The sequence below is a fragment of the Stagnimonas sp. FW305-C-60 genome (genome assembly GCF_058782965.1).
This window is the reverse complement of record NZ_JBYSYF010000001.1, coordinates 1,045,001-1,101,767: the sequence shown is the minus strand read 5'-3', so window position 1 is coordinate 1,101,767 and position 56,767 is coordinate 1,045,001. Positions and strand designations below refer to the sequence as shown.

Here is a 56,767-nt window from a genome sequence, read left to right as displayed (position 1 = left end):
GGCGACGCGCTGGGTGTGGCGCTGGTTGACGACATGCGTGAGGTAGGGCGAGCTGGCCTGGTCGGCGTCGCTGTTGCCGTAGGATTTCTTGAGCACCGCGCTGGCCTTCTCCATGAACGCCGCCTTCACCGACTCGTGCACGAAGATATGGTCGGGCGCGATGCAGGTCTGGCCGCCATTGGTGTACTTGCCCCAGAGGATGTTCTGCGCGGCGAGGTCGAGATCGGCGGTCTCGTCGATGATGGTCGGCGACTTGCCGCCCAGCTCCAGGGTGACGCTGGTGAGATGCTTGGCGGCGGCGGCCATGACGATCTTGCCGACCGCCGGCGAGCCGGTGAAGAAGATGTGGTCGAAGGGCAGCGCCAGCAGCGCGGTGGAGGTGCTGGCATCGCCCTCGAAGATCGCGATCTCGTCTTCGGCGAAGGTTTCCTTGATGATCTTCACCAGCACCGCAGTGGTATGCGGGGTCATCTCGCTGGGCTTGATGATGGCGGTGTTGCCGGCGGCGATCGCGCTCACCAGCGGCACGAAGCAGAGGTTCACCGGGTAGTTCCAGGGCGCGATGATCAGGCAGCGGCCGCGCGGCTCGTACTGGATGTAACCCTTCAGGCCGCCGGTGAGCAGGGTCGGCCAGACGCTGGTCGGCTTCATCCACTTCTTGAGCTTGCGGATGGCGTCGTGGGCCTCGGCGACCACCGGCAGGATCTCGGTGAGGTCGACCTCCACCGCCGGCTTCTTGAAGTCCTTGTACATCGCCTGCTGCAGCGCCTCGCTGTGCGCCAGCACCGCCAGCTTGAGCTTCTTGATCTTGGCGATGCGCTCGTCGGCGCTGGAGCGCCGCAGGCGGATGGCGGTCTCGAACTGCTTTTCGAACACCCGGCGCACTTCGGCATCCAGGGTGGTGGTTTCGGGCATGGTCAGGACGGCTGCGGTCATGGTTCTAGTCTCCTCGCCGCAGGCAGCGGGGAGCTGGCCGCCTGCTAAATGGGCGTTCAATATACACCGGCCGACGGTGACGAAAATCCCGCCCGGCGTCAGTCTGTTAGCCACGGCGTAAACTGCACTCCATGCACAAAAACAACAGCGCCGCGGTGCGCGGAATCCTGCCGGTAGCCCGCGTCCTGGGGCTGCTGTTGATGCTGTTCAGCCTCACCTACAGCCTGCCCATCGCCTGCTCGCTGATCACCGCCGACGGCGAGCACTGGGACTTCGTGGTGGCGATGGCCATCAACCTGGTACTGGGCGGCGCGCTCTGGTTCCTGACCCGGCACGCCAAGCGCGACATCAAGCCGCGCGAGGGCTTTCTGCTGGTGACCCTGTCCTGGGTGCTGATGGGCATCAGCGCGACCATTCCGCTGATGATCACCATCGATGGCCTGTCGTTCACCGACGCCATGTTCGAGACCATCTCCGGCCTGACCACCACCGGCTCGACGGTGCTGACCGGCCTCGACCAGCTACCACCCTCGACCAATCTCTGGCGCCACGAACTGACCTGGCTGGGCGGCATGGGCATCATCGTGCTGGCGGTGGCGATCCTGCCGCTGCTGGGTGTCGGCGGCATGCAGCTGTACAAGGCCGAGACGCCGGGGCCGATGAAGGACGACAAGCTGACCCCGCGCATCACCCAGACCGCCAAATCGCTGTGGTCGATCTACATCGCGCTGACCGCCCTGTGCGCGCTCAGCTTCCATCTGGCCGGCATGAACTGGCTGGACGCCATCTGCCATGCCTTCGCGGCGCTGTCGCTGGGTGGGTTTTCCACCCACGATGCCAGCTTCGGCTACTTCAACTCACCGCTGATCGAGGGCATCGCCATCGTCTTCATGCTGTTGGCGACGCTGAACTTTGCCACCCATTTCGTGGCCTGGCGCAGCGCCAGCCTGCGCGCCTATTGGGAGGACGCCGAGGCCAGGGCGATCCTGCCGCTGTTCCTGACCGCGGCCCTGGGCCTGAGCGCCTACCTCTGGCTGCACGGCCAGTACGACAGCTACTGGACCACCCTGCGCCACGTCGGCTTCAACATGGTCGCCTTGGCCACCTCCTGCGGCTTCGCCAGCGTCGACTACAACACTTGGCCGCTGTTCGTGCCCATGGTGATGCTGCTGATGTCCAGCGTCGGCGCCAGTTCTGGTTCCACCGGCGGCGGCATGAAGATGATCCGGGTGCTGATCCTGTTCAAGCAGAGCGGCCGCGAGATGTTCAGCCTGATGCACCCCAACAGCGTCGCGGTGCTGAAGGTGGGCGGCAAGCCGATCCCGCCCAAGGTGGTGATGGCGGTGTTGGGCTATGCGCACTTGTATCTGATCAGCGTGCTGGTGCTGACGCTGATCCTGCTGGCCACCGGCCTCGACCTGCTCAGTTCGTTTTCCGCGGTGGTGGCCAGCATCAACAACGCCGGCCCCGGCCTGAACCTGGTCGGCCCGGCCAGCAACTACGGCGTGCTCAACGACTTTCAGACCTGGGTCTGCACCTTCGCGATGCTGCTCGGGCGCCTGGAAGTATTCACCCTGTTCGTGGTGCTGACGCCGAGCTTCTGGAAAGACTAACCTTCCATTAGAGGAAGGCGAAACCGACCTGGAACAGCTTCTCGACCTCGCGGGTCTTCTTCTTGTCGACGATGAACAGGATCACGTGATCCTCGGCTTCGATCACGGTGTCGTGGTGGACGATGATCACCTGCTCGCCGCGGACGATGGCGCCGATGGTGGCGCCGGTCGGCATCTTGATCTCGTCAATACGGCGGCCCACCACCTTGCTGCTGCCGCGCTCGCCGTGCGCCACCGCCTCGATCGCCTCGGCGGCGCCGCGGCGCAGGGTGTAGACCTTGACCACATCACCCCGGCGCACATGCGCCAGCAAGGCGCTGATGGTGGACTGCTGCGGTGAGATGGCGATGTCGACGGCGGAGTTCTCCTCCACCAGATCGACGTAGGCCAGACGGTTGATCAGCGACAAGGCCTTGCCGGCCCCCAGGCGCTTGGCCAGCATCGCCGCCAGCACATTGGCCTCGTCGTCGTTGGTGATGGCGCAGAAAACATCGACATCGTCGATGTTTTCTTCCAGCAGCAGCGCCTCGTTGGCGGCATCGCCGTTGAGCACCACCACATGATCGAGCTCGGCGGCCAGCGCGGCGGCGCGGGTCTTGTCCTTCTCGATCAGCTTGACCTGCACATGGTCCTGCAGCGCCCGCGCCAGGCGCAGGCCGATGTTGCCGCCGCCGGCGATCATCACCCGCTTCACCGGCTTATCGTGGCGGCGCAGCTCGGCGATGATCTTCGGGATGTGTTCGGCGGCGGCGAGGAAAAACACCTCGTCCTCGGCCTCGATGATGGTGTCGCCCTCCGGCAGGATGGCGCGGCCACGGCGGTAGATAGCCGCCACCCGTGCTTCCACGCCCTTGGGCAGGTGCTGCGGCAACTCCTTGAGCTGGCGCGAGACCAGCGGACCGCCGTAGTAGGCGCGCACGCCGACCAGCCGCAGCCGGCCGCCGGCGAAATCCACCACCTGCAGGGCGCCCGGGTACTCGATCAGCCGGCGGATGTAGTCGGTGACCAGCTGCTCGGGGCTGATGCACATGTCCACCGCCAGCGCGTCCTGCGCGAACAGGATGCTAGCGTCGCGCAGGTACTCGGCGCTGCGCACGCGGGCGATCTTGGTGGGCGTACGGAACAGCGTGTGGGCGATCTTGCAGGCCAGCAGATTGGTTTCGTCGGCGTCGGTGACCGCGATCAGCATGTCGGCGTCGTCGCCGCCAGCGCGGCGCAGCACGTCGGGATGCGAGGCATGGCCCAGGACCGTGCGCAGATCCACCCGCTCCTGCAAGGCCGCCAGCATGCCGGCGTCGCGGTCAACCACGGTGATGTCGTTGGACTCGCGAGCCAGGTTTTCCGCGAGCGTGGAGCCAACCTGCCCGGCACCGAGAATGACGATTTTCATGTGCGCGCACCTTACGCCGCGAGGGGCGCTGCATCAACTAACGCGAGACCCGAACTCAGGCGCGCTGGGTCTTGGCCGGGCTGTACTTCTTGGGCAGGGCGGCGAGCTTGACCAGGTCGCGGTCGCGGCTCATGCCGTGCTCGGCCAGGCGCTGCTGGTAGCGCGCCCAGTTCTTTTCCTGCTCGCGGCCCAGCTCCCAGAGCACGTCCCAGGAATACAGACCGCTGTCATGACCATCGTCGAATACCAGGCGCACCGCGTACTGGCCCACCGGCACGATCTCCTGGATGCCCACCGCGCGCTTGCCCGGCACCAGCACCGGTTCTTCCAGCCCGTGACCGCGCACTTCGGCGCTGGGCGAGAACACCCGCAGGTACTCGGCCGTGAGCATGAACTGGCGGCCAGTGGCGTAGCGCAGTTCCAGGGTCTGGTCGGCGCGGTGCAGCTTGATGCCGGCGGGGGTCGGTGCGTTCATGACGGTCTCAGAGGATGTAGCGAGAAAGATCTTCGTCGGCGGCCAGCTTGCCCAGCTTGCCATCGACGTAGGCGGCGTCCACGGTCAGGCTGCTGCCGGCGCGGTCGGGAGCTTCAAAGGCGAGCTCCTCCATCAGCCGCTCCATCACCGTGTGCAAACGGCGGGCGCCGATGTTCTCGGTGCGCTCGTTGACCTGGAAGGCCACCTCGGCCAGCCGCCGCACGCCCTCGGGGCTGAACTCGATGTTCACGCCCTCGGTGGCCAACAGCGCCTTGTACTGCTCGGTGAGCGAGTAGTTGGGCTCGGTGAGGATGCGCACGAAGTCCTCGACCTTGAGCGCCTCCAGCTCGACACGGATCGGCAGCCGGCCCTGCAGCTCGGGAATCAGGTCGGAAGGCTTGGACAGGTGAAACGCGCCCGAGCAGATGAACAGCACGTGGTCGGTCTTCACCGTTCCGTACTTGGTGCTCACTGTCGAGCCCTCGATCAGCGGCAGCAGGTCGCGCTGCACTCCCTCGCGGGAAACATCGGCGCCGGCGTACTCGCCGCGCTTGGCGACCTTGTCGATCTCGTCGATGAAGACAATTCCATTTTCCTCGACGCTATGCAGCGCCTCGGTCTTGATCGCCTCTTCGTCCACCAGCTTGCCGGCTTCCTCGTCGGTGAGCTGCTTCATGGCGTCGGCGATCTTCATCTTCTTGCTGCGGGTCTTGCCCTGGCCCATGCCGGCGAACATCGACTGCAGCTGCTGGGTCATCTCCTCCATGCCCGGCGGCCCCATCAGCTGCACATTGGGCGCGGCGGCATTGAGCTTGACCTCGATCTCGGTGTCGTCGAGCTTGCCCTCGCGCAGGCGCTTGCGGAACACCTGGCGGGCGGCGCTGTTCTCCTGCTGGCGCGACTCGCTGGCCTCGCCGAAATCCTTGGGCGGCGGCAGCAGGGCGTCGAGCACACGCTCCTCGGCGGCGGCTAAAGCCTTGTCGCGCACCCGGCGCGCGGCCTGCTCGCGGGTCTGCTTGACCGCGACATCGACCAGATCGCGGACGATGGTGTCGACGTCCTTGCCGACGTAACCGACCTCGGTGAACTTGGTCGCTTCGACCTTCACAAACGGCGCGTTGGCGAGCTTGGCCAGCCGGCGCGCGATCTCGGTCTTGCCGACGCCGGTGGGACCGATCATCAGGATGTTCTTCGGCGTGATCTCGGCACGCATGCCAACCGGCGTCTGCTGCCGGCGCCAGCGGTTGCGCAGGGCGATCGACACCGCGCGCTTGGCGGCGGCCTGGCCGACGATGTGCTGGTCCAGGGCCTGCACGATCTCGCGCGGCGTCATCAAGGTCGCGCTAGGGGTCTGGGGTTCGTTCACAGGGCTCCCGATATCAGGCATCGATGGTCTCAATGGTGAGGTTGTGATTGGTGTAGATGCAGATGTCGGCGGCGATGTGTAAGGCCTTCTCGACAATCTCGCGGGCGCCAAGTTCAGAGTGCTCGACCAGGGCACGGGCGGCGGCGGTGGCGAAACTGCCGCCGGAGCCGATCGCCAGCACGCCGTGCGCCTCCGGCTCCATGACGTCGCCGTTGCCGGAGATCATCAGCGTGGCCTCCTTGTCGGCCACCAGCAGCAGGGCTTCGAGCTTGCGCAAGTAGCGGTCGGTGCGCCAGTCCTTAGCCATTTCCACCGCGGCGCGCACCAGCTGGCCGCCGTGCTTTTCCAGCTTGCCCTCGAAACGCTCGAACAAGGTGAAGGCGTCGGCGGTGCCGCCGGCGAAGCCGGCAATCACCTGGCCGTTATAGAGCCGCCGCACCTTGCGGGCATTGCCCTTGACCATGGTGTTGCCCATGGAAACCTGACCATCGCCACCGATGACCACCGTGCCATTGCGGCGCACGGCGAGGATGGTGGTGCCGTCGAATTGCTGCATGAACCTGCTCCGGGCCTAGCCCTGGGAATGGGTGAATGCCGGCAAAGATTGGGGGCGGCGACGGGTTTTCAACCGCCGCCGGGGGGGGCCAGAAACACAAAGAGCACCTTGCGGTGCTCTTTGTTCCCGGCGGACCGGGGAGAAGCAGTGTGCGCGGCAAGCCGCGCAGGGACTTACTTCTTGGGCTCTTCGGCCGGAGCGGCTTCGGCGGCAGCCGGAGCAGCAGCGGCGTCGGTGGCGGCAGCAGCAGCGGCGTCGGCAGCGGCCGGAGCGGCTTCAGCCGGAGCAGCTTCGACCGGGGCCGGGGCGGCTTCGACGACCGGAGCGGCGGCCGGGGCTTCCACCGGAGCGGCAGCCTCTTCCTTCTTGCACGCGGCGAGAGCGATAGGGGCGGCCAGCAGGGCGATCTTGAGCAGATTGTTCATTTATGAAACTCCCAGGGAGACAGCGGGTTGAATGATGAGACAGGGGGAACAGCGAGAGGAAAGGTCGTTAACGAAACCTCAATTGCGAATTTTATCACCGTGGCGATGCTGCCCTGCAACATTATTTCGGCCTTGCCTTATTCCGAGCCCGCGGATGGGCCTGGTCGTAGACCTTGGCCAGGCGCTCGAAATCGAGGTGGGTATAGATCTGGGTGGTCGCCAGATTGGCGTGCCCGAGCAGCTCCTGCACCGCGCGCAGATCGCCACTGCCTTCCAGCAGATGGGTGGCGAAGGCATGACGGAAGCGGTGCGGGTGCACCCGCCCCGCCAGGCCGGCGCGCTGAGCCCAGAGCTTCAGCCGGCCGGCGATGGCGCTGCGCGACAGGGGCTCACCCTCCCGCCCCGGAAACAGGGCGGCACCGGCACCCTGCCCGGCGGGCCGCAGCGCCAGCCAGGCCGTCAGCGCCGCCCTGGCCTGCGCGCCCACCGGCAGCACGCGGGTCTTGCCGCCCTTGCCGGTGACCCGCACCTCGCTCAAGCCGGCATCAAACTGGCCCAGTTGCAGCGGCTGCAACTCGCCCAGGCGCAGGCCGCAGGAGTACAGCAGCTCTGCCATCGCCCGGTCGCGGGCTTCCAGAGCGCCGTCGGCGGGCTGGTCCAGCGCCGCGTTCAGGGGTTCGGCCTCGAAGGCCGAAGGCAGCCGCCGAGCCACCTTGGGCGAGCGCACCTCGGCGGCCGGATTGGCCAGCAGCAGCCCGTTGCGGCACTGCGCCTGCAAGTAGCTGCGCAGGCTGGACAGCTCGCGGCGCACGCTCACCGGCGCCAGGCCCAGGCGGCTGCGGCGGGCGACGTAGGCGCGCACCGCATGCACGTCGATCTGCTCGATCCGCTCCAGCCCACGCTCGCCGGCGAACTCCAGAAAGCGCTGCAAGTCCTGACGGCGACCGGCTAGGCTGCTCGCCGGGGCGCGGCGCACCACCTGGAGGTATTCCAGGTAGGCGGAGATGCTGGTGGCGAGTTCCGAGGATGGGGCTGACGGCATGGGGAGAGCATGCCACTGTCAGCGCGCGGCTTGGCCGCGGGCGCCCTTCAAGACAAAGCAGTAGGCCATCCCTGGCGCGACCTCAGCATTCTTCCCACCCCCGGCCCGGCCATCCTTGGCCGGGCGTTGCAGGCCCCGTCCAGGGGCCTGCCCTGCGGGTTCGCTACGCTCACTCGATTTCGCTCCGGCGAAATCGTCGCCGGGGCGAACTGCCAGTAGCCCGCAGTGGGCCGTCCCTGGCGCGACGGCGGCATTCTTCCCACCCCCGGCCCGGCCATCCTTGGCCGGGCGTTCGCCGGGGCGAACTGCCATTCAAGGCAGTTCGCCTTTTTCCGGCTCACCCCAATCGCGCACGTAGGGCGGCGGCGACCAGTTCGGCGGTCATTTCCAAGAAGAGTTTTCCCTGGCGCGGCAGGAAACGCCCCGCCTCGCGCGAACCCAGCGCCACCAGGCCGAGGTTCTTCTCCTTTTCCAGAGGCACGATGGCCGCCGAGAGGATGGGCTGCTCGGCCTTGGGGAACAGCAGCCGGGCACGCTCGGCCTCGATAGTCCCGCACTCGATCAGCCGGGTGCGGATAAAGTTCTCGAAGGCGCGCACCAGCGCGCTCTCCGGCTCCAGCGGCACGAAGCCCTCGATGTCGTGGCGCTTGTAGACATTGGCGTTGACGCCGATGGTGACCTCGTCGATGCCGAAGTCTTCCTTCATGCAGGCGCGCAGCCCGGCGACCACCGCCGCCAGTGAGGGCGCGCGGATCAGGGTGCGCGCCAGCTTGTGGACATTGGCGGCGCGCTTCTCGTTGTCGGCGGCGGTTTCCAGCAGACGCGCGAGGCGGTCTTCCAGCTTCAGGTTCTTGCCGCGTAGCAGGTCCACCTGGCGCTCGATCAGCGACACCGCCGAGCCGCTGGCATGCACCACTTCCAAGTGTTCCAGCAGTTCGGGATGCCGCAGCAGGAATTCCGGTCGCCCCTTGAGAAAGGCCACCACCTGCTTCTCGTCCAGCACCGGCGCTGCCGGCTCGGCGAGTGCGTCTAGTTCGGCCATTCCAGTTCCCCAGTGAATACGGTGACGGCCGGCCCGGTCATGCGCACGGTCTGGCCGACGCCAGTCCAGTGCAGCTCCAGGGCGCCGCCGGTCAATTCTAGCCGCGAGCGCTCGTCGAACAGACCGCGCCGGCGCGCCACCACATGCGCGGCGCAGGCGCCGCTGCCGCAGGCCAGGGTTTCGCCGCTGCCGCGCTCGTAGACGCGCAGTCGGCCGTGGCCGCGATCCAGCACCTGCAGAAAGCCGACGTTCACCCCCTCGGGGAAGACATCCAGCCGCGCCTGCACGGCGCTGCCGAGCGCCGCTACCGGCGCGCTGGCGCAGTCCGGCACCAGGATCACCGCGTGCGGATTGCCCATGCTGACCGCGCCGAACTCGACGCGACCAAAGCCGGCCAGCTCCAGCGCATACACCTCGGCCTCGGGCAGGGTCAGCGGCACCTCGGCGGGAGCGAAGCGCGGCGCACCCATGTCCACCGTCACCTGGCCGTCCGCCTGCAAGGCCAGGCGCATGCGCGCCGTGCGGGTCTGTACCCGCAGCTCGGCTTTGTCGCTCAGGCCGCGGTCGCGGATGAACACCGCCAGCGCCCGCGAGCCATTGCCGCACTGCCCGACCTCGCTGCCGTCGGCATTGAAGATGCGGTAGTCGAAGTCCACGTCCGGGCTACTGGGCGCCTGCACCACCAGCACCTGGTCGCAGCCGACGCCGAAGCGGCGGTCGGTGAGCCGGTGCAGCAGATCGGGGTCGGGGCGGAACGGCGCGGCGGTGGCGTCGATGACCACAAAGTCATTGCCGCAGCCGTGCATCTTGGTGAAGGGGAGTTTCATGGCGGCGGATGATGCGGGCAGACCCGGCATTTTTCTACCCGGGCAGAAATGTCTTCAGCCCCACCGCCCTTCCTGCGGCATTCGAGGCCCGCAACCTCTCGCCCTAGCTGCGCCGCCGCGCGCCAGGCCAAGCGCTCCGCGACCCTCGGCTCAGCGCCCGACGCCGCCGCCGCCCAGCAGCAGGGTGCCCGCTGGGGTTTCGACGATGGCGGCCAGGTTGGCGCGATCGGCCCGCGTCTGGGGCGAGAAACCAGTGCCGCCGGGCGCGCGACTGAGCAGGGTGCCGCCCAGTCCAGCCAGCAGCAGGCGGCCGTCACGGAGCCGGGCCACCGCGGTCAGCGACTGTTGCGTGCCGCTGTCCAGCGCGCTCCAGCTCTGGCCGTCGTCCAGGCTCTGGTAGACGTGCCCGCGCAGGCCGGCCACCAGCCAGGCCTGACCTTCCAGCGCGGTGCCGGCCCAGAACGAACCGGTGTTGTCGGTCTGGATCTCCTGCCAGACGCGGCCACCGTCGGTGGAACGGAACAGCACGCCGGATTCGGCGCCGACGAACAGCGGCCGGCCGCGACCGCCGAACAGCGTGAACAGGTGCCGGTCCGGGCGTTCGCCGCTGGCGATCGCCAGCGGCTGCCAGCTGGCGCCGCCGTCGTCGGTGCTGATGGCGGTGCCGAACAGGCCGACTGCGAGGCCATGCCGGGCATCCTCGAAGTGGATGGCGAACAAGGGCCTGTCGCCCTGGGTGTCGGTGCGCTGCAGGCGCCAGGTTTCGCCGCCGTCGCTGGTGGCCAGCACGGTACCGTCATGGCCGGCGGCCCAGCCCTGCTTGGCGTCGATGAAGCTGAGCGCGGTGAGCAGCACCTGGGTCGGCACCGCCTTGGCCTGGCGGAAGCTCTTGCCCTCGTCGTCGGAAAGCAGGATCACGCCATGATCGCCGACCGCGACGATGCGCTCGCCGGCGCGGGCGGCCGCCAGCAGCGGCGCCTGCTCGGGATTGACGACTGCCACCGCGGCGGGCGGCTGCGCCGGCGGTGGAATGGCGGCGGCGGCCAGCGGCAGCAGCAGCAGGGCGGCGAGCAGGGCGGAAGGACAAAAGGATTTCATCGCGGCGCCCTCAGTGATGCATCAGGCCGGGCACCCGCACCGGCTTGGTTCTTGGGAACAGGCGCTCCAGCACCACCGCGAAGGCCGGCAGGGCGGTGATCGCCATCAGCATGTTGACCATGAACATGAAGGTGAGCAGCTTGCCCATGTCGGCCTGGAACTTGAGCGCCGAGAACGACCAGGTGGCGACACCCACCGACAGCGTCAGCGCGGTGAACACCGTCGCCACACCGGTCTCCTGCAAGGCCTGCTCGAAGGCGCCGACGATGTCGCGGCCGTGAGCGAGGTGCCATTGCAGGCGGTTGTAGATGTAGAAGGCGTAGTCCACACCCACACCCACCGCCAGCACCATCACCGGCAGGGTGGCGATGGTCAGGCCGATGTCGTTGTACTTCATGAAGGCATAGCCGATGAAGGTCGCCACCGTTAGCGGCAGGCAGCAGGCCACCATCGCCCGCCAGTCGTGGTAGGCGAGGAACACCAGCAGCAGGATGGCGGCGTAGACGTAGAGCATCATCGGCAGCTCGCTCTCCTCCAGCACCTCGTTGGTGGCGGCCTCGATGCCGGCGTTGCCGCTGGCCAGGCGGATCTTCACGCCCGGCAGCGGATGCGCCTCGCGGTACTGCTTCACCGCCGCGACCAGGCCCTTAATGGTGGTGGCCTTGTGGTCGGAGAGATAGAGGTTGAGCGCCAGCACGCTGCAATCGGCGTTGCGGATGCCGCGGCTCTGCTGCAACTGGTGCAGGGTGTAGCCCAGGGCCTGGCCATCGCGCGGGATCGCCGCCATCTTTGGCTGGCCCTCGTTGAAGCCGGCGTTGTAGAGCTTGGTCAGCGTCGCCGCCGACTCCACCGAGACCACCCCGGGCACGCGGCTCATCTCCCAGCCAAACTGGTCGAAGGCGCGGAACAGCTCCACGTCCTCGCAGGAATTGGCCGGCGCCTCGACCACCACGGTGAGCCAGTCCAGACCGATGTCGAAGCTCTGCGCCACCGACACCGAGTCGAGGTTGTAGCGGGCATCGGGGCGCAGCTCCGAAGCACCCGGCTGCAGGCTGCCGACGTGACGGCCCTGGCTCAGGAACACCGCGACCACGAACAACAGCAGGGTCGCCACCGTCATCGCCACGGCATTGCGCGGCTTGGCGACCCGCGCCACTTCCTTCATCCACAGCGAGCGCCGCTCGCGTTGCGCCAGCGCGCGCTCGGCGAAGCCCGGCGGCAGCCGGAAGTAGGAGGCCGCCACCGGCAGCAGGATGAGGTTGGTGATGATCTTGTAGCCGACGCCGATCGAGGCGGTGAGCGCCAGCTCGCGGATCATCGGGATCGGCACCAGCATCATGGTCACGAAGCTGATCAGCGCAGTGGCGAGCGCCAGCGAGCCGGGAATCAGCAGGCCGCTGAAGCTGGCCTTGGCGGCGGCCAGACTGTCGTCACCGGCGGCCAACTGGCGGACGATGAAATTGATCTGCTGCACGCCGTGCGAGACGCCGATGGCGAACACCAGGAAGGGCACCAGCACCGCCAGCGGGTCCAGTCCGTAGCCCAGGATGCGCAGGCTGCCGAACTGCCAGATCAGCGACAGCAGCGAGCACACCACCGGCAGCAGGGTGAGCTTCCAGGACCGGCAGTACCAGTACACCGCCAGCGCGGTGAGCACCAGGGCGATGGCGCAGAACAGCAGCACGCCGCTGGCGCCGTCGGCGATGTCGCCCACCACTTTCGAGAAGCCGATGATCTGCACCTCGACCTGGTCGTTCTCGAAGGGTTTGCGGATCTTGCCTTCGAGTGCGTGCGCGAAGGCGATGTAGTCCAGTGTCTCGCCACTGCGGGGATCGACCTCGTTCAACTCGGCGACGATCACCGCGCCGGCCTCGTCCTTCGACACCAGCAGGCCGGAGTAGCCCGACACCACCACGCGATGCTTGATCTGGGCGATGACCTCGGGCGTCAGCGAGTCCGGCGTGATGGTGCCGCTGATGAGCTGCTCGGAAAGGAAGCCGTCCTCGGTAATCTCGTTGTAGAACACATTGGGCGTCCACAGCGACATCACGCTGCCGCGGTTGACGCCTTCGAGATAGGTGACGGCATCGCTGACCTGCAGCAGGGTCTTGAGGTTGGCCTCGGTCCAGATCGTGCCCTGCCGCGCCCGCACCACGATCACCACACGGTTGGCGTCGAACAGCTCGTTGCGGTACTGCTCGAAAGTCTCCACGTACTCGTGGCGCTCCGGCAGCATCTTCTCGAAGCCGGCGGAGATCTTCAGGCCGCTGGCGGCATAGGCCATCGCCAGCGTCAGCAGACCGGTGGCGATCAGCACCAGGAGGCGATTGCCGAACAGCGCGCGCTCCAGCAGGGACACGAAACGGTTCATGCGCGTAGCTCGACTTGGAGCAACAGGGAGGCGTGCATCAGAACGAGTAGGTCATGGCGAAGGAGAGGAAGTCGCGGTCGCGCACCAGATTCACGTTGCCGCCGCCGCTGTACTTGGTGTAGCCGAGCGAGGCGGCGAACTGGTTGCCGCGACGCACGAAGTTGAGCGAGGTAGTGGCAGCCACCGCATTGGCGACCCAGGGCAGGGCATTGGGCGAGCTGCCCTGCACGCCCTGCGCGAGATCGAGCTGCGGCATCACGGTCCAGCCCAGATCGAACACGTTCGGGTAGGAGACATTGCTGGACAGCGTGTAGCCCCAGGAGAACGGGTCCGGCAACGAGTAGGAAGGCATCGACCAGGGGATGCCGCCGTCCACGTCCAGCCCCGGGTAATAGGTGCCGGAGACTTCCAGCAGGATCATGCCCTCGGAGGCGCCCGTGGCCCTCAGGATGTACTGGCCGATGCCATCGGCCGGCGACATCACCTGCAGGCCGTTGACCGCGAACTGGTACTTCTCCTCGTCGACCCAGCCCTTGCAGTACTTGCCCTCCGCCTCGCCGCCGCCGTTGACGCAGGCGTAGGGCGCGCTGTTGGCAATGTTGCCGCTGGGTACCGAGGTGTCGATCATCACCGCCTGCTTGGGCTGGTAGGCCAGCTCGCTGCCGATGCCCCAGGAGCCGATGGTGGTCGAGACCGAGCCGCCGATCATGCTGCGACCATTGGGGTATTCCAGCTTGAAGCCGGCCGACACCGGGTTGTAGGCCGCCAGCGAGTCATCGACCTTGAAGCTGACGAAGGGAATCTTCTCGTTGAACTCGATGTAGTAGAGGCCGAAGGAGCCAGAGAACCATTCCGGCCGGTAGCGGAAGGAGATGCCCCACTGGCCGCTGTCATTGCCCTCCGAAGTGCCGAGATAGGGCAGCGCCGAACCGGTGTTGCCGTAGCCGAGCTGCACCAGGAGTTCCGGACGATTCAGTCCGTCCGCCAGACGCGGCACCACGTAGTCGGCACTCAGCAGTTGCTCGCGGGTCAGGCCGGTGGCGCCAGGGTCGCCGAGCGTGCCGTACGGCGCCTGCCCGAGCAGGATGGTGCCGCCGGGGATGGCGGCGATGCCGGCGTTGACCTGGGAGGTGGGGATGTAGAGCGCGCGATCCGCGCCCTCGCCCGCCACGTCGGCGCTGGAAAAATAAGTGCCGGCGGCGTCGAGCTGAAACTCGTTCCACTTCCACTGCCAGTAGCTTTCCATGCTCACCGTGTCGGTGAGATCCAGCGACAGCGAGATCATCGGCGCCGGCCGGTACAGCTCCTTGAGCTGGGTGCCGGGCGTGTGCATGCGGCGCAGGTCGATGGCATTGATGGTGTTGATGCCGCCGATGGTGAAGATGCTCTCGCCCCAGGTCAGCACCTGACTGCCGACGCGGATGCGGCCGTTGCGGTCGAACAGGTCGAAGTCCTGGCCGATCCAGGCATCGAGCAGCCGGTGGTCGTTCACCGCCAGGCTCTTGCCCTCGTCGGTCAGCTCGGTGCGGCGGGTGTCGTCGATCTTGAAATCGTAGAGCTCGGAGTAGCGCACCAGCATGCTGGTGCCCCAGTCGGGCTGCTTGAGATACAGCTCATGCAGGCCCTTGAACACCGCCGACACCACGTCGCCCTTCTTGTAGTTCTGATCGCCGTCGTCGGCATTGATCAGATAGACATCCGCCGAGGCTTCCGACAGTTCCGCGCCCAGCGCCGCGCAACCACCGGCGTCGAGCGCGATCACCTGGCAGTCCTGGTCCTGCATGCGCACCTGCATGCCGTAGGACAGCACGCTGTCGAAAGAGCCGCTGAAGCCGGCCTTCTTGAAGCGGAAGGCCTGCGCCGGCGAGGCGGCGCAGAGCGCCACCGCGCAGACGATCAGCAGGCGCTTGCCAGCCAACGGCGCGCCTTCCTTGGCGCGCACCCCTTGCCGTGAATCCATGGCGATTTCCTCGACGTTGCTTGGCTTAGCGCGAACCCGCGCGTTGCAGGTAGGACTCGGTGAACATGTCCTTCTTGATCCGGCCCTGGGCGGCGGCCAGCCAGTCGGTTTCCGGCTCGCCGAACACCATCACGTCGCCGAAGTAGCGGCCGCTGTTGAGGTCGTAGCTGAAGAACTCCTGGGTCACGCAGGAGCCCAGCTCCCAGGCCGGCAGCACCGAGCCTTCCTGCACGCGCGAGATCTTGCCCTGCGAGTCGTAGAGGTCGGCGAGCAGGATGGTCCAGCTATCCTCGTCGAGATAGAAGGTGCGCTTGGGCGCGGCGTGGCGCTGGCCGGGCTTCACCGTGGCTTCCACCACCCACACGCGGTGCTTCTCGTAGCGGTAGGCGTCGCGGTTGGGGTACTGCGGCCCGAACAGGGTCTTGGCGGTGAAGCGCTTGGCGTTGCGCAGCTCGAAGGTGTTGTAGGGGACGTAGATTTCCTTCTTGCCGACGAGCTTGTAGTCGTAGCGATCGAGCATGCCGTTGTACATCCAGGCCTGATCGACGTAGTAGGTATTCTCCAGGCCCATCAGCGGCGCGTCGTAGGCATAGGTGGAGAGACGCTTCACACGGCGCTGACCGGGCATGTAGATCCAGCCCTCGTTGCTCTTGTCCATGTGGTAGATGCCGAGCGTGATCTCGCCGACGCGGGCGGCTGGCTCGGTGACTTCCTGGATGAACTTGAACTCGACGCCGTCGACCTCACCCAGGGTCTTCGCCTTGGGGTTGCCGAACGGGGTGAGCATGCTCGACTCGATGCGCACCTTCACGAAATCGCTGCCGCCACGACCGGGCGAGAGCAGCGTGTAGTTGGGCTCGGTGCGGCCCTCGCCCACGTAGCGCAGCTTGTAGTTCCAGATCGCCTCGACGCCGCTCTTCGGCTGCGGAAAGGGGAAGCCGGCCGGCGTCGCCGCCGCCAGCTCGTAGCCATTGGCGGCGAGCTTGGCGGTCTTGAGGTTGTCTTCGCTGTTCTTGTAGACGAAGTCCGGGTAGCCGCAACTGCGGTGCGTGGGATAGATGTCGAGGCGGTAGCCCGGCAGGCTGTTGAGCAGTTCCATCTGACCCGGGGTCAGGTTGGCCTGGTACTGCGCGGCATTGGCCTTGGTGATGGACACCAGCGGCTTCTCACTCGTGTAGGGATTGGGGCGCGGCTGACCGGCCTTCCAGCCCGCCGGCGCCTTCAGCTCGCCGCCCGCGAAGGCCGGGATGCTGCCATCGGCATTGGCCGACTTCTCGGCACCAACCGGGGTCAGGGATTTGCCGGCGGTCTGCGCCTGCACCGGGGCCGAGGACAGAGCCGTCATCGCCACCACCGACAGCGCCGCGGCGCTGGACACCATCAACTTCCTCATGGACTGCCACCTCTCCAATGAATGCCAAAAACGAAACAGGGATGCCGCATGAACCCGCCGTCGGCCCGCCTCATGTGGGCCGCGCCGGACGTTGCAATTTCTGCGCCGCGATATAGCGCTCGCGGCCGCGCTCGCCACTGCGGTTGAACCAGGGCACGAGGCGCGGCAGCAAATTCGGAAGCAGCAAGGCGAGCTTGGCGCTCCAGCCTTCGCTGGCCGGCACGCAGCGTTCCACGTCCTCGCCCTGCAGCAGCGCGCGCACGGTGGCGGCGACGCGTTCCGGCGCGATCGGCTCGCCGAGGAAATTCAGCGGCGAACCGCCGTTCACCGCCTCGTAGCGCAGCATCGGCGTATCCACCGACGAGGGATTAACCAGCGCGAAGTGCACGCCGGTCCGAGGCTTACGCAGGGCCAGACTCAGCATCAGTCCACGCAGCGCGAATTTCGAGGCGCTGTACACCGCGCTCTCGGCCAGCGGCATGATCGCCGCCATCGAGGCAATGGTGATGACCCGCCCCTGCCCGGAAGCACTGAGCAGGGGCAGCAGCAGGCGCGTGAGCAGCGTCGGCACCAGCAGATTGATGTTCAGCTCGCGCTCGATCTGCGCCAGTTCCGCCTGCTCGAAGGGCGTGGTGGAAACGATGCCGACGTTGTTGACCAGCAGATCGCAGCCACCGCATTCACTCCGCAGCCGCTCCGGTAGGCTCTGCAACAAGGCGCGATCACAGAGATCACCGGCGATGCACAGCGCCGGTCGCGACAGCTTCGCCGCCAGCGCGCCCAGCGCCTCGGCATTGAGATCGACCAGCACCAGGCGCAGGCCGGCGGCATCGAGCTCCAGACAGATGCGGCTGCCGATGGCGCCGGCGGCGCCGGTCACCAGCGCGACGCGATCCTTCCAGACCAGTGGCTCGCTCACGCCGCCTTCCCCTGGCGGTCCACCTGGATGCTGTCGAAGTAACCCGGCACCAGCTCCGGCCAGCCCATGCTGCGCCGCAGCTTCTCGATGTACTTCTTGTAGGCCGCGATCTCGATATAGGCCGCATGGCGCGCCGAGCCGACGAAGTGGATACCGCCGGAGAGATCCGGCTGGTCGCCGTGGATCAGTGCCTCGAAGGCGAGCGCTGAGGAAGGTCGCGCTTCCTGGTCATGCAGGTAGTTGGCGATCAACTGCGAGATACGGTCGAACAGGGTGTAGGCGCTGGAATTGGTCTCCAGATAGCCGAGCCCGAACAGGTTGTGGTGCCGGCGGTTGAAGGCGTTGAGATAGAGCTGCGGACGGCCGCCTTCCCAGGCGAAGTAGGACTCGTCCATGTAGGGAATCTTCATCTCGTAGCCGGTGGCGTAGAGCACCAGGTCGATGCGCTCGCGCTGCCCGCCCTTGAACACCACTTCCTCGCCCTCGTAGTGATCAACATCCGGCCGCACCGCGATGTCGCCGTGCTGGAGGTAGTGCAGCAACTGCGAGTTGAGGATGGGATGCGACTCGAACAGCTTGTGGTCGGGCTTGGGCAGGCCGAAGCGGGTGAGATCGCCATTGATCAGGCGCAGCAGCCAGCCGAACACGCGCTGCTCCAGCCACATCGGCATCTGCGGACCACGTGCACCGAATTCGTCCACGGGGATCCCAAACAGGTGCTTGGGCAGGAAGTGATAGCCGCGTCGCAGGCTGATGAAAGCCGCGTCAGCATTCGCGGCGGCATCGCAGGCGATGTCGCAGCCGGAGTTGCCGGCGCCGATGATCAGCACCCGCTTGCCGCGGAATTCCTCGGGGTCGCGATAGCTCACCGAGTGACGGATCTCACCCTTGAACTCGCCCGGGTGACGCGGCAGCGAGGGGTGCCAGTTGGTGCCGCTGGCGCAGACCACGGCGCGATAGTCGCGCGTCTCGCCGCCAGCCAGCCGCACTTTCCATACCTCACCGTCACGCCGGATGTCTTCCACCGCGGTGTTGAAGCGGATCGCCGGGTAGAGATCGAAACTGCGGGCAAACTGGCGCGCGTAGTCGAGAATCTGCTTGTTGCCTGGGTAGTCGGGGTAGGACGCCGGCATCGGGTAGTCGTAGAAGCCGGACTGCGAGCGCGAGGAGATGAAGTGCGCCGAGCGGTACATCGGGGTGCCGGGGTTGTCGAGATCCCAGATGCCGCCGACATCGCTGTGACGCTCGAACTGCTCGTAGGGAATGCCCAGGCGCTTGAGCGCGCGCGCTATGCTCAAACCACCGGGGCCGGCCCCGACGATGCAGACCGGCAGGGTGACGGCGTTGCGGCTGACTTCAGTCATGGACGGCGACTCCGTTAAGCGTTTGTCAAGAAGAAATGGAATGGCGAAGTTGTTGCTAGTAGATCGACAAGGTCCACATGGAAGAAGGGCCAATCAGGAATCGCGCGGGGGGGAAATCGGACAACCGCACATGACCATCCTCACCTCCCCCAAAACCCTCGACACCCGCTACACCGCCCCGGTGGTTCCACCCGCCGTGCTGGCTGCCGTCTGCACCTATGCCGAATCCCGCGGCGTCTCGCCCGAGGGCTGGTTCGCCGGCTCCGGCCTCGATGCCGGCCAGCTCGCCGATCCCGAGCTGCGGGTCTCCTATCGGCAGGCCTCGGTGGTCTTGCGCCGCGCCTTGCAGGCCCTGGCCCTGCCGGAGGCCGGGCTGGAGATCGGCCGCCAGGAAACCCCGGCCTTCTTCGGCGTGCTCGCCTTCGCGATGATGGCCAGCGCCAATCTCGGCGACGCCCTGCGCCTGGCGGCCCAGTACCACCAGGTCTCCGGCAGCCTGATGGACATCGCGGTCGAAACCGACAGCCGCCAGCAGACGGTAATCGTCGCCGCCACGCCGCGCTTCCCCGACCCCGACCTGCTGCCTTTTCTCTGCGAGGAACTGTTCACCAGCAGCCTGACCCTGGTGCAGCACCTCTTGGGCGAGCGCTTCACGCCGCTGCGCATGGAGTTCAGCTATCCGGCGCCGCCCTATGCTGAGGCCTACGCCGCGACCTTTGGCTGCGAGGTGCACTTCAACTGCGCGCACAACCGCCTGATCGGGGAACTGCACTGGCTGGCGCGCCCGCTGAAAACCCACAACCCCTTCGGCGTGCGCCTGGGCGAGGAGCTGTGCCGCAAGGCCTCGCGGGCGCTGCCCGAGGACGATCTGGTGCATACCGTCGTCCGCCTGCTTGGCGCGCAGTTGCAGAATCCGCCGGGCATGGCCGAGATCGCCGAGCGCCTGCACATCACCGAACGCACCTTGCGGCGACGGCTGTCCAGCAGCGGCGTGAGCTTTCGCCAACTACTCGACCAGGTGCGCGAGCAGCGGGCCCGCGAGTTGCTGAGCCAGCGGCAGCGGCGCCGCATCGTCGACATCGCGGCGGAGTTGGGCTTCAGCGACGACCGCGAATTCCGCCGCGCCTTCAAGCGCTGGACCGGGCTTACCCCGCACGCGCTGGGCTGAACGGCGGCGCGGCAAGACCTGCCTGGGGCGGCGGGCGCGAACTCGGGCAACGGCTAGAATCAGCGCGCCCGCCTGGGGCCGCGGCCGCGAGGCCGCCGGTCTCGCGGCCGCCCACAACCAGCCCCACCGCCTAACCATGTCCGTCTTCACCAAGGTCAGCCACGCCGAGCTGCGCGACTTTCTCAAGGCCTATCCGGTGGGCGAGCTGATCGGCTACCAGGGCATCGGCGAGGGGGTGGAGAACACCAATTATTTCGTCGACACCACCGACGGCCGCTGGGTACTGACCCTGTTCGAGCGGCTCAACCACGACGACCTGCCGTTCTTCCTCGGGCTGATGGACCATCTCGCCGGCCGCGGCTACCCAAGCGCGATGCCGGCACGCAGCCGCGAGGGCGCCAACCTCACCAGCCTCAACGGCAAGCCGGCGGCCCTGGTGCGCCGGCTCACCGGCCAGAGCGTGCTGTTCCCCAGCATCGCCCAGTGCCAGGCGGTGGGGCGGGCGCTGGGCGAGCTGCACGTCGCCGGCCTGTCCTTCGCCGGCCGCGCCGAGAACACCCGTGGCCCGGCCTGGCGCCAGGCCACCGCCGAAACCCTGCTGCCCAAGGTCGATGCCGCGCAGCGCGCGCTGATCGAAAGCGAGCTGGCCGCCCAGGCGAAGCTGGACTGGGCGGCGCTGCCGCAGGGCGTGATCCACGCCGACCTGTTCCGCGACAACGTGCTGTTCGTCGAAGACCGCCTCACCGGCGTGATCGACTTCTACTACGCCTGCACCGACGCCCTCGCCTACGACCTGGCGGTGACCCTCAACGACTGGTGCACCGATCCCGACGGCCGCCCCAACCCGGCGCGCTGGCAGATGATGACCCTGGCCTATCGCGGCTCGCGCGAGCTCAACGCCGCCGAGCGCGCCGCCTGGCCGCTGGTGCTGCGCGCCGCCGCCTTCCGCTTTTATCTGTCGCGGCTCTACGACTGGACCTTTCCGCGCGAGGGCGACGTGGTGCACGTCAAGGACCCGGAGCAGTACCGGCGCATCCTGGAATGGCATCGCACCCAGGCGCCGCTGCCGCTGTAAGCTCGCCGCCGCGACCAAAAAAACAGAACGCTTTGCAAGAGGAGATGCGTCGATGCTGGGCCTGAACCGCTATCAGTGGACCGTGCTGTTTGCCGCCTGGCTGGGCTGGGGTTTCGACGTCTTCGATGGCCTGCTGTTCAACTACGTGGCGCCCAACTGCGTGCCGACCCTGCTGGGCCTGGAGATCGGCTCGCCGGAAGCCAAGAGCGCCACCCTGTACTGGACCGGCCTGCTCACCTCCATCCTGCTGATCGGCTGGGCGGTGGGCGGCGTGCTGTTCGGCTGGGTCTGCGACCGCATCGGCCGTACCCGCACCCTGCTGCTGACCATGGCGATGTACGCCTTCGGCACCGCCGCCTGCGCCTTTGCGCAGAACATCGAGATGCTGATCGCCTTCCGCATCATCGCCTCGCTGGGCATCGGCGGTGAATGGGCGGCGGGCGCGGCGATGGTCGCCGAGGCGGTGCCGGAAGATAAGCGCGTCGAGGCCGGCGCCCTGCTCTACACCTCGGCGCCGATGGGCCTATTCCTGGCCACCTACGTGAACATGGAAGTGGCCGGCAACTGGTTCAAGGACTCGCCCGAGACCAGCTGGCGCTATGTCTTTCTGTTCGGCCTGCTGCCGGCCGCCGCCGCCTTTCTGGTGCGGCTGTTCGTGCGCGAGCCGGAGCGCTGGCAGCAAGTCGCCGCCAATAGCGCGCCGCCCCGCCTGGCCGAGCTGTTCGCCCCGGGAGTGCGTGAGCTGACCCGCTCCGGCTTCTTCATGGCGGTGATCGCGCTGCTCACCTGGTGGAGCTGCAACGCCTTCATCCCCACCGTCGCCGCCGGCCTGGGCCGCGCCAATGCCGAGTCCCTGGGCCTGGGCGTCGGCGAGACCCGCGCCATGGTCGAGCACTGGAAGACCCTGGCCACCACCTATTTCAACCTCGGCGGCCTGATCGGCACCCTGCTCACCATCCCGGCCAGCAAGCATCTGGGCCGCAAGGCGATGTTCAGCATCTACTGGCTGGTCTCGGCCACCGCGGTGCTGGCGACCTTCGGGCTCGACCTGGCGCCGCAATGGCGCCTGTACGGCTACTTCGTGATCGGCCTGTCGGTGTTCGGCGTGTTCGGCAGCTTCACCTACTACCTGCCGGAACTGTTCCCCACCCGACTGCGCGGCACCGGTGCCGGCTTCTGCTACAACATCGGCCGCGTCATCGCCGCCGGCGGCCCCTTCCTGGTCGGCGCCATCGCCAGCCAGGGCGCGGCGGCGGCCAGCAGCGCGCTCAACGTGCTGTTCTACGTCGGCTTCATCCCCCTGATCGGTCTGTTGCTGATGCCCTGGGTGATCGAAACCCGCGGCCGGGCGCTGGCTGACTGAACTGGAACCTGGTCATGTCCCTGCGTCCCCTCGCCGTTCTCGCCCTGCTCTGCGCCTTCTGCCTGCCCGCTGCGGCTGAGGCCCCGGCGACTTCCAGCGCCGAACAGGACTACCTGGCCGAACTGGCACGCATCGAGTCGGCGACCACGCCGCAGTCACTGGAGCCGCTGCTGGAAAAAGCCGAGGCGGTGCAGGGCGCGCTGATGGAGATCCCCGCCGGACTCGGCAGCGAGGCGGTGATCGAGCGTTACAGCGAGGCCGAGTTCGCCGCCCTGCAACAGCGTCTGCGCGGCATCCACCTCCAGCGCGGCGTGGAGATCTACGTGCAGCCGCTGCCCGGCTTCTTCGGCGCGCTCGCCGCCGCGCACGGCCGGCCGGCCGATCAGGCCTATTTCGCGCTCTACCAGGCTTACTGGGGCGAGCAGCTGTTCCCGGTGTACATGGAGCCGCGCGCGATGGTGGTGGGCTGCGTGAAGTACGGCGACGGCCTGCTCAACCGCCTATACGACGACTGGCAGCGCTACGCTAAGACCTATCCCGAGGCCTACCGCGTCAGCGTCCAGCAGATGCTCAAGGACTTTGAAGAAGTGTTTTCGCTGGGCACCTGCGCTTGCGGCGACCGCGACAGCGTGGTGCGCGAGCTGCGGCAGTTCAGCCGCGAGCACCCGCACAGTCCGGCCGCGAGGGCGGCCAGCCAGCGCTGGCGCGAGCTGAAGGCGCGCAAGGAAAAACTGCCGGTGCGCTGCGGCTGATCCCCGCAGGCCGGGCAAGGCGCCACCGCGCCCACCCGGCAGCCGCTGTTAGTTCTCGACCTCGGTCAGCGACTGGCTGATGATCTGCGGCTGCTGCACGGTCACCGACTCCATGGTCACCGTCGCGGTGCCCAGCTGGACGCCGAGCAGCTGCAACAGCGGGTTGATCAGCGCCGTCGCCAGCGAGTTCACCAGCGTCAGCAGCGGCGCCAGGATCACCGTGTTCACGCTGTTGACGATGCTGCTGACCAGGCCGACCAGGCCGCCGACCAGACCGCTGCCGGTCTGCTGGCTGGTGACGCCGAGGTGCACATCAAGGTTCACCGGCGCGCCGACGGTCTGCGGGTTCATGTTGCTGACCGGATTGTTGGCCTGGTAGTAGGGCAGGCCGGCATCGGGGCCGGGATCACGCTCAGTGAAGCTGCTGATCGGGTTGAGCGGCGTCGGCCCCTGGCTGGCGACGCTCACCGAGGTCAGTTCCAGCCCCAGGGTGAGCGTGGTGCTGCCCAGCAAGCCGGCTTCGACCGCCACCGTCGCCAGCGGCAGGTTGCCGGTCGGGCTCAGGGTCTGCGGATTGGCGGCGGTCGCGGTGCCGCTGAAGGTGCCGACTTCCACATTCGCCAAGCCGCTGCTGGCGCTCAGCGAGGCGATGGGGTGGCCGTTGTTGCTGGAGGCGCGTGGGCATTGCAGCGCGTCCAGCTGCGCCTCGGCGGACGCCACCTCGACATCGATGCCGAGATTCAGGCTGCTGGGCAAGATCGCGACACTGCTGTGTACGCCGAGAATGGCCAGCAGCCCAAGCAGGGTGTTGAGCAGCCCCTCCAGCGCCGCCTTCAGTCCGGTGAGCAGCTGCCCGGCAGCGATGCGGATCTGCAAACGGATCTGGGCAGTGCGAGCCACGGCCTCTTCAGAGCCGACCGCGCCGAGCCCAGGTTGCTGCGGCTCGATCACCTTCAGGAACACCTGGACATCGGCGACACCCGGCACCGACAGGCCCAGGCCCGGAATCGCCACCGAGGAAACTCCGCTGGCGGCGGTCGCTGCCTGTCCCAGGGCATTGAGCAGGGTCATGCCGTCGATGAAGGGCAGCGCGGTCAAGAGATCGCTGACCGGCTGATTGAGCGCGAGGCCGGTGAGGTTGAGCAACTGGCCCAGGCCGAAGGTGGCGCCATTGCTCTCGGCGACGCCGGCCAGGCCCTGCACCAGCCCGGCGACGCCGGCGCTGACCTGCCCGCCGGTGCCGGTGACCGCGCCTGCCAGGCCATTGCCGAGCACGCCCAGCCATTGCGGCAGGGTGAGCTGCAGGCTCAGCAGGTCGGAGACATCCTGCACGCCCAGGCCCAGTTCGGTGGCGCCGGCCAGCAGATTGCCCAGCGAGACGTGGGCATTGGCCAGGCCGTTGTAGTCCACCGCGCTCAGGTTGATGCCCGAGGTGCAGGCGGCGGCGCCGTTGGGGCACAGCAGGGCGCGTAGCAGCGGGTTGAGCAGCGCCGACTGCTGGGTGTTGAGGGAGAGCAGGCCGCTGCCGACATTGAAGGCGCCCACCGCCTGCTGGCTGCCGACCGCGACCGCCACCAGGGTGTTGCTGGCGTCCCCGGTCAGCAGCGGAAAGATTCGGGTCGGCTGCTGGCGGGTGATGCGCACGCGGACCGAGTCCAGCCCCGGATCACCGTCGGCCAGCTCCTGGAAGCCACGCAGGCCGCCCAGATTTTTGAGCTGTTTGCCGATCTGGACGGTGACCGTGTAATCGCTGGGCGTGGCGGTATTGCGCGCCAGGCTCGCCATCACCTCGGCGGTGGCCTGGGCCTTGGAGCCGGGCGCGCCATTGCTGGCGGCGCAGCCACTGACCACCCGCGAGGCGTCAAGGGCGGCGATGTCGGCGAGGCGCTGGGTGTCGCGCTGGCTGAAATAGAGGCGGCCCACATCCACCGCCAGCGCCAGCGCCGAGAGCAGGGCCACCATCACAATCGCGGCAAATACCGCCACCGCGCCGCCCTGGCGCTGGCGCTGGCGGGAGTCGTATGGACGCAAGGGCTTCGAAGTCACGGCGTCTTCCATCCACAGTGAGGGGGCGTCAGAATCTTGACGCCCGACGGCTGCCTCAGCTTACCGGGCGGACAGGCGTAGCACCCGACCGGTCCAGCGGCCATCAGGCTTCAATGTGGCGACGACGGTACCGCGTAACTGCCGCTGGCGTACATCACCAGGCTGTCCGGCTCGGCCGCCGACCAGACCCGGGTCTCCATCACCACCAGCTTGCGCCCCAGCTTGAGGATGCGCGCCTCGGCGAGTACATCGCCCAGCGCGCCCTTGTTGAGGAAGCGCAGGTTCATGTCGGCGGTCACCGCCATCAGCGCCGGGCCGACATGCGCCATCACCGCCACGTACATCGCGGTATCGGCCGCCGCCATCAGGGTCGGGCCGGACAGCACCCGTCCCGGCCGCTGCATCCACTCGCGGTAGCGCATGCGCACCCGCGCCATGCCCGGCTGCACTTCTTCCACCAGCAGGGGTTTGTCGCCCTTGCCGCTGGGGAAGGCGCTGTTGAGCAGCTGTTCAAGCTGGGCGGCGGTGAGCTTCAGTTCCATGTGGTGAGAAGTCCGGTGAGGCCGTCGTAGAGCAGCTTGGCGGCAAGCAGGAGGAGGATCAGGCTGAACAGGCGGGCGAAGTGTGCTTCGGAGATGTGGGCATTGGCGCGCTTGCCGGCCCAGGTGCCGGCCACCACCGAAGCCGCCAGCGGCCCCAGCAGCCAGGGCTGGGCGAACACCGAATAGCCAACCGCACCATAGGCGATGACCCGCAGGCCGTGGCCGATCACCTGGGTCAGCGCCAGGGTGCCGATGGTGGTCTCCTTGGCCCATTCCGGCCGGAAAAACAGCCGCCCGACGAAGAGGCCGGTGGCGCCCACGAACATCCCCAGGGCGCCATTGAGCAGGCCGGCGGTGAGATAAGCCAGGCGCGGCGGCAGCGGCGCGCGGCCGGACTGACCGGGCGCCAGCGAGGCCAGGATCAGCAAGGCCAGGATCAAGCGCACCCAGTCGCCATTGACCGCCGCCGCATAGGGCGCGATCAGGAAAGTGGCCGGCAGCGCCGCCAGCGCGAACCAGCCGGCGGCGCTCCATTCGACATGGCGCAGATAGGCGACGGTGCGCGAGGAGTTGGAAACCAACTGCACCGCGGCGAACAGCGGCACCGCCTCGGCCGGTGCCATGCCCACCGCGTAGAGCACGCCGATCAGGATGGTGCCGCCGCCCAGGCCGGCGACGCCGGACAAGAAGGCGGTGCCGAAGCCACAAAACGTCAGGGCCGCGATCAGCGTGGGCGTCAGAGTCATGCACGCAGTATGCGCGAGCGCCCCCACCCTAACCCTCCCCCGCAAGCGGGGGAGGGAAGGTCATCACAAGACCAGCGCTGTCGCCAGAAACAGCATCAGCCCCATGCCGGCAATGTCGGTGCCGGTGGTGAGAAAGATGCTGGAGGCGGTCGCCGGATCGGCGCCGAAGCGGCGCAAGGCCAAGGGTACCAGCACCCCGAACAGGCCCGAGGCGAGGCAGGAGCCGGTCATCGCCAGCACGATCACCAGCGCCAGCTTGAGCGCCTGGGGATTGCCGTCGAGGCCGCCCGCCGTCCACCACATGGCCGCACCCGCGACCAGGCCGGTGAGCAGACCGTTGAGCGCGCCCAGCAAGGCCTCCTTGGTCAGCAGGCGCGCCAGCGGCACGCTGTCGAAGTCACCGAGCGTGAGCCCGCGCAGGCTGATCGCCAGCGCCTGGCAGCCGGTATTGCCGCTCTGCCCGGCGAGCAGCGGCAGAAACGCCGCCAGGGCGACGATCTGGGCGATGGTGTCTTCGAAGGAACCGACCACGAAGGCGGCCAGAAAAGCGGTGAGCAGATTGACCTGCAACCAGGGGTGACGCGCCCGGAACGCCGCCCAGAACGGCGTGCCGACCCGCTCCTCCTTGTCGATACCGACCATGCGGCCGGACTGGGCCGTGAGTTCCAGGGCCTGGTGCTCGAACAGCTTCCAGCCGCGGACGATGCCAACCAGGCGCCCGGCGGCGTCGCAGACCGGGTAGACCGGGTAATGCCGGCGCACGGTGGCGGCCACCGCCTCGCCCACCGGCGTATCCGGCGCCAGACGGAAGGGCTCGCGCAGCATCACCTGCGCCAGGGTCTGTTCAGGCTCGGCCAGCAGCAGCTCGCGCATCACCACCAGGCCGGCCAGGCGCTGCGCCGGGTCGAGGGCGTAGAGATAGGTGAGCTGCTGCGGCTCGGGTTGCGCGCGCAGCCAGGCGATGCAGTCGGCAACGGTGGTTTCTTGCGACAGGGCGCCGCGCGGCGGCTCCATCAGTTCGGCGACCAGGCCCGGCAGCTCGGCGATTTCGCCGGCGTCTTCCATCGCGCCCGGCAGCTGGGCGGCGATGCGCGCTGCCAGCGCCGGGTCCAGGGCCGCCAGCGCCGCCTCGATGTGCGCCGCCGGCTCGCTGGCCAGGCGCGCGGCAGCATCCGGCGGCGAGCGGCCCTGCAGCTCGCGCAGCAGGCCGGCCAGGCCGTCGGCGGAAGTGCTGGGTTCGCGCATGGAAGTACCCCGTTGGGCCAGTCTGGGCCGGCGTCCCGCGCAGAGTAGCGGCATTGCCCCGGCGAAGGCAGCCTGGGCCAGCGCGGCAACGCAAAGAGGCCGCGCATGGCGGCCTCTCTTTTACGCGGGAATGCCGCCTAGAAGAAGCGGTAACCGATGCCGATATTGACCACCGGATAGAACTGGAAGTCCTTGAGGTCGTCCTGCAGCGAGGCCTGCTCCTGGGCAACCGCCGTCTGCACTTCCGGATCAGTGGAGAGGTCGGTCACCGGGCGGCTGAGGCCGTTGCTGTCGGTGACGATCGCCGAACCGCTGGCCGCCAGCGCCACGTCCGGCTCGCCCTGGAACATCACCCCGATATCGAAGATGCCATAGAGGCCGGAGCCGACCATGGCGTTACCAAAACCCAGGCCCACGTAGGGCGCGAACTTCTTGAAGTCAACGGCGCCATCGAGGCGCGCATCGTTGCCCCGGATGGTGACGTCTCCGACTTCGCAGGCGCCGGGACAGGTGGCGACCAGCGTCGCGCCATTGCCGTTGCCCAGACCGCCGGCGCTGATCCGGAAGCTGCCCTTGAAGGGATGCAGGTCGAGCAGCAGGCCGTAGGAGCGCAGTTCCAGCTCCGACTGGTAGTCCACACCGTCTTCGGTGGTGTCGTAGTCGTAGTTGAAGAAATTGCCGACGCCGCGCAGGTTGAGCACCGAGGTCAGGCTGGTGACCGCTTCCACGCCGATACCGGCGGTGCCGGCCTTGACGCCGACCGCGAGGCCGCCCGCCGCGTGGGCGCTAGTGGCGCAGAACAGGCCCAGGGTCGACAGCGCCAGACGCGCGCCGAATGAATGCTTCATGAAGGATCTCCACTTTATTGTTTTGAGGGTTGCGCGGGCCGTTAATGATTTGTCCGGCTGCCGCGGCACACAGCCTAGCCAGCGCCGGCCGCGCCGGATAGCCCGTAAAAATTGACAAGGCCGCGCCCCCGTCGATACTCGCCGGTATGTCCACCGCCCGCCAACCCGACATCACCCGCCAGCGCCTGCTGGAATGCGCCTTCGACGAGATCCACAAGCGTGGTTTCCGCAGCGCCAGCCTCGACGCCATTCTCGACAAGGCCGGCGTCACCAAGGGCGCGCTCTACCACCACTTCGACAACAAGAACGCGCTCGGCTACGCAGTGCTCGACGAACTGGTGCGGCCCTACATGCAGGCGCAGTGGGAGCCGCTGAAAACCGCCGAAGACCCGGTCGGGGCCGCAGTGGCCGGCCTGCGCAAGCGCCGCGAGAAGCTGCGCGAGCGCCTGCTCGCCTACGGCTGCCCGTTCAACAACCTGGCGCAGGAGATGTCGCCGCACGACGAGGGTTTCCGCAGCCGCCTGCAGGGCATCCTCAGCGACTGGATCGGCGCCTACGCCGAGGCCCTGGCCCGCGGCCAGGCGCTGGGCAAGGTGCGCGCCGACCTCAATGTGCCGGCGGCGGCGGTGTTCATCGTCTCCGCCATCGAAGGCCTGATCGGCACCGCCAAGACCGCGCAAAGCGGCGTGCTTTACGACGAGGGCCTGCGTGGCCTGATCGAGTATCTGGAGCGCCTGCGCCCCGCCGTCTGAGTAGGCGGATCACCGGCAGACGCTGCCATGTAGTTGTCGCGCGCCGGGCGCAGACTCGCGCGGCGGGCCGGGCGGCCTTACAATATCCGCCTATCCGCATAGACAGATATTCCTTCTTCCCAGGAGCAGTGACAGCGATGAGCGAGTACCTCTTTACTTCCGAGTCCGTATCCGAAGGCCACCCGGACAAACTGGCCGACCAGATTTCGGACGCCGTTCTCGACGCCATCCTGGCGCAGGACAAGAAGGCGCGCGTCGCCTGCGAGACCCTGGTGAAGACCGGCGTCGCCATCATCGCCGGTGAAGTCACCACCAGCGCCTGGGTCGACCTCGAACAGCTGGTGCGCAAGGTCATCAGCGACGTCGGCTACAACAGCTCCGATGTCGGCTTCGACGGCGCCACCTGCGGCATCCTCAACATCATTGGCAAGCAGTCGCCCGACATCAACATGGGCGTCGACGGCACTGCCAAGAAGCCCAAGGCGCCGGAAGAAATCGGCGCCGGCGACCAGGGCCTGATGTTCGGCTACGCCTGCGACGAGACCAAGGAGCTGATGCCGGCGCCGATCTACTACAGCCACCGCCTGGTCGAGCAGCAGTCGAAGATCCGCAAGGCCAAGAAGGGCGGCCTGCCCTGGCTGCGCCCGGACGCGAAGTCGCAGGTGACCCTGCGCTACGCCAACGGCGAGGCGGTGGGCGTCGATGCCGTGGTGCTCTCCACCCAGCACAGCCCCGACATCAAGCTCAAGGATCTGCGCGAGGCGGTGATGGAAACCATCATCAAGCCGGTGATCCCCGCCAAGTGGATCAGCAAGTCCACCAAGTTCCACATCAACCCGACCGGCAACTTCGTGATCGGCGGCCCGGTGGGCGACTGCGGCCTGACCGGCCGCAAGATCATCGTCGACACCTACGGCGGCTGGGCCCGTCACGGTGGCGGCGCCTTCTCCGGCAAGGACCCGTCCAAGGTCGACCGCAGCGCCGCCTACGCGGCCCGCTACGTGGCCAAGAACATCGTCGCCGCTGGCCTCGCCAGCCGCTGCGAAGTGCAGGTGAGCTACGCCATCGGCGTCGCCGAGCCGACGTCGATCTTCGTCACCAGCTTCGGCACCGGCAAGGTCTCCGACGCGGTGCTGGAAAAGCTGGTGCGCAAGAACTTCGACCTGCGTCCGGGCGGCATCATCAAGATGCTCGACCTGATCCACCCGATGTACCAGGCCACTGCCAGCTACGGCCACTTCGGCCGCGCGCCCTACGAGATCAAGGGCGCCGACGGCGAGAAGTACACCGCCTTCTCCTGGGAGAAGACCGACAAGGCCGAGCTCTTGAAGAGCGAGGCCAAGAAGCTGAAGTAAGCTGCCCGCCAAGGCGCGCAAACGAGCCGTCGCAAGACGGCTTTTTTGTGCCCGCCATTCCGACCAGCCAGCCGACCACGGTCATGAGCGAAGACGAAGTATTGGTCCTGCATGCCGCCGATGGCGCCCAGGCGCGACTGCATCCGCACGGCGGCCATCTGCTGTCCTGGATTCCGGCCGGCGAGTCGGCGGACCGGCTCTACCTGAGCCCCATTTCCCAGCCCGCGCCCGGCGTTGCCATCCGTGGCGGCGTGCCGGTGATCTTTCCGCAGTTCGCCGGCGAGGGGCCACTGCCCAAGCACGGCTTCGCCCGCACCGCGCGCTGGTCGCGGCTGGACGCCGACACGCCGGGCATCAGTCCGGCCCGCCTGCGCCTGGGTTTGCAGGACAGCGCCGAGAGCCGCGCGCTCTGGCCGCAGGCCTACAGCGCGCAGCTGGAGGTGGTGATTGGCGCCGACAGCCTGGAAATCCGCTTCTCGGTTGGCAACACCGGCACCCAGGCGTTCCAGTTCACCGCCGCCCTGCACAGCTATCTGCGGGTGGACGACCTCTCCGAGGTGGAGCTGCTCGGACTGCAAGGCCTGCGCTATCGCGATTCGGCCGCAGGCGGCGAGCACCAGGAACAGGCCGAACGCCTGCGCTTTTCCGGCGAAGTCGACCGCATCTACTACGACGCGCCGCCGCGCCTGCTGTTGCGTGACGGCCGGCGCGCGCTGGAAATAAACCAAGCCGGCTTTGCCGACACCGTGGTGTGGAATCCGGGCGCTGCCAAGGCGGCAGCGCTGGCCGATCTGCCGCCGGGGGACGAGCGGCACTTCGTCTGCGTGGAAGCGGCCAGCATCGGCCGCCCGATCCAACTCGCGCCCGGCGCCAGCTGGGCCGCGAGCCAGACCCTGCGCGCCCTGCCCGACCGCGCTCAGGCCAGGTAGAGCCCGAGCGCCACCAGGAGCGGCGTCAGCAGGTTGACCATCACATTGGCGACCATCGCCGGCAGCAGCCGCGGCACCCGGTTGGGCCAGCGCCGCACCACCGCCGCGGCATAGGCGGCGATCGGCAGCGTTGCCAGCCCAAGCAGCGCCGGCAAGGGCAGCCAGCCCGCGACGACACTCAGCGACAGCGCGCCGTACGCCGCCACCAGCAGGCCGGCATAGACCCACGCCGCCGCCGGACGACCGTAGACGATGGGCAGATTGCGCCGGCCGACGCTACGGTCGGCCTCGACGTCGGGAAACTGGTTGAGCAGCAGCAGATCGCTGGCCAGGAACAGCGGCAGCAGCGCCGCCGCCCAAGCCGCGGCGGTAGCCTGGCCGGTGAGCGCCACCACGGTGCCGACCACCATCAGCGGCCCAAAGCCCAGGCCCGGCGCCAGCAGGCCGAGCCAGGGCCGGCGCACCAGCCAAGGGGTATAGCCGACCACCAATAGCAGACCCACCAAGCCCAGGGGCAGCAGCGCCTCACCCTGCCGGGACAGCAGCCAGAGGCCGATCAAGGCGCTCAAGGCCAGCGCGCTGATGGCGACCACCAGGGTGTAGCCGGCCAGTTCCGGATAGCGCTGCAAAGTGCCGCTGCCGCCAGAAAACGGCGTGCGCCGGGTGCGCGCGTCCAGGCCGCTGCGATAGTCGAACCATTCATTCAGCGCGTTGACCGCGACATGCGCCGAGACCGCGCCGATCAGCACCAGCGCCAGCAGGCGGACATTCACCGCGCCGAGCTGCCAGTGCACCACCGCCGCCGCCAACAGCACGCAGCAAAGCGGCAGCAGCAGAAACGGCAGCCGCATTGGTCCTACCCAGGCGCGCCAACCGGCGAGAGCCGCCCGACTCGGCGCGCGCGGCAGCGCATGGCTGGAGATTCCGATACTGAGCATGGTCGGTCTCCGCCCTAGCCCACGGCGGTGAGCTGGGTATAGAGCTGATCCTTCAGGCGCACCCGACGGGTCTTGAGGTTTTCCACATAGTCATCGCCGGGCGTCTCCAGCTCCTGCTCGATGCGGCGGATCTCGTGGTCCACCTCGTGGTATTCGGCAAACAGCTTGGCGAAATGGGCGTCGCTGGTCTTCAGCTGATGGATGCGGTCCTTGTACTGCGGCAGGTCGTGGATGAGGTCGTGCTTTTCGATGGTCATGGTCGCGATCCGGGAAGAAGACTGGGTCGCCCCAGCCAAGGCCGGCGGGGCTGAGCGGCATTCTCAACAGACCGGTGCCCAGGCTCATTGACCTTGGTCAATCACCCGCCCATCGGGCCTGGAATCGGCGTCCGTAGCTTCTTCTATCCTCTTATCCGTATAAGCGGATATACTTTCGCCCACTTGGCCCGCGAGGGGCGCTGCGACCGTCGATTGGGACGGCCAGGCTCGCCGGCACTGACACCTCAACTGCGCCCGTTCCAGACCACGTTTTTTCTTTGGAGCGACGCATGAACGCCCTCACCAAGCCCGCCTTTACCGACTACAAGGTCCGCGACATCTCCCTGGCCGAATTCGGCCGCAAGCGCATCAAGATGGCCGAGGAGGAAATGCCCGGCCTGATGTCGATCCGCGCCAAGTACGCGCCGCTCAAGCCGCTGGCCGGCGTGCGCCTGACCGGCTCGCTGCACATGACCAAGGAAACCGCGGTGCTGCTGGAGACGCTCGGCCACCTCGGCGCCTCGGTGCGCTGGGCCTCGTGCAACATCTTCTCGACCTCCGACGACGCGGCGGCTGCGGTCGCCGCCGCCGGTACGCCGGTGTTCGCCTGGAAGGGCGAAACCCTGGAGGAATACTGGGACCTGGCGCTGGACGCGATCACCTTCACCCTGCCCGACGGCACGCTCACCGGCCCCGAGCTGGTGGTGGACGACGGCGGTGACGTGACCCTGCTGATCCACAAGGGCTACGAGCTGGAAAACGGTTCGGACTGGGTCAACACGCCGAGCGACAATCACGAAGTCAAGGTCATCAAGGATCTGCTCAAGAAGGTTGCCAAGGAGCGCCCCGGCTACTGGACCCGCGTGGTCAAGGACTGGCGCGGCGTCTCGGAAGAGACCACCACCGGCGTGCACCGCCTGTACCAGATGATGGAAGCCGGCAAGCTGCTGGTGCCCGCCATCAACGTCAACGACTCGGTCACCAAGTCGAAGTTCGACAACCTCTACGGCTGCCGCGAATCGCTGGCCGACGGCATCAAGCGCGCCACCGATCTGATGATCGCCGGCAAGGTCGCGGTGGTCTGCGGCTATGGCGACGTCGGCAAGGGCTCGGCGCACTCGCTGCGCGGCCTCGGCGCGCGCGTGATCGTCACCGAGATCGACCCCATCAATGCCCTGCAGGCGGCGATGGAAGGCTTCCAGGTCGACACCGTCGAAGGCACGCTGGGCCTCGCCGACATCTACGTCACCACCACCGGCAACAAGGACATCATCACGCTCGAGCACATGCGCGCGATGAAGCACAACGCGCTGGTCTGCAACATCGGCCACTTCGACAACGAGATCCAGATGGATCGTCTGAACAGCGCCGAAGGCGTGGTGAAGATGAACATCAAGCCGCAGGTCGACCACTACACCTTCGCCAACGGCAAGAGCATCTACATCCTCGCCGAAGGCCGTCTGGTGAACCTCGGCTGCGCCAACGGCCACCCGGCCTTCGTGATGAGCAACTCCTTCTCCAACCAGACGCTGGCGCAGATCGACCTCTGGAAGAACAAGGACAAGTACGAGAAGACCGTCTACCGCCTGCCCAAGAAGCTGGACGAGGAAGTCGCCGCACTGCACCTGGCGCAGATCGGCGTGAAGCTGACCAAGCTGACGCAGGAGCAGGCCGACTATCTCGGCGTGCCGGTGGAAGGCCCGTACAAGCCCGAGCACTACCGCTACTGAGTGCGTGAGGCGGGAGGAGTGAGAGGTGAGGCGTGAACGGCGGCATCACGACTTGGAGGTTTGGCGCGATGCGCTTGACCTGGTTGAAACGGTCTATCGCGTCACCGCTTCATTCCCTCCCGATGAGCGCTTCGGACTGACATCGCAGTTGAGGCGCGCTGCGGTCAGCGTACCGTCTAACATCGCTGAAGGCTCTGCACGCAAGTCGCGGGCAGAGCTTTTGCATTTTCTACACATGGCGCGCGGCTCTCTGGCCGAAATCGAAACCCAGCTGCAAATTTCCCGTCGCCTCAGGTATTTGGGCGAAGACGAAGCATTAGACGAATTACTCGACCGGGTTTTTGCCAAGCTGGGGGCACTGCTGAACTCCCTCAAATCTCGATCAGCCTGAGCGACAGCGTCCTGCTTTTCCGCCTCACGCCTTTCGCCTCACGGACGACATGAAGATCCACCACCTCAACTGCGGCTCCATGTGTCCGCATGGCAGGCGCCTGATGCAGGGCGAGGGCTCTTGGCTGGAGCCGGCGCGCATCGTCTGCCATTGCTGGCTGATCGAAGGCCGCCGGGGGCTGACCCTGGTCGATACCGGTCTGGGCACCGCACAGGTCAACGGCCTGGTGCACGGGTATCTGAAGGCCCTGATGCGCCCGAAGCTGAGCCTCGCGGAAACCGCGCTGGCGCAGGTGCAGGCGCTGGGCTTCAAGGCCAGCGACGTGCGCGACATCGTGCTCACCCATCTCGACTTCGATCACGCCGGCGCGCTTGCCGACTTCCCCGATGCGACCGTGCATGTGCACGCGCCGGAGCTCGCCGCCGCGCAGGCCCCGGCCACGCTGATCGAGAAGCAGCGCTACGAGGCGCGGCTGTGGGCGCACGGCCCGAAGTGGCAGACCCACCAAGCTTCCGGCGAGCGCTGGAACGGCTTCGAGGCGGTGCGCGCACTCGGCGACGGCGACGACGAGATCCTGCTGCTGCCCTTGGCCGGCCACACCCGCGGCCATACCGGAGTCGCAGCGAAGGACGGCGACAGCGGCTGGCGCCTGCACTGTGGCGACGCCTATTTCTTCCACACCGAGGTCGAAGCTGAAGGCCATTGCCCGACCGGCCTGAATGTCTTCCAGACGCTGCTGGCGGTGGACAACAGCGCCCGCAAGAGCAATCAGTCACGCCTGCGCCAGCTCAACGCCCAGGGTGGTGTCGGCCTCAACAGTGCGCACTGCCCCCACGAATACGCCCGAGATACCGCCGCATGAACCACGCACACGACCTGCATTTTTCCTTCGAGCTGTTCCCGCCGCGCACGCCGGTGGGCTGGACCAATCTGCCGCGCCTGATCGGCGAGCTGGCCTCGGTGAAGCCGGCCTTCTTCAGCGTCACCTACGGCGCCGGCGGCAGCGACCAGAACGGCACCTACGACACCCTCATCAAGGTGATCGAACAAACCGGCATCGAGGCCGCACCGCACCTCACCTGCATCGGCTCCACCCGCGCCAGCATCGCCACGCTGCTGGAGCAGTACAAGGCCGCCGGCGTGCGCCGCATCGTCGCCCTGCGCGGCGATCTGCCTGCCACCGCGATGAGCAATGCCGCGCCTGGCGAGTTTCGCTATGCCAACGAGCTGGTGAGCTTCATCCGCGAGACCCACGGCAGCCACTTTCAGCTGGAAGTCGCCGCCTACCCGGAGGTGCATCCGCAGGCCGCCAACCCGGAGGCCGACTTCGCCGCCTATGTGCGCAAGGTCAAGGCCGGCGCCAATGGCGCGGTAACCCAGTACTTCTACAACGCCGACGCCTACTTCGATTTTGTCGAGCGCTGCGAGAAGGCGGGCCTGGGCATACCGGTGGTGCCGGGCATCATGCCCATCGTCAACTACGCCCAGCTACAGCGTTTCAGCGACGCCTGCGGCGCCGAAGTGCCGCGCTGGCTGCGCCTGCGCCTGGAAAGCTACGGCGAGGACAAGGCCAGCCTGCAAGCCTTCGGCCTGGAGGTGGTCACCCGTCTGGCCGAGACCCTGCTCAAGGGCGGCGCGCCGGGCCTGCACTTCTACACCCTCAACCAGGCCGAACCGACGCTGAAGCTCTGGCGCAATCTGGGCTTGCCGACAGGCTAGGGGAATAGGTCAGGATGTCGATGCGCATGCGTTTTGCGTATGCCCATGGACCCGCACCTTTGAGGATTCCCCCTTGCGCACCACCTTGTCGCGCCTGAGCGCGCTGGCACTCGCCGCCGCCCTGCCCCTGGCCTCGCTGGCCGCCGCCGAGGCGCCTGCCCCCAAGCGCCTGGCGATCCGCGCCGCGCAACTCATCGACGGCAGCGGTGCGGCGCCAGTCCGCAACGCGGTGGTGCTGATCGAGGGCGAACGCATCACCGCCGTCGGTAGCGGGCTGGCGGTGCCGGCCGGAGCAGAGGTCATCGACCTCGGTGCCGCCACGCTCACCCCTGGCTTGATCGACTGCCACACCCATATCAGCGGCGAGTCCGGCGACTACTACCAGACCCTGGTGCGCGAGAGCGCCATCGACGCCGCGGTGCGCGCCCACGTCTATGCCGGGCGCACCCTGTTGGCCGGCTTCACCAGCATCCGCGACCTGGGCTCCGAGGATTTCCTCGACATCGCCCTGAAGAAGGCCATCGACGACGGCAGCGTCGTTGGCCCGCGCATCGACGCCGCCGGCCACGGCATCGGCGCCACCGGCGGCCACGCCGATCTCACCGGCGTCTCGCCGTATCTGCACATCGACGGCTTCAACGGCGTCGCCGACGGCGTCGAGGCGGTGCGCCTGAAAGTGCGCGAGCAGGTGAAGCACGGCGCCGGCGTGATCAAGCTGGTCGCCACCGCCGGCGTGCTCTCGGAAGAGGACTCGGTGGGTGCGCCGCAGTACACGCAGGAAGAGATGAACGCCCTGGTCGATGAGGCGCACCGCTGGGACCGCAAGGTGGCGGCGCACGCGCACGGCGCCGAGGGCATCAAGATGGCGATCAAGGCCGGCGTCGACTCGGTCGAGCACGGCAGCTTCATTGACGACGAGGGCATCCGCCTGATGAAGCAGCACGGCACCTGGCTGGTCGCCGACATCTACAACGACGACTACATCCTCGCCGAGTTCGGGCGCCTCAACTATCCGCAGAAGATTCTCGACAAGGAGCGCCTGGTCGGCCGCGTGCAGCGCGAGAACTTTCGCAAGGCCGCGAAAGCCGGGGTGAAGATCGCCTACGGCACCGATGCCGGCGTCTATCCGCATGGCGGCAACGGCAAGCAGATGACGAAGATGGTGGAGTGGGGCCTCACCCCCATACAGGCGATTGTTGCCGCCACCGGCAACGCCGCCGAACTGCTGGGCTGGCAGAAGAACGTCGGTCGCATCGCACCCGGCCTCTATGCCGACCTGATCGCGGTCGCCGGCGACCCGCTCAAGGACATCGCCGAGTTCGAGCGCGTGCAGTTCGTGATGAAGGGCGGCGTGGTCTACAAGCAGGGCGGCGAACCGCTGGCACGCACGCCCTGAGCGCGGCGCCGTAACAGCGGCTGTAGGCCCGCCCTGACGGCCCGCGGCGAGCGCGAGCAAAGTCACTGCAATCTCGGCGGCGCGGCTTCAAACTAGTCGCCATGAACCACCCCAGCCCCGAACGCTGGCAGCGCATCGAGGCGCTGCTGCACCGCGCGCTCGACACCGAGCCGGCGCGGCGCGCGGCGCTGTTGCAGCGCGAATGCGGCGACGACAGCGCGTTGCGCGCCGAGGTCGAGACCCTGCTCGCCGCCAGCACCGCCGACAGCGTGCTCAGCGAAGCCATCGGCCTGCGTGGCCCGACGCTGACCGGCGCGGCCGCCGAACTGCCCGCCGGCAGCCGCCTCGGCCCCTGGCGCATCGAGGCCCTGGTCGGGCGCGGCGGCATGGGCGAGGTCTACCGCGCCGAGCGCGCCGACGGCGAGTACCAGCAGACGGTGGCGATCAAGGTGTTGCGCGCCGAGGCCGCCGCGCATCTCGACCGCTTCCACACCGAGCGGCGCATCCTGGCGCGGCTGGAGCACCCGGGCATCGCCCGGCTGCTCGACTCCGCCACCAGCCCGGACGGCCGGCCGGCGATGGTGATGGAATGGGTAGCGGGCCTGAGCTTGTCCGAGCACTGCCGCCTGCACCGCAGCAGCCTGGCCGAGCGCCTGGCGCTGTTCCGCCAGGTCTCCGAGGCGGTGGCGTATGCCCATGCCCATCTGGTGATCCACCGCGATCTCAAGCCCGGCAACATCCTGGTCGGCGCCGACGGCCGGGTGAAGCTGCTCGACTTCGGCATCGCCAAGCTGCTCGACCCCGGCGCCTGGAACGAAACCGCGCAGACCGAAACCCAGCTGGCGCCGCTCACCCCCGGCCATGCCGCGCCCGAGCAGTTGCAGGGCCTGCCGGTGACCACCGCCACCGATATCCACGCGCTCGGCGTGGTGCTCTACGAGCTGCTCAGCGGCCAGCCGCCCTGGCGGCTGGCGAACCTGCCGGTGTCGGTGGCGCTGCACAAGCTGCTCAGCGAGGCGCCCGCGCCGCTGAGTGAGGCCGCCGCGCAAAACCCGCAGCCGCCGGTGCCGGCGCGGCAGCTGGCCGGCGATCTCGACGCCATTCTCGCCAAGACCCTGCGCAAGGATCCGCGCGAGCGCTACGCCACGGTGGCGGCGCTGATCGCCGATCTCGACCGCCACCTCGCCGGCGAGCCGGTGGCCGCGCGCCAGGGCGGCGAGTGGTATCGCGTCGGCAAGTTCCTGCGCCGCAACCGGCTGGCGGTGGCGGTGGCCGGCCTGGTGCTGGCGATGGCGGCGGGCTTCGTCTGGCAGCTGGCGCGCGCCGAGCGCCGCGCCCAGCAGGAGGCCGCCGCCGCGCGGCAGGTCACCGACTACCTGGTGTCGCTGTTCGAGGCCGCCGACCCGGACCGCACCGGCGGCCAGCCGATCGAGCCGCGCCTGCTGATCGACACCGGCCGCAAGAAACTCGACGAGGAGCTGCGCGAGCAACCGCAGCTGCGCGCGCGCCTGCTGGGCACGCTCGGCCATCTCTACCAGCTGATCGGCCTCAACGAGGAGGCCAAGGCCAGCCTCGACGAGGCGCTGCAATTGCAGGCGGCGACCGGGCTCGACGACCCGGCGCAGGCGGCCACGCTCTGGTACGAGCTGGGCACCGCCCACGACGCGCTCAACGAATACCAGGCCGCGATCGCCGCCTTCCAGAAATCCCTGGCGCTGCGCCGCGGCGGCGCCGATGAAGACGCCGAGCTGGTCAACGACACGCTCACCAGCCTGGGACTGATCCAGCAGCGCGCCGGCGATGTGAAGGGCGGCATCGCCCATCTCGAACAGGCGCTGGCCCGCTACCGGGCGCAGGGCAATCGCGCCGGCCAGGCCGATGCGCTCACCTATCTGTCCGAGAGTTATCAGATGGACGGCCGCAACGCCGAGGCCCTGCAGGCCATCGACCAGGCGCTGGCCTTGCAGAAGGCCGAGGTGGGCGAGGCGCACCCGGACTACTGGCGCATCCTCGGCTTCAAGTCCAGCCAGCTGTATCTGAGCGGCGACTACCGGCCGGCCGAGCAGGCGGCGCGCACCACGCTCGCCGGCTACCAGAAAGTGTTTGGCGCCGACGCCGCGCCCACCAACAACATCCGCTACCGGCTGGCGACCACGCTGTACGGCCAGGGCCGGCTGGGCGAGGCGCTGGCGGTGATGCAGGCCACCGCCGACAGCGAGCGGCGCAGCACCGGCGGCGACAATCCCAGCTTCGCGCAGACGCTCAACGAGCTGGGCCTCTACCAGCTGGTGCAGGGCGATCTGCCGGCGGCGCGACGCACGCTGGAAGAGAGCCGGCGCATCTGGCTCGCCAGCGAGGACCGCGACAGCCGCTTCGCCAACGGCAACCGCCTGACGCTGGCGCGCTGCCTGCTCGCCCAGGGCCAGCTGTCGGCGGCGCAGGCGCTGCTGGCGGCGGAGATTCCGGCGGCGCTGACCGGGAGCCGCGCCGATGTCGAACGTGGACGGCGCGAGCTGCTGCTGGCCGAGCTGGCCCTGGCCGAGAACGCCCCCGATGCCGAGGTGCAGGCGCACCAGCAGCGCGCGCTCGCGCTGCTGACGCCCGAGCACCGCGCCCGCGAGGACGTCGCGCGCGGCCAGAGCCGGCTGCTGCTGCGCGCCGGCCGCGCCGACGCCGCCGAAGCGGCGCTGCGCGAGCAGATCGACCGGCTCGCGGCCAAGGACGATGCGCAGGCGCCCTGGCTGATCGCCCTGCGCCTGGATCTCGCCGAGGCGCTGCTGGCGCAGCAGCGGCCCGCCGAGGCGGCGGAGCTGCTACGCGGCCTCGCGCCCTTGATGGCCACCGCCCTGTCGGAGTTCTCGCCGGAGCACGCGCGCCTGCGGCGGCTGCTAACCCAGGCCGGCAGCTAAAGCCGCCGCGCTATAGCACCGCACCCAGTTCGCGGGTCAGCCAGGCCTTGGCGGCCACCCAGTCGCGGCGCACGGTGCGCTCGGTGACGCCCAGCGCCTGGGCGGTCTCGATGTCGCTGTAGCCGGCGAAGTAGCGGCATTCCACCACCTCGGCCAGGCGCGGCGCGAAGCCGGACAGCGCGCGTAGCGCGTGATGCACCGCCAGCACGGTCTCGCCGTCTTCGACGGTGAAGTCGGCCAGCTCTTCGTCCAGCTCCACCCGCTCCAGCGCGCCACCGCGCTTGGTGGCCAGCTGGGCGCGTACCTGGTCGATCAGCAGATGCCGCATGGTGACCGAGGCCACCCGCAGGAAGTGCTCATGGCTCTCGAAGCCGGCGCTGCCGTCGAGCTTGAGAAAGGCCTGGTGGACCAGCGCGGTGGTGGTCATGGTCTGCGGCGACAGTAGCTTGATGCGCTCGCGGTGAGCGGCGCGTTTGAGATCGGCGTACAGCGTCGGCGCCAACGCCCGCACGCTCTGCAGCAGGGCCGGCGGGCAGTAGCTCTCCAGCGCCAGCTCGGCGTCATCGGTGCTTGGGCTGTAGGCGAACTCGACGGTCATTTGGCGGCGCTCCCAGGGCGATTGTGCCGCATGCGCGGGGCGGCGATGTCCGGTCCGCGGCGCGAAATCCGTAACTGTTCACATCGGTGGGAAATGAAGCCCGCCGCCACTGGAGCCGCCTCATGCACAAACCCCACATCACCCTCGCCCTGATCCTGAGCCTGAGCGCCGGCCGGGCCGCCGCCGCACCGCCGCCCGAGCCGGAGGCCCCGGCACCGACGCCGGCGGTGGTCGAAGCCGCGCAGGACAAGGCCAGCGAGAAGCTGGAGCGCCAGAGCGACCGCGTCGGCCAGGCGGTGGAGCGGCGCGTCGACCAGACCACCGACCGCGCCGTCGACCAGGTGCTGAACAAGGCGCTGGACTCGCTGTTCGGCCGCTAGCGTGCAGGCACTCTCGCCCAGCGCGCGCTGGCCGCTGTGGATCGCGGCGGCGCTGGCGCTCGCCTATCTGCCGGCCTGGTGGGCCAGCTACCAGTTCGACGACTACAAGGTCATCGTCGGCAACCCGGTGGTGCAGTCCTGGCCTGCGCTGGCGGCGGACTTCGGTACCGGCATCCGCCCCCTGCTAAAGCTCGGCTACTGGCTGAGCTGGCGGCTGGGCGCGGGCGCGCCCTGGGCGTTCGTCACCCTCAACCTCGGCCTGCATCTGGCCGCCAGCGGACTGGTCTATGCTCTCGGCCGCCGCCTGTACGCCCTCACTGGCGTCGCCGCCGAGCCGGCCCGGCTGGCGGCGCTGCTGGCGGCACTGCTGTTTGCCCTGCACCCCGCGCAGACCGAGGCGGTGACCTATATCTGCGGCCGCTCCAGCGCCCAGTCCGGCCTGCTGATGCTGGCCGCGCTCCTGGCCTACGACCGCCAGCTCGGCGGCGGCCCGCGCTGGCCCGCCGTGCTGCTCTGGCTGGCGGCCCTGGCCAGCAAGGAAACCGCCGCCGTGCTGCCGCTGGCGCTGCTGCTCTGGGACGCGCTGGCGCGCCCGGACGACGCCTGGCACGCACGGCTGCGGCGGCTCGCCCCCTATGCCCTGCTGCTGGCGCTGGCGGCACTGCTGGCGCTGCCGCACAGCAATTACCGCGACTTCTTCGCCACCAGCCTCGCCACCCGCAGCCCGGTCGACAACGCCCTGCAACAGATCCCCGCTCTCGGCTGGCTGTTGCGCGGCGCGCTGCTGCTGCGCGCGCCCAACATCGACCCCGATCTGCGCCCGGTCGCTGGCGTCGACGCCGCCCTGCTGATGCCGGCCGCGCTGCTGCTGGGCCTGCTGCTGCTGGCGCTGGCTCTGCGCCGCTGGCGCTGGCCGGCGTTCTGCGCGGCCTGGGCCCTGGTCTTTCTGTTGCCGACCAATTCGCTGCTGGCGCGGCTGGATCTCGCCAACGACCGCCAGCTCTACCTGCCGCTGGCGGCACTGGCCTGGAGTCTGGGCTGGGCGCTGGCCTGGCTGGCGCGCGGTCGGCCCGCCAGCGGCCGCCTGCTGGCCGGTGCGCTGCTCTCGGCGCTGGCGACGCTGACGGCGCTGCGCAATCTCGACTACCGCAGCGAGTCGGCGCTGTGGGCGGCCACCCTGCTGGAGTCGCCGGAGAAGGCGCGGGTGCTCAGCAATCAGGGCGCCGCGCTGTGGCTCTCGGGCGAGCCCGGCGCGGCGGAGGCGGCGTTTCGCGCCGCCCTCGCCCGCGACCCCGGCTATGCCCCGGCGCGCACCAATCTGCGCCGCCTCACTGGCGAGTAGGCCGCACAAGCCTTGCGCGCATGTCCGCTTGCCGACGCCGATTCCGTAATGAAGGGCAGGAAGGCGCAAACCGCCTGCCATCGATCAACCCCTGGAGAGCCTCATGAACCGCCGCACCACCACCCTCGCCTTGTTGCTGCTGTTGGCCGGCACCGCCGGTGCCGCCGATCCGTTTGCCGGTATCCCGGCCATCCCCAGCCCGGATGCCCAGGGCAACGCCGACTGCAGTGGCTTTGAGACCGTCATCGCCCAGCTCTACGAGTCGATCAATGCCCGCGAGCAGCAGATCAACGACGAGCAGGACCGCCTGGAGCCGCTGGTGCAGGCCGAGCAGCAGGCGCAGATCGCGGCGGCCATGCAGGGCCAGGTGCTCGACAGCCAGGCGGTCATGGCCAGCTACCAGGGTCTCAGCAGCGCCGCCGCCGCCAATCTGGAAACCGACGCCGACTGCATCGCCTGGAGCCATGACGGCGGCATGAGCCAGAACTTCGGCGTCAGCAAGGGCCTGGCGCCGGCGGTGCGCGAGGCGCGCCAGCATCTGCATGCGCAGCTCAAGGCCGCGCCCGAGTCCGAATACCAGGCGACCTGGCAGCGGCTGGCGCCGCAATACGTGGCCCAGCTCAACAGCGCGCTGGCCAGCGGCAAGACCCGCAATGCCCAGTGCGCCAGCGCCTACCAGACCCGCACCCAGCAGTCGGCGGCGCAGCTCAAGGGCAACATCAAGAAGCTGATGCTGTTGCAGAGCGACGCCGAGCTGTATCGACTCAAGCGGGCGCTAAGCCTGGCGCAGGACGGCTCGACGCTGTGCATGGACCTCGGCCAGCGGCTCTACGACTACGCCGGTGGCGTCAACGCCGTGCGCGGCTACACTGCGGCCGGACGCAGCGCCTCGGCGCCCAGCTCGGTCGGCGACCTCAAGCAGTCGATCACCGAGAAGGTCAAGGACGGCGCGGTCGGCAAGGCGCTGGACAAGGCCTTTGGCTCGCTGTTCGGCAATTGAAGGTCCGGTACAGAGGAGAAACACCGTGCGCAAGATCCTGCTGCTCATCCTGGCCTGCGGCGCCGCCAGCGGCGCCCAGGCCGAAGGCCAGAAGCCCGGCCTGTGGAGCGTCACCATGACCATGCACTTCGCCAAGGGCGGGCCGCAGATCCCGCCCGAGCAGCAGGCGATGATGCAGCAGATGGGCATCAACCCCCTGGGGCCGATGACCCACCAGTACTGCCTGACGCCGGAGATGGCCAAGCAGGAGGAAACTCCGGGGCTCAAGGGCGAGGACGGTTGCGAGGCGAAGAACCTCAAGCACAGCGGCAATACCGTCACCGCCGACTGGGTTTGCAGCGGCCGCATGAAGGGCAAGGGCCAGTTCAAGATGACCAGCACCGGCAGCAGCTACAACGGCGGCTGGTCCTTTGCCGGCACCAGCAGCGACGAGGGCATGGCCGGCCCGCTGGAGATGAGCAGCGAACTCAAGGGCCAGTGGCTGGGCGCGGACTGCGGCAAGGTCCGGCCGATGAAAACGCGCTGATTCAGCCGAGCAGCAGATTCCACAGCGGCACGCTGGCGAGCGAGAGCAGGATGCCGACGCCGACCACGGTGTTGGCCAGGGCCGGCGCCAGCCCGGACTGCTGGGCGAGGATGCCGGCGGAGATCATCGGCGCGGTCGCCGCCTGCAACAGACCCACCTCGTAGGGCGTGCCGCTGACGCCCAGCAGCCGGCCGCTGAGCAGCACCAGCAGCGGCGCCAGACCGAGCTTCCAGGCCAGGCCAGCGGTCATCGGCTTGAGGTGCACGGCGAGGTCCGAGGGCTTGAACTGCAAGCCGACGGCGAACAGGGCCATCGGCGACAGCGCCACGCCGATCCGGTGCAATACGTCCTCGGCCAGCGGCGGCCAGCCGCCCAGGGCGCCGACCGCGAAGCCCGCCAGCATGGCGATGAACGGCGGGAACTTGGCCACCCGCAGCAGCACCTCGCGGGCACTGGTGGCGGTGCCGGCGAACCAGGACGCGGTGAACACCCCCAGCGTCGCCAGCGCCAGGAAGGAGCCGGCCTGATCGGCCAGCACCGCGGCACCGAGATGATCCTTGCCACGCAGCGCTTCGATCAGCGGAATACCAGTGAACGAGGTGTTGCCGAAGCCGGCGACCAGCGCCAGAGCGCCGACCGTGCCGCGCTGCCAGCCCAGCCAGCGGCCGAGCAGCACCATCACCAGCAAGGCGCCCAGCGCGGTGCCCCACATCGCCATCACCGGAAACCACAGACCGGGCTCCAGATGCAGCTTGGGGATCAGCTCCAGCACCAGCGCCGGGAAGGCGATGTTGAGCACGAAGCCGTTGAGGCCCGGCACCCAGCCGGCGGCGTCGGGACGCACACGCACGGTGATGGCGCCTAGCGCCATGCACACCGCCAGCAGGATCAGGGCGCTCATGCGCCGCCCACCAGCCGGTCCAGCCCAAAGCTGCGTGGATTGAGGATCAGATGGGGATCGTGCGCCCGCTTCGCCGCCACCAGCGCCTGCACCACCGCCGGCCGCGCGCGGCGCGCGAATTCCTCGCCCCACTTGCTGCCGACGCCGTGCTCGGCGCTGAAGGTGCCGCCGTACTCGGCGGTGACATCGAACACCCGCGCGATCAAGGCCGCGCTTTCCGCCGCCACCGGCCGCTCGCCGGAACCCAGCAGGTGCAGGTGCGCGCCGCCGACGCCGGCATGGCCGAAGGCGACGAAGTCGATGTGCGGGTAGTCGCTACGCAGCGAGGCTTCCAGCGCCGCGAGGTAGTCGCCGAAGCGGGCGATCGGCGCGGCAGTGTCGAAGGCCAGGCGGCCGCCACCGCGCTGCTTCATGGCGTGGTTGCTGGCCTCGGTGATCGAGTGGCGGATCGCCTTCAAGGCCTTGAGCGGCGCATAGCCGATCAGCGCATCCGGCAGCGCCAGGGTCTCGGCCAGGAAGCCGTACAGGCGACCGGCGAGATCCTCGTCCGGATCCACCGACTTGATCTGCAGCAGGAGATAGAAATTGGCGCCGGGATCGCGCTCGAAGGGCAGGCGGAATTCCGCACCCTTGAGTTCGCGTACGAGCTGCATGGCACGCTGGCCGATGAACTCGAATTCCTCGATGTCGGTGCCGAACACGCCGCGCGCGGCCGCCAGAATCTGCATGGCCTCGGGCATCGACGCCGCCGGGATCAGCGCCGCCTCGCGCTGCGCCGGCAGCGGATGCAGGCGCAGACGGGCGCGGGTGATGAGGCCCAGCACGCCCTGGGTGCCGATCAGGCCATAAGCCGGATCGGGCGCGGCGGAGTCAATGACCAAGCGTTCCGGATCGGGCTGCTGCCAACGCGGGCCGGCGGTCTCCGGGGCGACGCTGCCGTCGGCCCACAGGCCCCAGACCGCATCGGCGAGGTGCGCGGCCGTGCCATAGCAGATGGCGTTGGCGCCGGCCGAGCCGTTGGCGATGCAGGCGCCGACGCTGGCGCTGCTGGTGCTGCCCATCTCCATCGGCCAGACCAGGCCCAGCGGCTCCAGTTCGGCATTGAGCGTGTCGACCGCGACACCGGCCTCGACGGTGGCGGTGCGCGCCTCGGCGTCGATGCTCAAGATGCGTTTGAGCTTTTCCAGCGACAGCACCGCCTCGCCTTCCGGCCGCTGCGCCTCCACCAGGCCGGTGCGGCCGGCGCTGACCACCAGTGGGCTGCGGGCCGCCTGGGCGGCTTGCAGCAGGGCGGCCAGCTCGGCCTCGTCCTGCGGCAGCAGCACTGCCGGGGTGTGGCCGGGCGCGCCGCGCTCGGGGATGGCGTAGCGGCGGCAGCGCTCCGGCTCGTCCACGAAACGGGGGCCGAGCAGCTGTTGCAGAGGAGCAAGCGACGACATGGCAGACAGCCGCGCGGGGCGGCGGGAATTGCGGGTGCGCAAGCTTACGCAGTCGCGCCCGCGCTGGCGACTGTCGCGGCTCCTCCGGCCGCAGTAAGCGGAGCGTTGCGGGGCGATGGACAATCACTGCATTCCCAGAACGCCGGTCGCCCGCATGTCCATTACTCCCGAATCGCCGGTGCGCCTCGAACGCCGCGCGCCGCTGCTGATCGTCACCATCGACCGTCCCGAGGCGCGCAATGCCGTCGATGGCGCCACCGCCCGCGCGTTGGCCGAGGCCTTCCGCGCCTTCGACGCCGATCCGGAGTTGAAGGTCGCCATCCTCACCGGCGCCGGCGAACACTTCTGTGCCGGTGCTGACCTCAAGGCGGTGGGCAGCGGCGACGCGCAGCGGGCCAACCGGCTGGCGCCGGACGGCGACGGGCCGATGGGCCCCAGCCGCATGCAGTTGAGCAAGCCGGTGATCGCGGCGGTGAGCGGCTACTGCGTGGCCGGCGGCATCGAGCTGGCCTGCTGGTGCGATCTGCGCGTCGCCGACGAGACCGCAGTGTTCGGGGTGTTCTGCCGGCGCTTCGGGGTGCCGCTGATCGACGGCGGCACCCTGCGGCTGCCGCGCCTGATCGGCATGAGCCGGGCGCTGGATATGATCCTCACCGGCCGGCCGGTGACTGCCGCCGAAGCCTTCGAGATCGGGCTGGCCAACCGCCTGGCCCCGGCCGGCCAGGCGCTGGCCGCCGCCGAGGCGCTGGCGCTGCAGCTGGCGGACTTCCCCCAGCAATGCCTGCGCAACGACCGCCGCAGCGCCTATGAGCAATGGGGCCTGGACGAGCCGGCGGCGCTGGCCAACGAATTCCGCCTGGGCATGGCGACCCTGCAATCCGGCGAGACCCTGGCCGGCGCCGCGCGCTTCAGTGGTGGCGGCGGCCGGCACGGTCGCTTCGACGGCGGCGGCGAGTCCTGATGCGCGTGCGCCGCTATGCCGCCACCCTTGCCCTGCTGACCCTGCCCGCCGCCGCCCAGCCGCCGGTGCAACTGGCACCGGTCACGGTCAGCGCCACCCGCGTCGCCACGCCCACCGACGAGGTGCCGGCAGCGATCAGCCGGCGCGAGCCCGACGCGGCTGAGCTGGGCGTGAATCTTTCCGAGCTGCTCGACGGCGTTCCGGGCCTGCTTACCCGCGACCGCAACAACTACGCGCAGGACACCCAGATCTCGCTGCGCGGCTTTGGTGCGCGCTCCGCCTTCGGCATCCGAGGCCTGCGCCTGTACCTGGACGGCATCCCGGCCAGCCAGCCGGACGGCCAGGGGCAGGTCTCGCACTTTCCGCTTGCCGCCGCCGACCACGTCGAGGTCTTGCGCGGGCCGTTCTCGGCGCTCTACGGCAATTCCTCCGGCGGCGTGATCCAGTTGTTCAGCCGCGACGGCGGTGCCAGGCCGGAAACCCGGCTCGACAGCGCCTACGGCAGCAACGGCCGCCAGCGCTGGTCGGCCAGCTTGAGCGGGCCGCTGAGCCCGGAGGCTGGGGCCGGCGATTTCAGCTTCGCGCTCAGCCGCTTCGAAACCGACGGCTACCGCGCCCACAGCGCCGCCAGCCGCGAGAACCTCTACGGCAAGCTGCGCTTCGATCTTGGCGAGGGCCGACGACTGAGCCTGCTGCTCAGCCACTTCGACAGCCCCGAGGCCCTGGACCCGCTGGGCCTCACCCGCGCCCAGGTGCAGGCCGATCCCCGGCAGGCGGCGCCGGCGGCACTGCTGTTCAACACCCGTAAGAGCACCGCCCAGAACCAGCTCGGTGCGGTGCTCAGCCAGAGTCTCGGCGCCGGCGAATTGCAGCTGCTGGCCTACGCCGGCCAGCGCGCGATCACGCAGTACCTGGCGGTACCGGTGGCGGCGCAGGCAGCGCCCGGCAGCGCTGGCGGCGTGGTCGATCTCGCCAGCGACTACGGCGGCGCCGACCTTCGCTACAGCCGGCAGACGCAGTGGCTGGCGCGGCCGCTGAGCCTGGTCGCCGGCCTCAGCTACGACCGCCTGCAGCAGCAGCGTCGCGGCTACGAGAACTTCGTCGGCGCCGACCTGGGCCTGCGTGGCGCCCTGCGCCGCGACGAGGACAACCGCGCCGACAGCCTCGACCAGTACTTGCAGGCCGACTGGCATTTCACGCCGCGCGCCTCGCTGCTCGCCGGGGTGCGCCACAGCCGGGTCGCCTTCCGTTCACAGGATCACTACTTCGCCACCGGCAACGGCGACGACAGCGGCGGCACCACCTATAGCGCAACCACGCCGGTGGCGGGCCTGCGCTGGGCGGCGCGGCCCTGGGCACAGCTCTATGCCGCCTACGGCACGGGCTTTGAAACCCCGACCTTCGCCGAACTGGCCTACCGGCCGGACGGCGAGCCCGGCCCCAACCTCGGCTTGCGTGCCGCCAAGAGCCGCAATGCCGAGCTGGGCGCCAAGCTGAGCCCGCGCGTCGGTTGGCGCAGCGAGCTGGCGCTGTTCGAAACCCGCAGTCGCGACGAGCTGGTGGTACTGACCAACAGCGGCGGCCGCAGTAGCTATGGCAATGCCGGACGCACACGCCGGCGTGGCGCCGAGTGGCAGCTCGTCGGCCAGTTGGCCCCGGACTGGCGACTGCAAGTGGCCGGTACCTGGCTGGAGGCCCGTGTGCAGGAGGAATACCGCGCCTGCACCGGCAGTCCTTGCCTCACGCCCAACACCACCATCGCGGCGGGCAATCGCCTGCCAGGCGTCGCCGACCAGCAGTGGCAGGCGCGCCTGGACTGGACACCGACGCCGGTCTGGCTGGGCTTCGTCGAGGCACGCTACCTGGGTTCGGTGCCAGTGGACGACCGCAACAGCGACTCCGCGCCGGCAGCGGCCTTGTTCGATCTCGGAGCCCGTTACCGCTGGCTGAGCGAGCACTGGAGCGCGAACGCCAGCCTGCGCATCGAGAATCTGCTGGACCGCGCCAGCATCGGCTCGGTGATCGTCAACGATGGCAACGGCCGCTACTACGAGCCGGCGCCGGGACGCGGCCTGCTGCTGAACCTGGGGCTGGAATTCCACTGAGACGCTTCAGACGCTAAGGTGGCCGGGTCTCCTTTCGCAGAGCCCCCACATGGATCGTCGTCGTCTTGCCGCTGGCATCGCCACTTGCTCCGCGCTGGCCCTGTTCCTGGCCGCCTGCGCGCAGCAACCGCCCCAGGCTACCGCCCCGATCGCCGCTCCCGCGCCGGCGGTGCAGCCGGCGCAGACGCCGGAACAGGCGGTGCAGCAGTTGTTCACCGACTATTGGGAAGAGGGCCTGCGACTGAGCCCGCTCAGCGCCACCTATGTCGGTGATGCCCGTTACAACGACCAGTTGCCGAACTTTCTGTCAGCGGAGTTCCGTGCGCAGGAGCTGGAGTTCAACCGCAAATGGCGGGCGCGGATCGCCGCCGTCGATCCCGCGCCGCTGGGCGCGCAGGACCGTCTCAGCCTGCAGATTCTCCTGCGCGAACTCGACAACGAGATCGAAGGTGCGCGCTTCCCCGGCTGGTTGCAGCCGATCAACCAGTTCTACAGCCTGCCCAATCAGATGGCACAGCTGGGTTCCGGCAGCTCGGCGCAACCGTTCAAGACGGTGCAGGACTACGACAACTGGCTCAAGCGCGCCGGGCAGATTCCAGTGCTGTTCGAGCAGGCCATCGCCAATATGCGCGAGGGTGTGGCCGCCGGCGTGGTGCAGCCACGGGTACTGATGGACAAGGTGCTGCCGCAGCTCGACGCACTGATCGTCGCCGAGCCGCAGAAAGCCCTGTTCTTCAAGCCGATCGACAATCTCCCCGCCGAGTTCAGCGCCGAAGACAAGGCGCGCCTGACCAGCGCCTACACCGCGCTGATCGGCGAAACGCTGATGCCGTCCTACCGCAAGCTGCGCGACTACATCCGCAACGACTACCTGCCCAAGACCCGCGCCAGCGTCGGCCTCGCTGCCCTGCCCGACGGCGCCGCCTGGTACGCCTACCGGGTGCGGACCACCACCACCACCGATCTCACGCCGGCGCAGATCCACCAGATCGGCCTGGACGAGGTGGCGCGCATCCACGGCGAGATGCGCAAGGTCATCAAACAGCTCAAGTTCAAGGGCGACCTCAAGCAGTTCTTCCACTTCCTCGATACCGACAAGCGCTTCGAGTTCAAGAGCGAGGAGGAACTGCTGGCCTACTACAACGGTCTGCGCGGCAAGGTCGAGGCGGGCAGCGCCAAGCTGTTCACCCTGCTGCCCAAGGCCGGGTTCGAGATCCGGCCGGTGGAGAGCTTCCGCAACAAGTCGGCGGCCGGTGGCAGCTACCAGTCGCCCAGCGAGGACGGCAGCCGACCGGGCATCTTCTACGTCAACACCTACGACCTGCCGACCCGCAAGATCTGGGACGCGGAGGATCTGTTCCTGCACGAGGCGATCCCCGGTCACCACTTCCAGTTGGCCTTGCAGCAGGAGCTGACCGACCTGCCGAAGTTCCGCCGCTTCGGCGGCGTCACCGCCTACATCGAGGGCTGGGGCCTGTATGCGGAATCGCTGGGCCGCGAGATTGGCGTCTATCAGGATCTCTACGACTACTTCGGTTATCTACAGAACGAGCTCTGGCGCGCGATCCGCCTGGTGGTGGATACCGGCCTGCACAGCAAGGGCTGGAGCCGCAAGCAGGTGATCGACTACATGCTCGCCAACTCGGCGCAGAGCGAAACCCAGGCGATTTCCGAGGCCGAACGCTACATGGCCATCCCCGGCCAGGCGCTGGCCTACAAGCTGGGCGAGCTGAAGATCAAAGAATTGCGCGCCCGCGCCGAACGGGCGCTGGGGCCGAAGTTCGACATCCGCGAGTTCCACCGCGAGGTGCTCAAGGATGGCGCGGTGCCGCTGGGCGTGCTGGACGCCAAGATTGATCTCTGGATCGCCACCCAGCGCGGCTAGCAGTCCGCGGATTTCATCCGGTCAGTCGGCGCTGCCGCGCAACAGCGCCTGAAACTGCGGATCGCGGCGTATCAGGTCCCAGTCCGGACTCAGGCGCAGATCCGTCAGTGTCAGCGGCCACTCGCCATACGGCTGCTGTAGCAGGCGCTGGAGTCTGGGCACGGCGAGATCTGCCCGCCCCAAGCCGGCCTCGGCGCGCGCGAGGAATTCCTCCATCACCGGCGTCCAGTAGGCGTCGCCTGCATTCTTGAGCAGCCTGAGCGACTCGGCGCCAGCCTGCTCGGTGGCGGATAGCGACCCCAGGCCAGCCTCGGCCGTCGCCAGCGAGGACCAGGCCGCGTAGTTGTCTGGCTCTCGCTGCACCACGGCGGTCAAGGCGGTGCGCGCCGCGCGGAAGCTGTCCTGCGCCTGCGCCGCCTGGCCCGCGCCATGCTGAGTCCAACCCAGGAAGGCTAGGTACAGGCCGCGATCAAAGTCGGCCGTAGCATCCAGATCCGCAATGAAGCGCTGCTGGGCTTCGATGATCGCGGCGCTGCGTCGCTGGTATTGCCAGAGCGTGAATTGCGCTGCACCGACGTAGTCCCAGGCGGTCAGCGGCAGGCCACGCAGACAGGCTTCGGCCTCCGCCAGCCGCCCCAGCGCGAGGTAGGCGGATGCCTTGCGGCCAAGCAGCTGCGCGTCGCCAGGGGTCAGATCCAGAGCCCGATCGAACATGAGCAGGGCGGCCTCGAACTGGCGCATCCCCATCAGCGTCAGGCCCCATTCCGCCAGTGCCGCCGCGTTCAGCGGGTCCAGGGCCAAGCTGGCCTCGAAGTACCGCAGCGAATCTTGCCAGCGCCCCAGTCGGCGCGCGATCAGTGCCAGCGCATAGGCCGGCTCCGCGTCATTGGGATAACGGCTGCGCAACTGCTGAAAGCTGGCATAGGCCTCGGGGTATTTCTGCTCTACCCAGTATTGGTAATAGGCCTCGGCCAACGCGGCCTGAAGGAGGTCGGGTTGCAGCATGCGCGCCTTTTCGGCGGCGAAACGCGCAGCATTTCCGGCTTCAGTGCTGCTGTCCTCGCCGTAGATGTAGCGCAGGGACAGGGTGCGCGAGCGCCAAGCCCAGGCGGCGGCGAAGCTGGGGTCTTGCTGCACAGCGCTGGCGAAATGCTGCGCTGCCTGCAGGCGATCCGCCGCCGTCGGCGAAGGGCGATTGACCAGTGCCAGGCCGCGCAGATAGTCGTCATACGCCTGGGCAACAGCGGTCGGTCGACGCGCGAGACTTTGCGCTTCCGCAGTGGAAAGATTGAGTCGCAGCGCTCCGACGACCGCGGCGGCAACCTCGGACTGCACGGCAAAGACATCGTCTGCGCGCCGGTCAAATTGCGCAGCCCAAGTCTGCGCGCCGCTCTGAGCCTCGCTCAGACGCAAGCGGATTCGGACCGTGGTGCCATTGCGCTGGACACTACCTTCCAGAAGATGACTGATGTCGAGCCGTCGAACCCATTCGGATAGCTGGGGCGGCGAAGAACCAGCCTCGGCAAGCGTCGACAGGCGGCTGACGACCCGCAAGCTCGGAAGAGCGGCCAATCGACTCAGCACCTCCTCCTGCATGCCGGTGGCGAAGTAACCATTGCTGGAATCATCGCTGAGGTTTTCGAACGGCAGCACGGCCAACACCGGGGACCGAGCTGGCCTGGGGTATTGCCAGTAGTGGCGAGCCAACAAGAGCGACACGATCAACAACGTCGCCCCGCCCAGCAGCACAGCAAGCTTGCGCAATTTGGCCGGGCGCGAAGGACTCGTCCAGATCAATTCAGCCGCACCGATGGCTTCGGCGTCGATGAGAAATACTTCTATCGGTTCGGCGATGTTCTTTAAGGTCTGCACGCCGATCGGGCGAAGCAGTTCACGCAGGCGACCATGAACTTGCGCGCGCACCGCGGCGGTCACCGCCACCCCGCCACTCGGCGCCAGACCCTGTACCCGCGCTGCAAGGTTGACGCCGTCGCCGAACAGGTCCGATCCGCGCACCTCGACATCGCCGAGATGAATGCCGATGCGAATCTGGGAGCGATCGTTGGGATCGCCGCCATCATTGCGGGCAGCTTGATCTTGTTGAATCGCCAGGGCGCAGTTGAGGGCAGCCAGCGCGCTATCAAAAGAGATCAGCATCCCATCGCCGATGGTCTTGATCTCCTTCCCGGCGTAGATGCGCACACAGCGCCGTACGGCTCGGTAGTGCCCGGCCAGTCGCCGCAGGGTGCCGACTTCATCGGCGCGAATCATCGCCGAGTAGCCGACCATGTCGGTAAACATCACCGCGGCCAATTTGCGTCGACCATCGCGGGTCTTCACTGGCTCCCCTGTGCGGCGGGCGCGCCACCGCTCTTTGATTTAGCTCCCGATCGGACTTGCGACGAATCTCCGACGCTACGACCTCACGGGTTCACGACTCCCCAACAAAGTCGCCTTAGCCCCATTTAACAACGTATTGCATTCGGAAGTAGTTGTACGCCGTCGGCAGTCTGGCTGCCAAGCCCCGCAGCAACCCGAGCGAGCAGAATCAGTGGTTCAAGAGCGGAAAAACAAAAAACCCCGGTTCTAATCGAACCGGGGTTTCCGTTTTTAAGAGCTTGGCAGTGTCCTACTCTCACATGGCTAACGCCACACTATCATCGGCGCTGAGCTGTTTCACTTCTGTGTTCGGGATGGGAACAGGTGGTTCCAACTCGCTATTGCCGCCAAGCAAACTGTTGACCAAATGCTGGAATCCAGCATCTAGAAATAATTTCGGTTTGTAGTTGAACGACTGAAGTCGCAATTCAATGCCAGATACTTAACGCTGATTAATCACATGTTCGCGAATAGCGAAAATGTTTGAGCGTTATATGATTAAGCCTCACGAGCAATTAGTACGCGTTAGCTGAATGTGTTACCACACTTACACACCGCGCCTATCAACCATGTGGTCTACATGGGCTCTTTAGGGAGGTTAAACCTCCGCGAAGTCTCATCTTGAGGTGGGCTTCCCGCTTAGATGCTTTCAGCGGTTATCCCGTCCGTATATAGCTACCCAGCGATGCCACTGGCGTGACAACTGGAACACCAGAGATACGTTCAACCCGGTCCTCTCGTACTAAGGTCAACTCCTCTCAAACTTCGAACGCCCACGGCAGATAGGGACCGAACTGTCTCACGACGTTCTGAACCCAGCTCGCGTACCTCTTTAACCGGCGAACAGCCGGACCCTTGGGACCTGCTACAGCCCCAGGATGAGATGAGCCGACATCGAGGTGCCAAACACTGCCGTCGATATGGACTCTTGGGCAGTATCAGCCTGTTATCCCCGGAGTACCTTTTATCCGTTGAGCGATGGCCCTTCCATACAGAACCACCGGATCACTTACACCTACTTTCGTACCTGCTCGACTTGTTTGTCTCGCAGTCAAGCTACCTTATGCGTATGCACTCAAAAGCGCGATTTCCGACCGCGCTGAGGTAACCTTCGCACTCCTCCGTTACTCTTTGGGAGGAGACCGCCCCAGTCAAACTACCCGCCATACAATGTCCCTGACTGCGATAAGCAATCTAGGTTAGAACTTCAAGTTTATCAGGGTGGTATTTCAAGGTTGCCTCCACCCTAGCTAGCGCCAGGGCTTCAAAGGCTCCCACCTATCCTACACAAACAAACTCAAAGTCCAGTGTAAAGTTGTAGTGAAGGTTCACGGGGTCTTTCCGTCTTGCCGCGGGAACACTGCATCGTCACAGCAATTTCAATTTCACTGAGTCTCGGATGGAGACAGTGGGGCCATCATTACACCATTCGTGCAGGTCGGAACTTACCCGACAAGGAATTTCGCTACCTTAGGACCGTTATAGTTACGGCCGCCGTTTACTGGGGCTTCGATCAAGAGCTTCGCCTTGCGGCTGACCCCATCAATTAACCTTCCAGCACCGGGCAGGTGTCAGACCCTATACGTCCACTTTCGTGTTTGCAGAGTCCTGTGTTTTTGATAAACAGTTGCAACCCCCTCTTCACTGCGACCCGCTTGCGCGGGCGTGCCTTCTCCCGAAGTTACGGCACTAATTTGCCGAGTTCCTTCACCCGAGTTCTCTCAAACGCCTTAGGATACTCTCCTCGCCCACCTGTGTCGGTTTCGGGTACGGATTCTTGCAACTGAAGCTTAGGGACTTTTCTTGGAAGCGGGGTATCAGCAACTTCAGCTCATAGAGCCTCGTCATCACGCCTCAGATAATCACTCCGGATTTGCCTAGAGTGCACTCCTAAACGCTTAAACCACCATCCAACAGGTGGATTGCCTAACCTTCTCCGTCCTCCCATCGCATTGCAAGGAAGTACTGGAATATTAACCAGTTTGCCATCGACTACGCCTCTCGGCCTCGCCTTAGGATCCGACTCACCCAGCGCCGAAAATCGTTGCGCTGGAACCCTTGGGCTTACGGCGACCGGGTTTTTCACCCGGTTAATCGTTACTCATGTCAGCATTCGCACTTCTGATACCTCCAGCAGACCTTACGATCCACCTTCGCAGGCGTACAGAACGCTCCTCTACCGCGCATATTGCTATGCACCCGTAGCTTCGGTGTATTGCTTAGCCCCGTTACATCTTCCGCGCGGGCCGACTCGACCAGTGAGCTATTACGCTTTCTTTAAATGATGGCTGCTTCTAAGCCAACATCCTGGCT

General features: G+C 67.6%; 47 protein-coding genes, 2 rRNA genes and 1 riboswitch (2 of these 50 cut by a window edge). Of the genes, 21 read left to right on the top strand and 28 right to left on the bottom strand.

What is annotated here, in order from left to right:
- Positions 1-936: the 5' portion of an aldehyde dehydrogenase family protein gene (locus AC3WT6_RS05025; RefSeq protein WP_492652460.1), read on the bottom strand. It extends 507 nt beyond the left edge of the window; only the first 936 of its 1,443 coding nucleotides appear in the window; its start codon is at positions 934-936; its stop codon lies beyond the left edge, outside the window.
- Between the two features lie 131 nt (positions 937-1,067).
- Here AC3WT6_RS05025 and AC3WT6_RS05020 point away from each other — a divergent pair, with 131 nt between their 5' ends.
- Positions 1,068-2,549: a TrkH family potassium uptake protein gene (locus tag AC3WT6_RS05020; RefSeq protein WP_492652459.1), complete on the top strand. Its 1,482-nt coding sequence runs from the start codon at positions 1,068-1,070 to the stop codon at positions 2,547-2,549.
- A 7-nt stretch (positions 2,550-2,556) separates the two neighbouring features.
- Here the strand turns inward: AC3WT6_RS05020 and trkA are convergent, their stop codons facing one another.
- From trkA to AC3WT6_RS04950, 14 genes are all read right to left on the bottom strand, one after another.
- On the bottom strand, positions 2,557-3,939 hold the full coding sequence (gene trkA / locus AC3WT6_RS05015) for a Trk system potassium transporter TrkA (protein WP_492652458.1): 1,383 nt from the start codon (positions 3,937-3,939) through the stop codon (positions 2,557-2,559).
- A 55-nt stretch (positions 3,940-3,994) separates the two neighbouring features.
- On the bottom strand, positions 3,995-4,414 hold the full coding sequence (locus AC3WT6_RS05010) for a gamma-butyrobetaine hydroxylase family protein (RefSeq protein ID WP_492652457.1): 420 nt from the start codon (positions 4,412-4,414) through the stop codon (positions 3,995-3,997).
- A gap of 7 nt (positions 4,415-4,421) precedes the next feature.
- Positions 4,422-5,747: an ATP-dependent protease ATPase subunit HslU gene (gene hslU, locus AC3WT6_RS05005; RefSeq protein ID WP_492652849.1), complete on the bottom strand. Its 1,326-nt coding sequence runs from the start codon at positions 5,745-5,747 to the stop codon at positions 4,422-4,424.
- Between the two features lie 46 nt (positions 5,748-5,793).
- Positions 5,794-6,336 carry an ATP-dependent protease subunit HslV gene (hslV, locus tag AC3WT6_RS05000; RefSeq protein WP_123209888.1) on the bottom strand — a complete coding sequence of 181 codons (543 nt, stop codon included), beginning with the start codon at positions 6,334-6,336 and terminating at the stop codon, positions 5,794-5,796.
- A gap of 173 nt (positions 6,337-6,509) precedes the next feature.
- Positions 6,510-6,761: a hypothetical protein gene (locus AC3WT6_RS04995; protein WP_492652456.1), complete on the bottom strand. Its 252-nt coding sequence runs from the start codon at positions 6,759-6,761 to the stop codon at positions 6,510-6,512.
- Positions 6,762-6,882: 121 nt separating this feature from the next.
- The gene (locus tag AC3WT6_RS04990) at positions 6,883-7,803 is read right to left on the bottom strand and encodes a tyrosine recombinase XerC (protein WP_492652455.1); all 921 of its coding nucleotides are present in this window, start codon (positions 7,801-7,803) and stop codon (positions 6,883-6,885) included.
- A 337-nt stretch (positions 7,804-8,140) separates the two neighbouring features.
- Complete coding sequence (locus AC3WT6_RS04985) at positions 8,141-8,845, bottom strand: DUF484 family protein (RefSeq protein WP_492652454.1); 705 nt, start codon at positions 8,843-8,845, stop codon at positions 8,141-8,143.
- Entirely contained in the window at positions 8,833-9,672 is an 840-nt protein-coding gene (gene dapF / locus AC3WT6_RS04980; RefSeq protein ID WP_492652453.1) for a diaminopimelate epimerase, read from the bottom strand. Before dapF ends, AC3WT6_RS04985 begins: the two co-directional genes overlap by 13 nt.
- A gap of 150 nt (positions 9,673-9,822) precedes the next feature.
- Positions 9,823-10,770: a WD40/YVTN/BNR-like repeat-containing protein gene (locus AC3WT6_RS04975; protein WP_492652452.1), complete on the bottom strand. Its 948-nt coding sequence runs from the start codon at positions 10,768-10,770 to the stop codon at positions 9,823-9,825.
- A 10-nt stretch (positions 10,771-10,780) separates the two neighbouring features.
- Entirely contained in the window at positions 10,781-13,141 is a 2,361-nt protein-coding gene (locus AC3WT6_RS04970) for an efflux RND transporter permease subunit (RefSeq protein ID WP_492652451.1), read from the bottom strand.
- A gap of 37 nt (positions 13,142-13,178) precedes the next feature.
- The gene (locus AC3WT6_RS04965; protein ID WP_492652450.1) at positions 13,179-15,101 is read right to left on the bottom strand and encodes a DUF1302 domain-containing protein; all 1,923 of its coding nucleotides are present in this window, start codon (positions 15,099-15,101) and stop codon (positions 13,179-13,181) included.
- 25 nt (positions 15,102-15,126) lie between these two features.
- Positions 15,127-16,494, bottom strand: a complete 1,368-nt coding sequence (locus AC3WT6_RS04960) for a DUF1329 domain-containing protein (RefSeq protein ID WP_492652449.1) — start codon at positions 16,492-16,494, stop codon at positions 15,127-15,129.
- A 70-nt stretch (positions 16,495-16,564) separates the two neighbouring features.
- Entirely contained in the window at positions 16,565-17,413 is an 849-nt protein-coding gene (locus tag AC3WT6_RS04955; protein ID WP_492652448.1) for an SDR family NAD(P)-dependent oxidoreductase, read from the bottom strand.
- Positions 17,410-18,777, bottom strand: a complete 1,368-nt coding sequence (locus AC3WT6_RS04950; RefSeq protein WP_492652447.1) for a flavin-containing monooxygenase — start codon at positions 18,775-18,777, stop codon at positions 17,410-17,412. The genes AC3WT6_RS04955 and AC3WT6_RS04950 overlap by 4 nt, the downstream gene beginning before the upstream one ends.
- Before the next feature lie 130 nt (positions 18,778-18,907).
- Here AC3WT6_RS04950 and AC3WT6_RS04945 point away from each other — a divergent pair, with 130 nt between their 5' ends.
- From AC3WT6_RS04945 to AC3WT6_RS04930, 4 genes are all read left to right on the top strand, one after another.
- Positions 18,908-19,945: an AraC family transcriptional regulator gene (locus tag AC3WT6_RS04945; protein ID WP_492652446.1), complete on the top strand. Its 1,038-nt coding sequence runs from the start codon at positions 18,908-18,910 to the stop codon at positions 19,943-19,945.
- A 136-nt stretch (positions 19,946-20,081) separates the two neighbouring features.
- The gene (locus AC3WT6_RS04940) at positions 20,082-21,020 is read left to right on the top strand and encodes a homoserine kinase (protein WP_492652445.1); all 939 of its coding nucleotides are present in this window, start codon (positions 20,082-20,084) and stop codon (positions 21,018-21,020) included.
- Positions 21,021-21,072: 52 nt separating this feature from the next.
- Entirely contained in the window at positions 21,073-22,383 is a 1,311-nt protein-coding gene (locus AC3WT6_RS04935) for an MFS transporter (protein ID WP_492652444.1), read from the top strand.
- A gap of 14 nt (positions 22,384-22,397) precedes the next feature.
- Positions 22,398-23,135, top strand: coding sequence for a hypothetical protein (locus AC3WT6_RS04930; RefSeq protein ID WP_492652443.1), 738 nt, complete (start codon positions 22,398-22,400; stop codon positions 23,133-23,135).
- A 48-nt stretch (positions 23,136-23,183) separates the two neighbouring features.
- On the opposite strand, the gene AC3WT6_RS04925 is transcribed toward AC3WT6_RS04930, so the two are convergent.
- The 5 genes from AC3WT6_RS04925 to AC3WT6_RS04905 all read right to left on the bottom strand — a co-directional run bounded on the left by AC3WT6_RS04925 (position 23,184) and on the right by AC3WT6_RS04905 (position 28,562).
- A complete protein-coding gene (locus AC3WT6_RS04925) occupies positions 23,184-25,181 on the bottom strand; it encodes a pilus assembly protein TadG-related protein (RefSeq protein ID WP_492652442.1) in 1,998 nt (665 codons plus the stop codon).
- A 110-nt stretch (positions 25,182-25,291) separates the two neighbouring features.
- Positions 25,292-25,723 carry a PaaI family thioesterase gene (locus tag AC3WT6_RS04920; protein WP_492652441.1) on the bottom strand — a complete coding sequence of 144 codons (432 nt, stop codon included), beginning with the start codon at positions 25,721-25,723 and terminating at the stop codon, positions 25,292-25,294.
- Entirely contained in the window at positions 25,714-26,469 is a 756-nt protein-coding gene (locus AC3WT6_RS04915) for a TSUP family transporter (protein ID WP_492652440.1), read from the bottom strand. Before AC3WT6_RS04915 ends, AC3WT6_RS04920 begins: the two co-directional genes overlap by 10 nt.
- 63 nt (positions 26,470-26,532) lie before the next feature.
- Positions 26,533-27,714, bottom strand: a complete 1,182-nt coding sequence (locus tag AC3WT6_RS04910; protein WP_492652439.1) for a magnesium transporter — start codon at positions 27,712-27,714, stop codon at positions 26,533-26,535.
- Positions 27,715-27,851: 137 nt separating this feature from the next.
- Positions 27,852-28,562, bottom strand: coding sequence for a hypothetical protein (locus tag AC3WT6_RS04905; protein ID WP_492652438.1), 711 nt, complete (start codon positions 28,560-28,562; stop codon positions 27,852-27,854).
- A 146-nt stretch (positions 28,563-28,708) separates the two neighbouring features.
- Here AC3WT6_RS04905 and AC3WT6_RS04900 point away from each other — a divergent pair, with 146 nt between their 5' ends.
- The 3 genes from AC3WT6_RS04900 (at position 28,709) to AC3WT6_RS04890 (ending at position 31,598) form a co-directional block, all read left to right on the top strand.
- A complete protein-coding gene (locus AC3WT6_RS04900; protein ID WP_492652437.1) occupies positions 28,709-29,314 on the top strand; it encodes a TetR/AcrR family transcriptional regulator in 606 nt (201 codons plus the stop codon).
- A gap of 137 nt (positions 29,315-29,451) precedes the next feature.
- Positions 29,452-30,669: a methionine adenosyltransferase gene (gene metK, locus AC3WT6_RS04895; protein WP_492652436.1), complete on the top strand. Its 1,218-nt coding sequence runs from the start codon at positions 29,452-29,454 to the stop codon at positions 30,667-30,669.
- Positions 30,670-30,752: 83 nt separating this feature from the next.
- On the top strand, positions 30,753-31,598 hold the full coding sequence (locus tag AC3WT6_RS04890; protein WP_492652435.1) for a D-hexose-6-phosphate mutarotase: 846 nt from the start codon (positions 30,753-30,755) through the stop codon (positions 31,596-31,598).
- Here AC3WT6_RS04890 and AC3WT6_RS04885 read toward each other — a convergent pair.
- Positions 31,586-32,536 carry a prenyltransferase gene (locus AC3WT6_RS04885; RefSeq protein WP_492652434.1) on the bottom strand — a complete coding sequence of 317 codons (951 nt, stop codon included), beginning with the start codon at positions 32,534-32,536 and terminating at the stop codon, positions 31,586-31,588. The genes AC3WT6_RS04890 and AC3WT6_RS04885 overlap by 13 nt on opposite strands.
- 14 nt (positions 32,537-32,550) lie before the next feature.
- A complete protein-coding gene (locus AC3WT6_RS04880; RefSeq protein WP_492652433.1) occupies positions 32,551-32,793 on the bottom strand; it encodes an HP1242/YdcH family protein in 243 nt (80 codons plus the stop codon).
- A gap of 186 nt (positions 32,794-32,979) precedes the next feature.
- Positions 32,980-33,057, top strand: a riboswitch (S-adenosyl-L-homocysteine riboswitch).
- Positions 33,058-33,083: 26 nt separating this feature from the next.
- On the opposite strand from AC3WT6_RS04880, the gene ahcY reads away from it, so the two are divergent.
- The 6 genes from ahcY to AC3WT6_RS04850 all read left to right on the top strand — a co-directional run bounded on the left by ahcY (position 33,084) and on the right by AC3WT6_RS04850 (position 40,938).
- Positions 33,084-34,523, top strand: a complete 1,440-nt coding sequence (ahcY, locus tag AC3WT6_RS04875) for an adenosylhomocysteinase (protein ID WP_492652432.1) — start codon at positions 33,084-33,086, stop codon at positions 34,521-34,523.
- A gap of 25 nt (positions 34,524-34,548) precedes the next feature.
- Entirely contained in the window at positions 34,549-34,914 is a 366-nt protein-coding gene (locus tag AC3WT6_RS04870) for a four helix bundle protein (protein WP_492652431.1), read from the top strand.
- Positions 34,915-34,963: 49 nt separating this feature from the next.
- A complete protein-coding gene (locus AC3WT6_RS04865) occupies positions 34,964-35,776 on the top strand; it encodes an MBL fold metallo-hydrolase (RefSeq protein WP_492652430.1) in 813 nt (270 codons plus the stop codon).
- On the top strand, positions 35,773-36,633 hold the full coding sequence (gene metF / locus AC3WT6_RS04860; protein WP_492652429.1) for a methylenetetrahydrofolate reductase [NAD(P)H]: 861 nt from the start codon (positions 35,773-35,775) through the stop codon (positions 36,631-36,633). Before AC3WT6_RS04865 ends, metF begins: the two co-directional genes overlap by 4 nt.
- 73 nt (positions 36,634-36,706) lie before the next feature.
- Positions 36,707-38,029, top strand: coding sequence for a Xaa-Pro dipeptidase (locus tag AC3WT6_RS04855; protein WP_492652428.1), 1,323 nt, complete (start codon positions 36,707-36,709; stop codon positions 38,027-38,029).
- Between the two features lie 101 nt (positions 38,030-38,130).
- Positions 38,131-40,938 carry a serine/threonine-protein kinase gene (locus AC3WT6_RS04850; protein ID WP_492652427.1) on the top strand — a complete coding sequence of 936 codons (2,808 nt, stop codon included), beginning with the start codon at positions 38,131-38,133 and terminating at the stop codon, positions 40,936-40,938.
- A gap of 10 nt (positions 40,939-40,948) precedes the next feature.
- Here AC3WT6_RS04850 and AC3WT6_RS04845 read toward each other — a convergent pair whose 3' ends face one another.
- On the bottom strand, positions 40,949-41,536 hold the full coding sequence (locus AC3WT6_RS04845) for an ECF-type sigma factor (RefSeq protein ID WP_492652426.1): 588 nt from the start codon (positions 41,534-41,536) through the stop codon (positions 40,949-40,951).
- Positions 41,537-41,658: 122 nt separating this feature from the next.
- On the opposite strand from AC3WT6_RS04845, the gene AC3WT6_RS04840 reads away from it, so the two are divergent.
- The 4 genes from AC3WT6_RS04840 (at position 41,659) to AC3WT6_RS04825 (ending at position 44,784) form a co-directional block, all read left to right on the top strand.
- On the top strand, positions 41,659-41,916 hold the full coding sequence (locus AC3WT6_RS04840) for a hypothetical protein (protein ID WP_492652425.1): 258 nt from the start codon (positions 41,659-41,661) through the stop codon (positions 41,914-41,916).
- A gap of 1 nt (position 41,917) precedes the next feature.
- Entirely contained in the window at positions 41,918-43,258 is a 1,341-nt protein-coding gene (locus AC3WT6_RS04835; protein ID WP_492652424.1) for a hypothetical protein, read from the top strand.
- 103 nt (positions 43,259-43,361) lie between these two features.
- The gene (locus AC3WT6_RS04830) at positions 43,362-44,258 is read left to right on the top strand and encodes a hypothetical protein (RefSeq protein WP_492652423.1); all 897 of its coding nucleotides are present in this window, start codon (positions 43,362-43,364) and stop codon (positions 44,256-44,258) included.
- Positions 44,259-44,283: 25 nt separating this feature from the next.
- Positions 44,284-44,784 carry a DUF3617 domain-containing protein gene (locus AC3WT6_RS04825; protein ID WP_492652422.1) on the top strand — a complete coding sequence of 167 codons (501 nt, stop codon included), beginning with the start codon at positions 44,284-44,286 and terminating at the stop codon, positions 44,782-44,784.
- 1 nt (position 44,785) lies between these two features.
- Here the strand turns inward: AC3WT6_RS04825 and AC3WT6_RS04820 are convergent, their stop codons facing one another.
- Both AC3WT6_RS04820 and AC3WT6_RS04815 read right to left on the bottom strand, forming a co-directional pair.
- On the bottom strand, positions 44,786-45,685 hold the full coding sequence (locus AC3WT6_RS04820) for an AEC family transporter (RefSeq protein WP_492652421.1): 900 nt from the start codon (positions 45,683-45,685) through the stop codon (positions 44,786-44,788).
- A complete protein-coding gene (locus AC3WT6_RS04815) occupies positions 45,682-47,124 on the bottom strand; it encodes an FAD-binding oxidoreductase (protein ID WP_492652420.1) in 1,443 nt (480 codons plus the stop codon). Before AC3WT6_RS04815 ends, AC3WT6_RS04820 begins: the two co-directional genes overlap by 4 nt.
- Before the next feature lie 154 nt (positions 47,125-47,278).
- Here AC3WT6_RS04815 and AC3WT6_RS04810 point away from each other — a divergent pair, with 154 nt between their 5' ends.
- The 3 genes from AC3WT6_RS04810 to AC3WT6_RS04800 are packed head-to-tail and all read left to right on the top strand — an operon-like array spanning position 47,279 to position 52,075.
- Positions 47,279-48,085: a crotonase/enoyl-CoA hydratase family protein gene (locus AC3WT6_RS04810; RefSeq protein WP_492652419.1), complete on the top strand. Its 807-nt coding sequence runs from the start codon at positions 47,279-47,281 to the stop codon at positions 48,083-48,085.
- Complete coding sequence (locus tag AC3WT6_RS04805) at positions 48,085-50,190, top strand: TonB-dependent receptor family protein (RefSeq protein ID WP_492652418.1); 2,106 nt, start codon at positions 48,085-48,087, stop codon at positions 50,188-50,190. Before AC3WT6_RS04810 ends, AC3WT6_RS04805 begins: the two co-directional genes overlap by 1 nt.
- Before the next feature lie 49 nt (positions 50,191-50,239).
- On the top strand, positions 50,240-52,075 hold the full coding sequence (locus tag AC3WT6_RS04800; RefSeq protein ID WP_492652417.1) for a DUF885 domain-containing protein: 1,836 nt from the start codon (positions 50,240-50,242) through the stop codon (positions 52,073-52,075).
- Positions 52,076-52,096: 21 nt separating this feature from the next.
- On the opposite strand, the gene AC3WT6_RS04795 is transcribed toward AC3WT6_RS04800, so the two are convergent.
- The 3 genes from AC3WT6_RS04795 to AC3WT6_RS04785 form a co-directional block, all read right to left on the bottom strand.
- Positions 52,097-54,415 carry an adenylate/guanylate cyclase domain-containing protein gene (locus tag AC3WT6_RS04795; protein ID WP_492652416.1) on the bottom strand — a complete coding sequence of 773 codons (2,319 nt, stop codon included), beginning with the start codon at positions 54,413-54,415 and terminating at the stop codon, positions 52,097-52,099.
- A 276-nt stretch (positions 54,416-54,691) separates the two neighbouring features.
- Positions 54,692-54,806 (bottom strand): 5S ribosomal RNA (gene rrf, locus AC3WT6_RS04790).
- Positions 54,807-54,948: 142 nt separating this feature from the next.
- A 23S ribosomal RNA gene (locus AC3WT6_RS04785) occupies positions 54,949-56,767 on the bottom strand; it runs 1,018 nt beyond the window's last position.

Bases quoted from the DNA above. Each gene is read 5' to 3' on its own strand.
- AC3WT6_RS05020 (WP_492652459.1), top strand. From the start codon at position 1,068: ATGCACAAAAACAACAGCGCCGCGGTGCGCGGAATCCTGCCGGTAGCC.
- trkA (WP_492652458.1), bottom strand. From the start codon at position 3,939: ATGAAAATCGTCATTCTCGGTGCCGGGCAGGTTGGCTCCACGCTCGCG.
- AC3WT6_RS05010 (WP_492652457.1), bottom strand. From the start codon at position 4,414: ATGAACGCACCGACCCCCGCCGGCATCAAGCTGCACCGCGCCGACCAG.
- hslU (WP_492652849.1), bottom strand. From the start codon at position 5,747: ATGACGCCGCGCGAGATCGTGCAGGCCCTGGACCAGCACATCGTCGGC.
- hslV (WP_123209888.1), bottom strand. From the start codon at position 6,336: ATGCAGCAATTCGACGGCACCACCATCCTCGCCGTGCGCCGCAATGGC.
- AC3WT6_RS04995 (WP_492652456.1), bottom strand. From the start codon at position 6,761: ATGAACAATCTGCTCAAGATCGCCCTGCTGGCCGCCCCTATCGCTCTC.
- AC3WT6_RS04990 (WP_492652455.1), bottom strand. From the start codon at position 7,803: ATGCCGTCAGCCCCATCCTCGGAACTCGCCACCAGCATCTCCGCCTAC.
- AC3WT6_RS04985 (WP_492652454.1), bottom strand. From the start codon at position 8,845: ATGGCCGAACTAGACGCACTCGCCGAGCCGGCAGCGCCGGTGCTGGAC.
- dapF (WP_492652453.1), bottom strand. From the start codon at position 9,672: ATGAAACTCCCCTTCACCAAGATGCACGGCTGCGGCAATGACTTTGTG.
- AC3WT6_RS04975 (WP_492652452.1), bottom strand. From the start codon at position 10,770: ATGAAATCCTTTTGTCCTTCCGCCCTGCTCGCCGCCCTGCTGCTGCTG.
- AC3WT6_RS04970 (WP_492652451.1), bottom strand. From the start codon at position 13,141: ATGAACCGTTTCGTGTCCCTGCTGGAGCGCGCGCTGTTCGGCAATCGC.
- AC3WT6_RS04965 (WP_492652450.1), bottom strand. From the start codon at position 15,101: ATGGATTCACGGCAAGGGGTGCGCGCCAAGGAAGGCGCGCCGTTGGCT.
- AC3WT6_RS04960 (WP_492652449.1), bottom strand. From the start codon at position 16,494: ATGAGGAAGTTGATGGTGTCCAGCGCCGCGGCGCTGTCGGTGGTGGCG.
- AC3WT6_RS04950 (WP_492652447.1), bottom strand. From the start codon at position 18,777: ATGACTGAAGTCAGCCGCAACGCCGTCACCCTGCCGGTCTGCATCGTC.
- AC3WT6_RS04945 (WP_492652446.1), top strand. From the start codon at position 18,908: ATGACCATCCTCACCTCCCCCAAAACCCTCGACACCCGCTACACCGCC.
- AC3WT6_RS04940 (WP_492652445.1), top strand. From the start codon at position 20,082: ATGTCCGTCTTCACCAAGGTCAGCCACGCCGAGCTGCGCGACTTTCTC.
- AC3WT6_RS04935 (WP_492652444.1), top strand. From the start codon at position 21,073: ATGCTGGGCCTGAACCGCTATCAGTGGACCGTGCTGTTTGCCGCCTGG.
- AC3WT6_RS04930 (WP_492652443.1), top strand. From the start codon at position 22,398: ATGTCCCTGCGTCCCCTCGCCGTTCTCGCCCTGCTCTGCGCCTTCTGC.
- AC3WT6_RS04920 (WP_492652441.1), bottom strand. From the start codon at position 25,723: ATGGAACTGAAGCTCACCGCCGCCCAGCTTGAACAGCTGCTCAACAGC.
- AC3WT6_RS04915 (WP_492652440.1), bottom strand. From the start codon at position 26,469: ATGACTCTGACGCCCACGCTGATCGCGGCCCTGACGTTTTGTGGCTTC.
- AC3WT6_RS04910 (WP_492652439.1), bottom strand. From the start codon at position 27,714: ATGCGCGAACCCAGCACTTCCGCCGACGGCCTGGCCGGCCTGCTGCGC.
- AC3WT6_RS04905 (WP_492652438.1), bottom strand. From the start codon at position 28,562: ATGAAGCATTCATTCGGCGCGCGTCTGGCGCTGTCGACCCTGGGCCTG.
- AC3WT6_RS04900 (WP_492652437.1), top strand. From the start codon at position 28,709: ATGTCCACCGCCCGCCAACCCGACATCACCCGCCAGCGCCTGCTGGAA.
- metK (WP_492652436.1), top strand. From the start codon at position 29,452: ATGAGCGAGTACCTCTTTACTTCCGAGTCCGTATCCGAAGGCCACCCG.
- AC3WT6_RS04890 (WP_492652435.1), top strand. From the start codon at position 30,753: ATGAGCGAAGACGAAGTATTGGTCCTGCATGCCGCCGATGGCGCCCAG.
- AC3WT6_RS04885 (WP_492652434.1), bottom strand. From the start codon at position 32,536: ATGCTCAGTATCGGAATCTCCAGCCATGCGCTGCCGCGCGCGCCGAGT.
- AC3WT6_RS04880 (WP_492652433.1), bottom strand. From the start codon at position 32,793: ATGACCATCGAAAAGCACGACCTCATCCACGACCTGCCGCAGTACAAG.
- ahcY (WP_492652432.1), top strand. From the start codon at position 33,084: ATGAACGCCCTCACCAAGCCCGCCTTTACCGACTACAAGGTCCGCGAC.
- AC3WT6_RS04865 (WP_492652430.1), top strand. From the start codon at position 34,964: ATGAAGATCCACCACCTCAACTGCGGCTCCATGTGTCCGCATGGCAGG.
- metF (WP_492652429.1), top strand. From the start codon at position 35,773: ATGAACCACGCACACGACCTGCATTTTTCCTTCGAGCTGTTCCCGCCG.
- AC3WT6_RS04850 (WP_492652427.1), top strand. From the start codon at position 38,131: ATGAACCACCCCAGCCCCGAACGCTGGCAGCGCATCGAGGCGCTGCTG.
- AC3WT6_RS04845 (WP_492652426.1), bottom strand. From the start codon at position 41,536: ATGACCGTCGAGTTCGCCTACAGCCCAAGCACCGATGACGCCGAGCTG.
- AC3WT6_RS04840 (WP_492652425.1), top strand. From the start codon at position 41,659: ATGCACAAACCCCACATCACCCTCGCCCTGATCCTGAGCCTGAGCGCC.
- AC3WT6_RS04830 (WP_492652423.1), top strand. From the start codon at position 43,362: ATGAACCGCCGCACCACCACCCTCGCCTTGTTGCTGCTGTTGGCCGGC.
- AC3WT6_RS04820 (WP_492652421.1), bottom strand. From the start codon at position 45,685: ATGAGCGCCCTGATCCTGCTGGCGGTGTGCATGGCGCTAGGCGCCATC.
- AC3WT6_RS04815 (WP_492652420.1), bottom strand. From the start codon at position 47,124: ATGTCGTCGCTTGCTCCTCTGCAACAGCTGCTCGGCCCCCGTTTCGTG.
- AC3WT6_RS04810 (WP_492652419.1), top strand. From the start codon at position 47,279: ATGTCCATTACTCCCGAATCGCCGGTGCGCCTCGAACGCCGCGCGCCG.
- AC3WT6_RS04805 (WP_492652418.1), top strand. From the start codon at position 48,085: ATGCGCGTGCGCCGCTATGCCGCCACCCTTGCCCTGCTGACCCTGCCC.
- AC3WT6_RS04800 (WP_492652417.1), top strand. From the start codon at position 50,240: ATGGATCGTCGTCGTCTTGCCGCTGGCATCGCCACTTGCTCCGCGCTG.